The organism is Streptomyces sp. NPDC054849 (genome assembly GCF_053610945.1).
Genome location: NZ_JBSGZI010000004.1, coordinates 1 through 57,671 on the forward strand (window position 1 = coordinate 1; position 57,671 = coordinate 57,671).

A 57,671-nucleotide genomic window follows, 5' to 3' on the forward strand; every position below is an offset into this window, starting at 1 on the left:
GCCCCCTGCCCCCCCCCCGCCGGCGCCCCCGCGCGCGCCCCCCCCCCCCCCCCCGCCGCCCTGGACGCCGTCCAAGGGCGCCTTGCCCCGCTGGTTGAAGGGAAGCCTGCCGAGCACGACCGCCATGCCGCAGGTGTTGCTGAGGGCGGAGAAGACCAGGCCGGCCGCGATCCCCGCGGACAGCAACTGGAAGGCCGGGTGGACGAGGAAGCCGAGGGCCAGGCCGAGAAGCACGACGGAGCCCGCGGTGAAACGGACTTGCCGCTCCATGGCCCAGACGTTCCGCTGACGGCCTGCTGGGTGGTCGAGCCGGTGCCCCGCGGATGTCCAGGCGGCGGTGCCGCCGGTGAGGCTCGACGCGTCGACGCCGTGGGAGGACAAGGTGGCAACGGCGTTCTCCGCCCGGGCACCGGAAGCGCAGACCACCAGCAGCGGCCTGCGACGCGCGGCCTGCCGGAGATCGGGCAGTGCCCGCCCGATGCCGTCGAGGGGGATGTTGACGGCGTCGGGCAGGTGGCCGGAGGCGAACTCGCCCGGAGTGCGGACGTCGACGACGGTCAGCTCGTGGCGTCGGGAGAACGCCTCGCCCACGCTCAGGGCTGCGGAAACACTCATGGCGGATCATGGTCCTTGGCGGAAGAGGGAGGGCCGGCGCGGAACGACGGAGACACGTGCCGGGGATCCTAGACGTCGCAGCGCCCCCACGGCCGCTGATGCCACGACTGCCATGCGGTCGCCATGCGTTTGCCATGCTGCGGCAACGACCGAGGGCAGCGGTCGCCCGGCACCGCCGGGACCGCCCCGCGGCGTCCGCTTGCGGAACCGGCACGAAGGCGTCCTTCCCACAGCGGCGACACACCGGTGACCGCGAGCCGGGAGGGGCGGAGTGTCGGAGTGTCGGACCCCTGCGTCATCCTCGCCGACGTGGATGAAGCGCCTTCCGACAACCCGAGGAGTCACACATGAACCACTCACCCGGATCCTTCCAGCTCCTTCCCGGCGCCGCCGCGTCGCCGGTGATCCTGCACGTACCGCACTCCTCGCGCGTCATTCCGAAGCCCGTCCGCAACGGCATCGTGCTGGACGACCGGGCGCTCGGGCAGGAGCTGGATCACATCACCGACTCCCACACCGCGGACATCGCGGCAGCGGCTGCGGCCGGGTCCGCCGTCACGCCGTGGCGGTTCGTCAACGGGCTGTCCCGTCTCGTCGTCGACCCCGAGCGTTTCCCCGACGAACGCGAGGAGATGCTGGCCGCAGGCATGGGAGCGGTCTACACGCGCACCACCCACGGGGAGCGCCTACGTCCCGACGGCTTCGACGGCCGGCCGTTGATCGACCGCTACTTCCACCCGTACGCGGAGGCGATGACCCGGGCCGTGGAGGACCGGCTGGAGGCCGTCGGACGAGCCGTGATCATCGACGTGCACTCGTACCCGACGAAGCCCCTCCCGTACGAACTGCACGCCGACGGCCCCCGGCCGCCGATCTGCCTGGGCACCGACCCCTTCCACACCCCGGACGGCCTCCTCGCCGCAGCCGAGAAGGCGTTCGCGGGCTTCGGCGGCACGGGGCTCGACAGCCCCTTCAGCGGCACGTACGTGCCGCTGAGGTACTACGGCAAGGACAGCCGGGTCGGCGCACTGATGGTCGAGATCCGCCGGGACGCGTACATGTCCGAGCCGGGCGGCCCCGCCGGCCCCGGCCTTCTCGCGCTGGCGGCGGCCCTGTCGGAACTCGTGGGCGGCCTGCTCCCGTAGCCGGTTCGATCGCACCCGGACCGTCGCCGCGTCGGTTTCCGGCCGACCGCGTTCCGCGCGAAGCCCTGCGCGCGTGCATCGTGATCGATCACCGTGCGCTCCTGACCGCCCAGTTTCACCCGTCGGTCAAAGACATGGCTGCGCGCCGGCGATTTCGAGAGGCTCGACCAGGTTCATCAGCGGTGGACCAAGGGGTCGGCGGCGTTGTGATCGTCGGTGGCGGTACCGCGATACCGGCAATTCCACGGCCGACGGAACGGAAGGAAGGCTTGTGAAAAGGCTTGTCATCGAACCCAACGAGCGCAGGCAGATCGAAGGGCTCGTCGACGAAGTGCTCGACGAGTACGGCCGATGGGACCCCGTTCAGTTCGCCTCGCACGCCAAGTCGGCGGCGGAGTCGCTGCCCATCCGGGTCCGTCATTTCTTCCGGCGGATCCAGTCGGACGAGACCGACGTGGCGGTGCTGTCGGGGCTGCCGCTGAGCCGGGACCTCGAGCCGACCCCGACCGGCTGGGACATGGCGGAGAAGACCGGCGCCGGATGCCGGGAGGAGGTCGTGCTCATGCTGTGCAGTGCCGTTCTCGGCGACCCGTTCGCCTGGGGCAACCAGCAGAACGGCCGCATCGTGCACGACGTGTGCCCGGCGCCCGGCATGGAGCGCTCGGAGACCAGCGGCAGCAGTACGGCCCCGCTGTCGCTGCACACCGAGGACGCCTTCCACCAGTGCCGCTGCGACTACGTGGCGCTCTCCTGCCTGCGCAACCCGGACCGGATCGGCACCACCGTGGTGCGCGCCGACCGTCTCGACCTGCCGGCGCGGCTGTCCGAGGTCCTGTCCGAAAAGCGATTCCGCCACCGCCCCGACCAGTCGCACGTCGGGCCGCATGGGCATTCCAGCGGGGCGGCGGACGTGGACGCGATCCTGTTCGGGCCGCCCGAACTGCGTTACCTGCGTATCGACTTCGACGACACCTGCGCCGCAGAGGAGGACGACCACACCGCACAGCAGGCCATAGCCGAGCTGTACACGTACGTCTCCGAAGCGGTGGAAAGGGTGGTGCTGGAGCCCGGTGACGCGATATTCCTCGACAATTACCGCGTCGTGCACGGACGGGAGCCGTTCGAGCCGAGGTACGACGGAACAGACCGGTGGCTGAAACGGGTCAACCTGATCCGAGACATCCGCCGGGTGTTCACGGCGACCGAATCCCGGTCACGGATCATCGCCTGAATTCACCGTCGGCAGCCCGGCCGGGTCGCGGCGGATCGGCCGAGAGACATGCGCGTCTGCCGTGCTCGCGGCTCTCGCCCCGGCCGAGCACGCCGGGCTGCCGCAGGTGCAGCTGTTTCCCGTACGGACAACCCCTTTGAATTGTGGGGAAAGTTCCTGACGGCGGCCTTGTGGGCCTGCGCGCCCCCGGTGTTGGCTACGGCCCGTGGAACTCTGCACCGGCGTCGCGTCTTGTTGATCTCGAATCCGGGTGCCGGCCGACGGGCGTCCGCGCGTGCGTGCCCGCCGGCCGCGTCCCCGATGAACTGCCGACAGGCGCTGGCCCGCGGCCCGCGCGCGCTGCTGACGTCCAGTTGGCCGTGGCGGTCGCTCGGCTATCTGTTGTGCGGTGCGCTCGTCGTGTTCCTGATCGCGGGCGCCGCGATGAACGGGCTGTTCTTCATCGACAACCTGCCCGGGTACGCCCAGCTGGTGGCGGTGGTGCTCCTGGCCGCCGTGATCGGCATGCCGGTCGCCGCGGCGGAACGCCTCCGCCTGCGGATGGTGGACACCGAGCCCGTCGGCAACCCCCACGTGGCCCCGGACGCGCCCGGCCTGAAGGCGTGGCTGTGGCTGCGCATCGGCGAGGCGGCGACCTGGCGCGAGTTCAGCTATGCGATCGCCCTGACGGCCGTGCTGCCGCTGATCGACTTCGGCGGTGTCCTGCTGTTGGGGAGCGTGCTCATCCTCATCGCCGCCCCCTTCGTGGAGCCCTTCGTCGACCTCGGCCCGCTGGTCATTCTCGGCTACTGGCACGTCTCCGCCCCGCTCGACCGGGTGCTGGTGGTGTTCCTCGGCTTCGCTCTGCTGCCGGTGGTGGCCTACGTGGTGACCGCGCTGGCCGCGGGCCGGACCGCGTTCGTGCGCCTGCTGCTGGCGCCGCGGGAGGCCGAGGTCGTCGCTCGCGTACAGGAGCTCACCCGGTCGCGCATCCGCCTGGCGGACGCGTTCGAGGCCGAGCGCAAGCGGATCGAGCGCGACCTGCACGACGGCGCGCAGCAGCGGCTGGTCGGGCTGATCATGACGCTGGGCATCATGGAGCACGGTCTCGAAGAGGAGCAGTCCGACCGTGCGCGGCTGGTGTCCAAGGCCCGTAGGGAGGCCGAAGGCGTACTGGCGGACCTGCGGGAGTTGATCCGCGGCATCCACCCCCAGCTGCTGACCGACCGCGGCGTTCCGGCCGCGGTGGCCGAGGTCGCCGACCGGAGCCCGGTGCCGGTGCACGTCGACATCACCATGCCGCAGCGCCTCGTGCCCGCCGTGGAGACGGTGGCGTACTTCGCGGTGAAGGAGGCGTTGACCAACGTGGTGAAGCACAGCCGCGCCCGCACGGCGCGGGTGACCGGCTGCCGGGAGGGGGACCGCCTGGTGCTGCGCGTCGCCGACGACGGCGTGGGCAGCGCCAGGCCCGAGGACGGCGGCGGATTACAGGGCCTTGCCGATCGCGTCGCCGTGGTGGGGGGCAGGCTCAAGCTGTTCAGCCCGCCCGGCGGACCAACCGAACTAGTCGTGGAGCTGCCGTGGCGAACACCCGATTGCGCATAGTGCTCGCCGAGGACGCCGTCCTGCTGCGGGAGGGACTGGTCGAACTGCTGGAGCGGTTCGGGCACGAGACCGTGGCCGCGGTCGGCGACAGCCGCGACCTGATCGAGGCGGTCGAGAAGCACCGGCCGGACATCGTGGTGACCGACGTCCGGATGCCGCCGGACTTCAACGACGACGGCCTGCGGGCGGCGATGGATCTGCGCGGTCGCCACCCGGAGCTCGCGGTCCTGGTGCTCACGCAGTACGCCGCGACGGACTACGCGTGCGAGCTGTTGGAGTCCGGTGAGCACTCCCGCGGCGGCCTCGGCTACCTGCTCAAGGACCGCATCGGCGCGGTGGCCGAGTTCCTGGCGGCGATCGAGTGCGTCGCCACGGGCGGCACGGTCATCGACCAGGAGGTCGTCCGCCAGTTGTTGCGGCGCAGGCAGATGAACGAGCCGCTCGGCCGGCTCACCGTGCGGGAGCGGGACGTGCTGGGCCTGATGGCCGAGGGGAACACGAACGCGGCCATCGCGGCGGCGCTGCACGTCAGCCAGCCCACCGTCGCCAAGAACATCGGCAGCATCTTCCTCAAACTCGGCCTGTCCGAGGACGACGGTCACCGCCGCGTGCTGGCCGTGCTGACGTACCTGCGTTCCTGACCGCCTACCCTGCAGCCGTGCCGCCACCGAGCCGCCCGCGCCGCTCGAGACCCGCCCGCGCCGCTTCCTGGACCCACCCGTGCTGCCTCCTACAGCGCTCCTGACCGCCCAGTTTCACCCGTCGGTCAAAGACATGGCTGCGCGCCGGCGGTTCCGAGAGGCTCGACCCACATTCATCAGCAGTGGACTAAGGGGCCTACATGGTGAACAGCGTGGTGATCGTCGGTGGCGGTACGTCGGGCTGGATGACGGCGTCCTATCTGAACGCGGCATTCGGCGACCGGATGGCCGTAACCCTCGTCGAATCGAAGAACGTGCCCTCGATCGGGGTGGGTGAAGCCACCTTCAGCACCATCCGGCACTTCTTCAACTACCTGGGCATCGAAGAGCACGAGTGGATGCCCGAGTGCAATGCCACCTACAAACTGGCCGTCCGGTTCGAGGACTGGCGCGAGCCGGGCCACACCTTCTACCACCCGTTCGAACGCAACCGCGTCGTGGACGGCTTCCCGCTCACCGACTGGTGGGTGCAGAAGAAGCCGACCGAGCGGTTCGACAAGGACTCCTTCCTCATCGCTTCGATGTGCGACGCGCAGAGCTCTCCCCGCTACCTGGACAACTCGCTCTTCGACAGCACATTCGAACGGGGCGAAGAGCACCGCACCACGCTGACCGAGCAGAACACCCAGTTCCCCTACGCGTACCACTTCGATGCGGCGCTGCTGGCGAAGTTCCTGACGCGTCGCGGCGTGGCGCGCGGAGTGCGGCACGTGCTCGACGACGTGGTGGACGTCGCGCTGGACGACCAGGGCGCGATCGACCACGTGCGCACCCGCGAGCAGGGTGACATCCACGGCGACCTCTTCATCGACTGCACGGGCTTCCGCAGCCTGCTGGTGAACAAGGCGCTCGACGAGCCGTTCATCTCCTTCCAGGACCACCTGCCCAACGACAGCGCGGTGGCGCTGCGCGTGCCGGTCGACATGGCCCAGCACGGCATCCGTCCCGCCACCACCGCCACCGCGAAGGAGGCGGGCTGGGTCTGGACCATTCCGCTGTTCGAGCGGCTCGGCACGGGTTACGTGTACGCCAGCGACTACGCCACCCCGGAGGAGGCCGAGCGCACGCTGCGCGAGTTCGTGGGCCCGGCGGCGGACGGCGTCACCGCCAACCACATCCGGATGCGCATCGGCCGCAGTGAGCGCGCCTGGGTGAAGAACTGCGTGGCGATCGGCCTTTCCAACGGGTTCGTCGAGCCGCTGGAGTCCACCGGCATCTTCATCATCCAGAACGGCATCGAGCAGCTGGTCAAGAACTTCCCCGTCGGACAGGAGGATACGGACGAGCAGCTCCGCAACACCTACAACCGGCAGGCCGCGCACGTCATGGACGGCCTGCGGGAGTTCATGGTGCTGCACTGGTACGCCTCGGGCCGCGCCGACAACCAGTACTGGAAGGACACCAAGACCCGCGCGATCCCCGACGGCCTGGCCGAGCGCCTGGAGCAGTGGAAGGTCAAGCTGCCCGACCAGGACTCGATCTACCCGCATTACCACGGCTTCGAGTCGTACTCCTACCGCGCGATCATCCTCGGTCTGGGCGGGCTGCCGGTGCAGCCGCTGCCCGTGCTGGGCAAGCTCGACGGCACCGCGGCGGACCGGGAGTTCCAGCTGGTGGCCGATCAGGCGGCCGCGCTGGTCGAGAAGCTGCCCAGCCAGTACGCGTACTTCGCCCACCTGCACGGTCTTCCCCCGGAGCAGCGGAAGGCGGGCTCGGCGCGATGAACGCAGCCGAGTTCGCGGCCGGGACCGTCCACGTGGTGCTCGCGCTGCTGGCCGTGCTCCTGGTCGCGTTCGTCGGCCGCGCGGTGGCCCGCCTGCTGCGGCAGCCCACCGTCATCGCGGAGATAGCCTTCGGGCTCGCGATCGGTCCGATCCTGCTCTCCCTCGGTGGTAGGCAGACCCTGCTGCCCGCGGAGACGGTCAGCTGGCTGCGCTTCGCCGGGCACGTCGGACTGGTCCTGTTCCTGGTCGGGGTCGCGCACGAACTTCGTCGTACGACCGCCTCGGCCCGGGGCCGGCTGATCGGCTGGACCACCGCGGGCGCCCTGGTCATCCCGCTCCTGACAGGCTGCGGATTCGCGGTGGCGGTGGTGGCCGATCCGGCGCTGCGCGGCACCGCGCCCACCGCGGCGCTCGTGCTGCTGCTCGCGGTCTCGTTGTCGGTGACCGCTGTGCCGGTGCTCGCGCGCATCCTCGAGGAGCGGGAGCTGTTCGACACGCCGGTCGGCAAGCTCTCGATGACCGCGGCGATGATCATCGACGTCGTCGCCTGGCTGCTGCTCGCGCTCGCGCTCGGACTGGCCGCGGGCGGGGCGGGTGGCGTGCCGCGGCTCGCCACCGTGGTCGCCGCCGGGCTGCTGGCGATGTTCTGCCTCGGACGGCTGCTGCGCACCGCCGCCGTGACGGAGTTCCGGGACCGCTTCGGCCGGCTCACGGCCGTTCTGGTCGGGGCGGCCGGGCTGCTGGGCTCCTGGGCGTTCCAGGAACAGGGGGTGACCGAGATCTTCGGCGCCCTGCTGGTCGGGCTCGCCATCCCCGCCGACGGATGGCACGACGTGGTGCGCGTGGTGACGCGGGTCGGACGCCTGCTGGTGCCGGTGTTCTTCGTGGTCACCGGGATCAACGTGTTCTCCGGACAGCTCGGCGCGACGCCGTGGTTCGCGATCGTGCTCGCCACCGTCCTGGGCATCGTCGGCAAGATGGGCGGCGGGTACCTCGGGGCCCGGCTCGGCGGTGCGCCGGCTTCCGACGCGGCGCGCATCGGGGTCCTGGTCAACACCCGGGGCCTGACCGAACTGGTGGTGCTCCAGGCGGGGTACAGCGCCGGGATCCTCACCGCGCCGGTGTTCCTCGCGCTGGTGGTCATGGCGCTGGTGACCACGGCGATGACCGGACCGTGCTACGCCCTGCTCGAACGAAGTACGGTGCGCCGCCGGAAAGTGGCGGCCCTGGCAGCGGAAGGCGGCAAGTGGCCATGATGGACTCCACAGTGGAGGGTGGCGCCGTGGGGCGCTCCACCACGGCGACGGCGGTCGCTCCCGCGCAGTTCCGTTCTCTGATGTCGACGTTCCCCAGCGGTGTGGCCATCGTGACCACGTCGGACCTCGACGGGCAGCCGTGGGGGATGACGTGCTCGTCGGTGTGCAGCGTCGCGGTGGAGCCGGCGACGTTGCTCGTATGCCTCCGGGAGGGGAGCCCCACCCTGGCGGCGATGCTGCGCCGCTCCACGTTCGCGGTGAACCTGCTGCATGCCCGCGCCAGGGCGGCGGCGGATCTGTTCGCCTCCGGAACCCCGCACCGGTTCGACCTGGTGCGCTGGTCGGCCGACCCGGAGTCGGCCGGTCCGCACCTGGCCGAGGACGCCCACGCGATCGCCGACTGCCGGATCAGCCGGACGGTCTCCGCCGGCGACCACACCGTGGTGTTCGGCGAGGTGTTCCGCGTGGAGCACCCGGTCGCGGCCGACCGGACGCCGCTGCTGTACGGACTGCAGAAGTACTCGTCCTGGTCCGTTCTCTGAACGGTCGGAAATCGAGCCGGCCCGGTGATCGACCGGGGGAGCCGGCCCGTGCGGGGTCATCGGGGGTGGCTGACGCCGCACGGGCCGGCTTTCGCGTGTTCCCCGTGCCGCAGGGGAACTCCGGCAGGTCGGCCGCACTGGGAAACGAACCGACCGCCGGGGACTCCGGTGTGCTGTTGTGTGCGTCAAGTGAAGCACCGCGCCGCCGGTTCGCGCTGTAGTCCTGGTTGTAAGAAAACATTATCGCCAGCTATCACGCACTCGCGGCGCCTGCCTCGTGGTCCCGCTCACCGGGATGTCCCCCGTGGACGACGAGGTACGGCGCGGCCGTCGTCCCACGGTGCCTGCCGAGCTGTTGTCCCCATGCGAAAAGTGCCTTCGCACTGGCGCGGACGGAACCCGGGTCAGGCCCGGTGCGCGCAGCTCGAAGGCACTCATCGCATGCAAAGGCTCTTTGCCGGACCGCAGTTCGGCCAAGGGGCGGGCTAGCGCCCGTCCATCGCCTCCGCGAGGCTCCTGGGCCGCATGTCGGTCCAGTTCGCCTCGACGTAGTCGAGCGCCGACTGCCGGTCGGTCTCGGGCAGGACGACCGTCCAGCCTGCGGGCACCTCGGCGAAGGACGGCCAAAGGGAGTGCTGGCCCTCGTCGTTGGTCAAGACGACGTAGGTACCGTCCGGGTTCTCAAACGGGTTGGTGCTCATGGCTTCCCCTTCGTGGGTTGTGGTCGGTCCGAGTTCGGGCGCCGGCGGCGCCGGGGCCGCGTCCGCAAAGACCCGTAGGGGCCCGCGACGCCCTTCACGCGGACGACGGGACGTCGTGGACACGCCCTAGACGTTCGACGCGCTCACGAGGTGCTGGTCGTCCGCCGCTGCCGCAGCAGCGCCACGCCGAGCGGCGTCAGTGAGTGCAGTGCCGTGTTGCGCTTGCGGGCCGTGGTGACCAGTCCCGCCTTGCGCAGCACCGTGGCGTGTTTGCTGGCACCGGCCAGCGAGATGTTCAGCCGCTGCGAGAGCTCACCCGTGGTGCAGCTCTCCGAGAGCGTTTGGAGTGCGGCGGCGCGCGTATGCCCGACCAGGGCGCTCAGTGCCTGCTCGCCACCCCCGCGGTGGCCCCAGAACTCGGTCTCGGTCGCCGCGTCCACGGGCACCGAGAAGACCAGAACGGGGACCCCGATCTCCTGGACGTCATCCAGGACCATGCAGGCCTTGCCGGCCAAGAACAGGGACGGGCACAGCACGAGCCCCCGCCCGTTGAGGTACACATCGCGGTCGGGTTCCCCCGCCACCTCCAGGACCGGAGGCTTCCAGTTCAGCTTGGGGTGGAGGTTGTCCAGCAGGGCGTGCATCCCGTTGGCGATGCCGATCCGGCCGCAGGCGTCACGCACCGAGGCCATGTGACCGCGCATCTGCCGCCAGTGCGGCAGCACGGCCACCTGGCAGAACTCGAACAAGGTCGCCTGCACCCGCTGACGGGTCCGCTCGTCGCCCCCGACGTCGGAGTTGCCACCCGAGTGCAGCCGGAGTAACGGCAGCAGTTCGCCCGCGCTGTACCGGTCGGCGAGCTGCTCGACCTCGGCGACCCGGGTGCCGAGCTGTTCCCGGACGCCTTTGCGCCAGCCGTGGAAGGTGGCACTGCCCTGCCTGCCGAACTGCTCCAGCGCGAAGGCGCTTTCGACGACGGGACCTAAGGTGGAAATCATGTTTAAGTGCGCGAGATCGTCAACTGTGAAGTGAATCCTCAATTTTCGCCCCCGTCAATGCCGGCGGGCCAGCACCTCGGCACACCACTCGCCATCCGTCGAGCTACGGCACGCGCCCGACGGTCGGAGTGTATGGGGACAGGGTGCGATATATCACACCGCGGTCACGTCCCCCAGGCCGGTCCGAGCTGACCCCAACCAACGGTCCCAGTTGACCGTTACGCAGCAGAACGATAAGCGACGTTGGGGATCCCAGGGCGTAATAATGATCACATCACGCTGGCATTGACAGGTAGTCAGTCGGCTCGGAAAAGTCTGGTATCTCTGCCCAGTCGGCGTAGACGCGGCGGATGACCGCGTTGCCGCAGTCGCTGCGCAGCGGCTTGGGTTGCCGACGGCAGGCCGACGCGTACGCGGCCTTGGCCGCGGCGAAGGGCCGGCCGGCTCCGCAGGCTTCCCGCCCAGCGGCCTCAGGGCGCCCGTGCGCCGGTGTCCGGCCCCGGCACTTCGCCGATCTGCCGAGTCGTCACCGCTCGACCCGTACGAGCAGCCGAAGCCTGCCAGAAGAAGCCGGTCGAGGCGATCCGTTCACCCTCGCTGTTTTCCTCAGAAGTAAAACTCCTTCCGCGGAGCGGGCACTTTGGTGCAGGGGTATTCCCCTCGACGCCGTTGCGCGTGAATCCCCGCGCCGGTCCTTGAACGACAAGGCAACTTCCTTGAGGGGGCTCGCGGCCCGTACATAGCCTCGTCTCGGGAAATCGAAAGGCTGGACTTGCCAGTCGTGGCCGAGTGTTCCCGACCGAACTCGCGTCGCTCTTGCTTGCGACTCGAATGCGGGTGCACATCGGCTCGAGCCACGACTGTGTGACCGCCCGCGGAGACGATGTGGAGATTGAGTGATGCTGCCCAACGCGTTGGAAAAAGCGGTGTACGGCGTGTATGCGACGAACGCGGTCCACTTGGCGGACAAACACGGTGTCTTCGGGTTCCTCATCGACCAGGAGGCGCCCACCGACAAGATCGCCGCCGGGCTCGGGCTCGACGAGGAGACGCTCGACCGGTTGCTGGTCCTCCTCGACTCCTTCGGTGTCATCGACCGCAACGAGCACGGCGAGTACCGCATCACTGCGGAGATGGCGCCCTTCCTCGACCCCGGGAGCGCACGCTCCGTCGGCGGCTTCCTCAGCCACGTCATGAACAGCACGCTGGCCCGGCTGCCGCAGCTTGACGGCTACCTGACGGCCGGGAAGTCGGCCGTGGACGCCGCACTCCCCGCCCCGTTCGACGTCATGTACGGAACTCCGAAGCTCACCGAGGAGTTCGTGGCGGCCATGTGGCAGCTCACCTACGACGTCTCCCGCGAGCTGGTGCCCATGGCCGGGCTGACCGGGGTCCGGCACCTGGTGGACGTCGGCGGCGCGAGCGGGCCGTTCAGCGTGGCCGCGCTGGAGGCGACTGCGGGCCTGCACGCCACGGTGTTCGAGCTGCCCGAGGTCGGCCCGTACGTGGCGGACACCGTCGAGCGGTACGGCCTGCAGGGCAGGTTGGACTTCGCCGCGGGCGACTTCCACCGCGACGAGTTCCCGCCGACCGAGTGCGTCGCGTTCGGCTACATCCTGTCCGGCTGGACCGACGAGACCGGCCTGGAGCTGTTGCGCAAGGCATACCGCGCATGCGACGACGGCGGTCGAGTCCTGGTCATGGACCGCCTGTTCGACGACGACCGCCGCGGGCCGCTGCCCACCGCGGTGATGAACCTGTCGATGCACGTCGAGGCGAAGGGCAGGCACCGGACGGCGGCGGAGTACATCGGCCTGCTGGAGAGCGCCGGCTTCGTCGACTGCGAGGTGCACCGGACCACTCAGGACAAGCAGCTGGTCATCGGTTTCAAGAAATGAGACGTCGTGCCACGGCTCGGTGACGACCCGTGGTCCTGAGCGCAGCGCTGGAGGACACATGGAAACCGCACAGGCGTCCTTGCAATTTTCGGGACGGTGCGACGAGATCGCACAGCTTCAGGAACAGGCGGGCCGGCAGGCACTGACCGCGAGTGAGCGCGACCTGCTGGGCAAGCTCTACGAAGAGGCGTACGCCGACCACAGTGCCGCGAGCGAGGTGATGAGGCTGCTGACCCGGTCGTTCAGCCGGGAACCCATCCCCGAGTACTACCGGTACGCCAACCTGCACGTCTACTCGTGGTTCCTCGACCTGCACCCGACCGAGCCCGTGGCCGGGGCCGTGCTGGCCCTGGAGGCGACGCTGGCCGACCTGGACGCGGTCGAGCGGCGCGCGGCTCCCCGGCTGACCGAGGCCGACCACACCGAAGAGCGATTACGGAGGCTGAACGCGCTGCGCGACCAGGTCGGGCGGCTGCCGGTGGAGACCGGCGGCGACACGACGGCGGCCGAGATCATCGACCGGGCGCGCGACGACGGACTGGCGCGCTGGCAGACGTTCGTGCTGACCCGCTGCTCCGGCATCCTCACCTCCAACGACCACCACGAGCACCTCTTCCTGCGCGCGGTGCAGGCGTGCGAGCTGGCCTTCTACCTGATCCGCTACTTCACCGTGAGGGCGAGGGCGTCGATCGGGCGCGACGACGGCCAGGCGCACGCGCTGATGGCGCAATTGGCCCATTACGCGGAACTGCCCAATCACATCTTCCACGTGTTGCAGACGCTCACCCCCGATCTGTTCCTGACGTTCCGCGACGCCACCGGTGAGGCCAGCGCCGTCCAGTCGCTGAACTACCACATGATGGAACTGGTGATGTACGGCTACGACGCGCGCAAGGTCGAGGCGTACTCGAAGTTCGAGCACCTGCACGAGCTGACCGTGCCGCCTCTGCGGTCGGTGCGGCCGCTGCGCGACGCGGTGCTCGAGGTGGAGGACCCGGAGTTGGCCAAGGCGCTCGCGGCGGTCGAGCGCACGCTGCTGACCTGGCGCGGCAGGCACTACGGATTCGGCCGGCGCTACCTGCCCGGGGTGAAGGGGTCCGGCGGCACCGAAGGCGCCGGTTACCTGCGACGGTTCGTCCACAAGGACAACCTGGTTCCTGAACCCATCACCACCGCACCCGAACTCGACCTGTTGGGATACGCGTTCCGCTGATCCCGACCGCCGGCCCGCCGGCCCGCCGGCCCACCCGCCCGCCCGCCCGCTCGGCGGTTTCGCGTGGCTCACCAGCCCCCGGCCGGGGCCCGCACGAAGGGGCCCCGGCGCAGGCGGACCCGCCGACCATGGTGGGGAGCTTCTCATCGGGGAAATCACCACCGCGCATGAACTGGTGTGGAGGAAGATGAATTGCGCCATCCCGGCACGGTGTTGATATCGAGAGACTTCTTCGGGGCGCCGCGACTCGGACCTTGCATTCACCATAAAGACACGGTGTGTTTCTGACCGATGCCATGATCGGGGAATGAGTGGCGGGGCGCGGCGCGGCCTCGGTAGGCTTCCCGGCATGTCTCATTCTGCGTTGCGCTCCACACCAGCCGACTGGTCGATCCGCTTAGATTCGGTGTCCAAAGTGTACGGTTCGACGAGAAGCCCGGTGCAGGCGCTGGATTCCGTAAGCATCGAACTGTGCCGCGGCACCTTCACCGCCGTAATGGGACCGTCCGGTTCCGGCAAGAGCACCTTCCTCAACTGCGCCGCCGGCCTGGACCAGCCGACCTCGGGTTCGGTCTGGCTGGGCGACGTCGAGTTATCCCGCCTCAGCCAGGTCGAGCTCACCGAGGTGCGGCGTGAGCGGATCGGCTTCATCTTCCAGGCCTACAACCTGCTGGGCTCGCTGACCGTCGAGGAGAACGTCACGCTGCCGCTACGGCTCGCGGACCGGAAGACCGACCACGCGTTCCTGCGCCAGGTGCTCACCGCGGTCGGCCTCGGTGATCACCTCAAGCGACGGCCCAGCGAACTCTCCGGCGGTCAGCAGCAGCGGGTCGCGATCGCCCGCGCGCTGATCACCCACCCGGACGCGGTGGTCGCGGACGAGCCGACCGGTGCGCTCGACTCCCGGTCCAGCAAGCAGGTTCTGGAACTCCTGCGCAACGTCGTGGACGACATGGGCCAGACGGTGCTGATGGTCACCCATGACCCGGTCGCCGCCTCGTACGCCGACTCGGTCGTGTTCCTCGCCGACGGCAGGCTCGCGGGCGAGCTGACCCGACCCACCCCGGAGCAGGTCGCGGCGCGCATGACGCACCTGGGCGAGTGGTGATCCGCCTCATCCGGCGGCTGATCCGCCTCGTGGTGCCGCACCGCAAGGACCTGTCACTGGCGTGGAGCACGATCAAGGGGCGCAAGGGCGGTTTCGTCGGCTCCTTCGTCGCGATCGCCGCGGGCTCGGCGGTGATCACCGCCTGCGGGATCCTGCTGGTGTCCGGGCTCGGCACCGGCGTGACCCCCGAGCGGTACTCGGGCGCGGCCGTGGTCCTCAGCGGGGAGCAGTCGTTCTGGCTGGACGAGAGCGCCGAGGTCCGCTACAGCGAGCGCGTCACGCTGCCCGCCGACAAGGTCGCCGCCGTCGCCGCGGTGCCCGGTGTCCAGAGTGCGGTCGGCGACGTCAACGTCGAGGTCAGTGTGCTGAATCCGGACGGTGACGCGGTGGGCGGGCCGGACGGCTTCCCGGTGTTCGGGCACGGCTGGTCCGCCGCGGCGCTCGGGCCGTTCCCGGTGCGCGAGGGCCACGAGCCCTCGCAGTCCGGCGACGTCGTGCTCGACGCCGGCCTCGCCGCCCGCGCCGACGTGTCACTCGGCTCGACGGTGCGGCTCGTGGCCGGCTCGATCGCGTCGTCCTACCGCGTGGTGGGCATCGCCACCCCGCCGGGGGGCGGGTTGGTCCGACAGTCCGCGGTGTTCTTCACCGACGCCCAGGCGACCCAGCTGTCCGGCCGTCCGGACCGGGTGGACGCGATCGGCGTGCGCGCCGCCCCCGGAGTCACCCCGAAGCAGCTGGCCGACAGGATCACGGCCGCCGTACCGGACGTGGTGGCCCACACCGGCGCGGAACGCGGCGACGTGGAGTTCCTGGACGTCGGCGACGCCCGCAGCCTGGTGGTCGAGTCCTCGGCGTCGTTCGGCGGCACCATGGTGCTGATCGTGGTGTTCGTGGTGGCGAGCACCCTCGCGCTGTCGGTGCAGCAGCGCCGGCGCGAACTGGCCCTGCTGCGCGCCATCGGCGCGACACCCAAACAGATCCACTGGATGATCGGCGCCGAGATGACCCTGGTGTCGTTCGTGGGCGCCCTGGTCGGCATGATCCCCGGTGTGGTCCTCGCGTTCGTGATGCGCGGCGTGTTCATTTTTGCGGGCGCGATGCCCGCGGACTTCCAGATGAGCGTGGGGTGGATCCCCGTCCTCGCCTCGCTGGTGCTGTGCATGACCAGCGCCCGGCTCGGCGGCTGGCTGGTCGCGCGCCGGGTGGCCAAGACCAGCCCGGTCGAGGCGCTCGGGGACGCCGCCGTCGAACCCAAGAAGGTCGGCTGGGTCCGGTTGACCATCGGAGTCCTGCTCATCCCGCTCGGACTGCTGCTGACCCTGGGCAATCCGCTGGTGGTGCCGGGCGACTCGGCCGCCGACACCGCGGCGAGTGCCGTCCTGTTGTTCGTCGTGGCGGTCGGGTGTCTCGGACCCCTGCTGCTCAGAGGCGCCATCGTGCTGTTCGGCTGGTACCTGAACCGGCAGTCCAAGGCCCACGGCTTCCTCGCCCAGGCCAACGCGCGGGCCAACTCACGGCGGCTCAGTACGGCCACCACACCGCTGGCCATGGGCGTGACCCTGGCCGCCGTTCAGGTGTTCGGCGCCTCCACGGCGATCGCGGCGTCGCAGGACCAGCTGGAGAACGGCCTGCGGGCCGACCACGTGCTGACCGCGTCGTCCGGCGCCGGGGTGTCCCCCGAGGTCGTGGACGCCGTGCGCGGCATCCCCGGCGTAGCCGTGGTGACGCCGGTGGCTCGGATGCAGGTGCTGCTGACGTTCCCGTCCGAGGACAGCACCGCGACGAAGGTCTTCGCCGCCCAGGGCGTCGCGCCCGAACGGCTCTCCGAAACCATGGACCTCGAGGTGATCGAGGGCGACGTCGCGGAACTGCGGGACGGGACGGTGGCGCTGAGCCGCGTCGTCGCGGAGACCGTCCGGGCGGAACGAGGCGAGACGATCGACCTGCGGCTCGGCGACGGCACGGTGATCAAGCCGCAGGTGGTGGCGATCTACGAGAACGGCCTGGGCTTCGGGGACGTCACCCTGTCCAACGACCTCGTCGTCGCGCACACCACCGCGCGGGTCGACAGCGCGGTGCTGATCAGCGCGGCGGACGGGACCAGCGCGGGGGCGCTCGCCGGCGCGCTGCGCGACGCCGTCAAGCGCTACCCGACGGTCCGGGTGGGCGACCGCGAGGCCTTCCTGGCCACGCCCGGATCCGGCGGCTCGGGTGACTGGGCCCTCAACCTCCTCTTCCAGACCGTGCTGCTGGGCTACATCGCCATCGCCGTGGTGAACACCCTGGTGATGTCGACGGCGGCGCGAGGTCGCGAGTTCGCCATGTTGCAACTGATCGGCGCCAGCCGGGACCAGGTCCGCGCGATGATGAACGGCGAGGCCAGGATCGTGGTCTTCGCAGCGTTGCTGTTCGGTCTGCTGGCGACGATCCCGCCGCTGATCGGCATGAGCCTCGGATGGACGAAGTCGCCCGTACCCAGCATCTCCCCCCTCGGCCTCATCGGGATCGTGGCGGTCACCGTCGCGCTCTCCTGGGGTGCGATCACGATGGCCACCCGGTCCGCCCTGCGGCCCGCTCCGGTCGACGCGATCGGCGGGCGCGAGTGAGCCGCCCGGCGGGCGGCTGACGCCACGGAGCACGCGATGGCGCTGCCGGTTTCCGGCGGCGCCATCGGCGTGCGGACCGGGTTGCGACCCGGCCGGACCGAGCTCGGGGTCATCGGCGCCACACCCGCTGCGAACAGCGGTTCCCCGCGTCGAAACGCCGGCTGACCGCCCTGTTTCGTTCGTCGGTCAAGTGCGTAGCTGGGTCGCGGCCCCTCTGGGGAGACTGGGGCGTCAAGCACGGCTTCCGCTGTGGAGCGCTGCCCAGACCGGAGAGGTAGGCCGCACGTGACCCACGAGGGGTTCCCGGGAGCAGGACCGGCGTCGGACCCGGCCGTCGATCAGGCGCTGACCCGCTTTCCCGTAGACCGTCCACGACCGGAGGCGTCCGCCGGGACCACGGCGACGCACCGGTTCACGCTCGACAGCGCGCTCACATCGCGCCTGCGGCGGCTCGCGGACTCGTCCGGCGGCACGCTGTTCGGCGCGTTGGCCGCCGCGGGCCAAGTGCTGACCGCGGTGTACGCCGGCCAGGACGAGGTGACCGCGATCGTACGCAGCCGGTCCACGAAGGGCGAGGGCGCGCCGGTCGTCCTGCACGCGACCGTCGACAGCGGACTCCCGTTCGACCGCCTCCTGGGCGAGGCCTCCGGCGCGGTGGATGCCGCGCTGCCCGGTGAGTTCGCCGTCGCCGACGCCGTGCTGCGGTTCGCCGAACTGGACGGCGGCCTGGAGGTGTGCGTCGACCACCACCGCGACGTGCTCGGCGCGGCGACCGTCGAGCGGCTGGCCGAGACGTTCCACACCCTGCTGGAGGGCGTGGTCGCCCACCCGGGGCGGCCGTTGTCCGAGCTGCGGCTCGTGCCCGATGACGGGCTGCGCCGCATGCTCCTCGACTGGAACGACACCGCGCGCGCGTTCCCCGCGCACCGCAGCCTGCCGGACGTCTTCGCCGAACAGGTGCGGCTCTTCCCGGACAAGCCGGCCGTGCTGTTCGGCGGCGAGCGGCTCACCTACGCCGAACTGAACGAGCGGGCCAACCGGCTCGCCCACCGCCTGCTCGCCGAGGGCGTCACCACCGAGACCCGGGTCGCACTGCTCCTGGACCGCTCGGTGCACGCCGTCGTGTCCATGCTGGCGGTGGTGAAGGCCGGCGGCGTCTACGTACCGCTGCACGCCGCCTACCCCGAGGACCGCGTCCGTTTCGTGCTGGCCGACGTCGGCGCCGAGGTGCTGCTGACCGACCGGGTGATGGCGGCCAAGGCCGCCACGGCAGCCGTCCCGGTGCTCAGGGTGGACGACGCGGCCACGACCGCCGGTCGGCCCTCCCACGACCCCGAGCGGATTCCGGACGCCCGGCAGCTCGCCTACATCATGTTCACCTCGGGCTCCACCGGAACCCCGAAGGGCGTCGCGGTCACCCACTCCGACGTGGTCGCCCTGGCCTGGGACCACCGATGGCGCGACCTGGCGCACCGGCGCATCCTGTTCCACTCGCCGCACGCCTTCGACGCCGCGACGTACGAGGTGTGGGTGCCGCTGCTGACCGGCGGCGAGATGGTCATCGCCGTGCAGGAGCCGACGCCCGCTCTCGTGCGCGAGCTGATCGCCGAGCACGGGGTGACGGCGGTGTTCCTCACCTCCGCGCTGCTGCGCCTGTTCGCCGAGGAGGCGCCCGACTGCTTCACCGGCGCGGCCACGGTGATCACCGGCGGCGAGGCGCCCTCTCCGGAGGCGCTGGAGCGGGTGATGGCGCAGTGTCCCGGCACGCTGGTCGTCAACGCCTACGGACCGACCGAGGCCACCACCTATGCGCTGTTCCAGGAGCTGTCCCTGGAGCAGGTGCGCTCGCGCGTGGTGCCGATCGGCCGGCCGGTGGACAACACCCGGCTGTACGTGCTCGACGCGTGGCTGCGCCCGGTTCCGGTCGGCGCGCCGGGCGAGCTGTACATCGCGGGCGACGGCCTGGCGCGCGGCTACTTCGGCCGGGCGTCGCTGACCGCCGAGCGGTTCGTGGCCGACCCCTTCGGGACGGGCGAGCGGCTGTACCGTACCGGCGACGTCGTCCGGTGGCGCGCCGACGGGACGATGGACTACCTGCGCCGGGCCGACAACCAGGTCAAGATCCGCGGTTTCCGGATCGAGATCGGCGAGATCGAGGCCGCGCTCACCGCGCTCGACGGCGTCACCGACGCCGCGGTCGTCGTCCACGAGACGCGTGGCGCCCGGCACCTGGTCGCCTACGTGGTGTCGCAACACGGCCGGGAGGCCGACGTGGCGGCGTGGCGCGACGCCCTGGCCGCACGGCTGCCGAGCTATCAGGTGCCGTCCTGGTTCGTCCCGATGGACGCGCTGCCCCTGTCGAACACCGGCAAGGTCGACCGTCGCGCGCTGCCCGCGCCGCAGGTCGACCAGCTGTCCACGGGGGAACACGTCGAGCCGCGGACGGCCACCGAGCGGCTCCTGGCCGCCGTCTGGGCCGAGGTGTTCGGCGTCGAGCGGGTGGGCGTGACCGACAACTTCTTCGACGTCGGCGGTGACTCCATCCTGGCCGTCAAAGTCGTGTCCTGGGCACGGTCCCGGGGCGTCCGGCTGACCGGCAAGGACCTCTTCATCACCCCGACCATCGCGGAGCTGGCCCAGGTCGCGACCCGCGCGGACGGCGCACCCGGTGCCGCCCGGGCGGACCGCCCCCTCGTCCACCTCACCGACGCCGAGACCGAGCACCTCGCCGCCGGCGGGGCCGTCGAGGACGTCTACCCGCTGACGCCGATGCAGAGCGGGATGCTCTTCGACGCGCTGATGACCGGGGACACCGGCCTGCACCTGATCCAGTTCGACCTGGTGCTCGATCACGTCGACGACCCGGAGCTGCTCGGCCGGGCCTGGCAGCGGGCCGCGGACCGGCTGCCCATCCTGCGCACCGACGTGATCTGGGCGGACGTCAGCGACCCGGTGCAGGTGGTGCGCGCCGCGGCCACGCTGCCCGTCACCCAGCACGACTGGCGGGAGCTGCCGGAACCCGGCCGGCGGGAGCGGTGGAACGCCCTGCGCGCCGCGGACCGGGCGGCCGGGGTGGACCTCGCGGCCGCGCCGCTGGCCAGGGTCGCGGTCATCCGGCTGACCGACACCAGCGTGCGCGTGCTGTGGTCGATGCACCACATCGTGATGGACGGGTGGAGCGGCACCGAACTGCTCGCCGAGGTGGTCGCCGAGTATGCGCGGCTGCGCGACGGCGAGGGGCCGGAGCCGCGGCCCCGCGTGCCGTTCCGGGACCACCTGCGGTGGCTGGGCGAGCAGGACGGGGCCGAGGCCGAGGCGCACTGGCGCGGTGTGCTCGGCGACTTCACCACGCCGACCCGGCTGCCCTACGACCGCCCGGCCGCGCCGAACCACCGGCCGCGCGCGACCGCGATGGTGGAGGTGGACATCGCCCCAGAGCTGTCCGCACAGCTCACGGAGGTGGCCAGGCGGACGAAGCTGACCACGAGCACGCTCTTACAGGGCGCGTGGGCGCTGTTGCTGTCGCGCTACGGCGGGGGCCGGGACGTCTGCTTCGGCGGCACGGTGTCCGGCCGGTCACCGGACCTCGCGGGCGTCGACTCGATCATCGGCATGCTGGTCAACACGCTGCCGGTCCGGGTGCGCATGGACGGCGGGCAGGACCTGGTGTCCTGGCTGGCCGGGCTTCAGGCGGAGCAGGCCCGAGCCCGGGAATTCGAGGCCGTTTCGCTGACGCAGGCGCAGTCGTGGAGCGGTCTGTCCGCCGGGGACAACCTGTTCGACAGCATCATGGTGTTCGAGAACTTCCCGTTCGACGAGCGGGCGTTCACCGCACATGGTCTGGAAGTCAGCCACTTCGACACGGAGGTCGGCTCGGGCGCCGCGCTCGGCGTCGTGGTGCTCCCCCGTGACCGGCTCACCATGCGGCTGCACTACGACCCGGCGCTGTTCGACGCGGACAGCGTGAGCCGGATGGCGGACTACCTGAGGACGCTCCTGGAGGCGTTCGCCGACGACCCCGGGCGGACCGTCGGCGAGCTGCCGGTCCTCTCTCCCGCCGAGTACCGGGCGGTCGTGGGCGAGAGGGCCGGCGCGGCCGCCGACCACTCCGTCGAGCACCGGGTGCACGAGCTGGTCGTCGCGCAGGCGCGGCTGCGTCCGGACGCGGTCGCGGTGGAGCTCGACGACCAACGGCTGACCTACGCCGAGCTTGACGCGAAAGCCAACCAGCTGGCCCACTACCTGATCGAGCGGGGCGTCGGCAGCGACGTACTGGTGGGCATCGCGCTCGAGCGGAGCCTGGACCTGTTCGTCGCCATCCTCGGCATCCTCAAGGCGGGTGGCGCGTACGTACCGCTGGATCCGGACTACCCGGCGGACCGGCTGGGCGTCACCTTGGCCGAAACCCGCCCGCCCGTGGTGCTCGCCCATGAGGGCGGCATGGGCCGGTTCCCCCGGACCGACGCGGACCTGGTGTTCCTGGACCGGAACCGGCCGATCATCGCCAAGTACCCGGACACCGACCCGCAGGCGCAGGGCAGCGCCCGCGACCTCGCCTACGTCGTCTACACCTCGGGCTCGACCGGCCGGCCCAAGGGCGTGATGGTCGAGCACCGCTCGCTCTACAACACCGTGACCGCGGTGGTCGGCCCCTACGGGCTCACGCCGAGCAGCCGGGTGTTCCAGTTGTGCTCCATGAGCTTCGACACGGGCGTGCAGGACCTGTTCACCACCTGGGCCGCCGGCGGCACGATGGTGGTGCCGGGCCCGGATGTGGCGCGCAACGGCGCCTACCTGGTCGAGCACATGCTCGCGGGCGAGGTCACGACGGCGTCCATCCCGATCACCGTTCTGTCGTCGCTCGACGCGGATTCCCTGCCCGGGATGGAGACCGTCCGGGTCGGCGGCGACGTGGTCGTGCCCGAGGTGGCCGAGGCGTGGGCACGCAACCACCGCGTGATCAACAACTACGGGCCGACCGAGGCGGGCGTGACCGTGAGCCTGTTCGAGGTCGAGCAGGGTGCGGGCTACCGCAGCGTGCCGCTGGGCAAGCCGCTCGCCAACACCCGGGCCTACCTGCTCGATGACCGCCTGTCGCCGGTGCCCGTCGGGGTGCCCGGAGAGCTGTACGTCGGTGGTGTGGGCATCGCGCGGGGTTACGTCGACAACCGGGCCAGGACCGCCGAGCGGTTCGTCGCCGACCCGTTCGGCCCGCCCGGGTCGCGCCTGTACCGGACCGGCGACGTGGTGCGCTGGCGCGCGGACGGCACCCTGGACTTCGTCGGGCGCGCCGACGACCAGGTCAAGATCCGCGGGTTCCGGGTGGAGCCCGGCGAGATCGAGAGCGTGTTGCTGCGGCACGACGGGGTGGCCGAGGCCGCGGTGTCGGTGTGGCCGGACGACAAGGGCGACAAGCGACTCGTCGCCTACTTCGTGGGCCGGCCCGGGGTGCATGCGCCGACCGCGGAGGAGCTGCGCCGCCACCTCGGCGCCTCGCTGCCCGACTACATGATCCCGTCCGCGATCGTCCTGCTGGAGCGGATGCCGCTCAACCACAACGGCAAGCTCGACGGGGCGGCGCTGCCCGCCCCGACCCGCCAGGACGGCGTGGGCGCCGAGTACGTCGCCCCGAGGGATCCGACCGAGGAGGCGTTGGCCCGGATCTGGTCGCAGGTGCTGGGCATCGAGCGCGTCGGCATCGCCGACGAGTTCTTCACCCTCGGCGGCGACTCCATCAACAGCCTGCGCATCGTCGCCAGGATGCGCACCGCCTTCGGCGTCGAGGTCACCCCGCGGGACCTCTTCGAGGGGCCGACCATCACCGCCCTGGCCACGACCATCCGCGACCGGATCCTGGCCGGGGTGCTGGAGATGGCCGCCGCTCAGTCCTGAACGCGTCGGACCCGCGCTTTTCGAATGGGAGAGAACACGCATGGAACTGCCACCCGCCGCGAAGGACCCGTTGTCGGCGCTTCCCGACCACCTGCGGGAGCTCGTCATGCGACAGCTCGCCGGTGCGGCAGAGCCCGCCGAGGACCGCTCGATCACCCCGGCGCCCCGGGACGGCGCGCTGCCGTTGTCGGCGGGCCAGCAGGGGCTGTGGTTCCTGACCGAACTGGATCCCGGCAGCGTCGAGTACAACGCGCCCCGGGTGCTGCGGCTGGCCGGCGAACTGCACGTCGAGGCGCTGCGAGCGGCCCTCGATGGCGTGGTCGCGCGGCACGAGGCGCTGCGCACCACCATCGGCGAGGTCGAGGGCCGCGGCATCCAGGTGGTGCACGAGCCCGGTCCCGTGCCGGTCGAGCTCGTCGACCTGTCCGGTCTGCCCGAGCCCCGGCGCGCCGCCGAACTCGAACGCTGCCTGGAGCGCGAGGGGTCCACCCCCTTCGACCTGCGCCGTGGTCCGCTGTTACGGGTGTCGCTGGTGCGGCTCGCCGCGGACGAGCACGTACTGGTGCTGGGCCTGCACCACATCGTCGGCGACGGCTGGTCCATCGGCATCCTGGTCGACGAGCTCAACGCCGGGTACGCGGCGTACGTGCGCGGTGAGCCGGTCGGGCTGCCGGAGCTGCCGGTGCAGTACGCCGACTTCGCCGTCTGGCAGCAGGAACGGCTGGCCGGGCCCCATGTGGAGGGGCAGGTCGACTACTGGCGGCGGCAGCTGGCCGGCCTGGTCCCGGTGGAGCTGCCGACGGACCGCCCGCGGCCCCCGGTGCGCGGCTCCACAGGCGCGGTGCACGAGATCACCGTGCCCGAGCCGCTGGCACGGCGGCTGACGGAACTGGGCGCGCGCAGCGGCGCCACGCTGTTCATGACGCTGGTGGCCGCGAGCCAGCTGCTGTTCTCCCGCTACTCGGGGCAGGGCGACATCGCGGTGGGCTCGGTGGCCGCGGGTCGCGGTCGAGTCGAGCTGGAACACCTCATCGGCTACTTCGGCAACACGGTCGTGCTGCGGTCCCACGTGGACGAATCACGGTCCTTCACCGACTTCCTCGGCGACGTCCGCTCCACCGTGCTCGACGCGTTCGCCAACGATGAAGTCCCGTTCCAGCGACTGGTCGACATCCTGCGGCCGGAGCGCGACCCGAGCCGGCCGCCCCTGGTGCAGGTCATGGTCAACCTCCAGGGCGCGCAGGAGGGCAAGGCCGAACTGCCGGGCCTGCGGGTCACGGAGATCGCCCCACCGATGCACGTGGCCAAGCTGGACGTGTCCTTCGACTTCTTCGAGCACGACGGCGCACTGACCGGCCACGTCGAGTACAGCACCGATCTGTTCGACCCCGCGACGATCGAGCGGATGACCGGCCACCTGCTGACCCTGCTCGACGGCGTCGCCGCGCGGCCGGACGAACCGATGCGGGCGCTGCCCATGCTCACCGAGCGCGAGCTGCACCAGCTGATGACCCAGTCGCACGGCCCCGCGGTGGAGTTCGGCCCGAGCCGGTGCGTGCACGAGCTGTACGACGAGCAGGCCGCGCTCACCCCCGGCGCGGTGGCGGTGAGCTGCGCCGGCGAGGAACTGACCTTCGCCGCGCTGGCGGCCCGGGCCAACCGGCTGGCGCGGCACCTGAGGGGCCTGGGCGCCGGTCCGGGAACCCTGGTCGGCGTGTGCGTCGAGCGCGGCGTGGACGCGATGGTCGCGCTGCTCGGTGTGATGAAGTCGGGTGCCGCGTTCGTGCCGCTCGACCCGGACTACCCGGCGCAGCGGCTGAGCATGATGCTGGCCGACGCCGCGGCACCGGTGGTGGTCACCGAGACCGCCGTGCTCGACCGGGTCGCCGGGCACGACGGAGCCGTGGTGTGCCTCGACCGCGACCGAGCGGTGATCGAGGCCCTGCCGGACGGACCGCCGGAGTCCGGGGTCACCGTGGACGACCTCGTCTATGTGATCTACACGTCCGGTACGACCGGCAGGCCCAAGGGCGTGCAGATCAGCCACCGCAACGTGCACCACATCCTGCGATCCTGGAACGCCCGCTACGGCCTGGACCAGATCCGCGGCCGGGCTCTGTGCGTGGCCAGCTTCGGCGTCGACCTGTTCCTCGGCGACTTCCTGTTCTCCGCGCTGTTCGGCGGCGAGATGGTGGTGTGCCCGGCGGAGGTGGTGACCGACCCGCCCGCGCTGGCGGACCTGATCTCCGAGGTCCGGCCGGAGATCCTGGCCACCACACCGTCGCTGGCCAGGGCGATCAGCACCGAGCTGGCCTGGCGCGGCGGCGGCGGCCTGGAGTCCGTACGGCTGCTCTCCCTCGGTGCCGAGGGCTGGCTGGCGGGCGACAGCGCCGACCTGCTCGAACACGTCGGCCCCGACACACTGGTGGTGAACGCGTACGGCGCGACCGAGACGACGGTGGACTCCACCGTGTTCGCGCTGCGCGGCGACCCGGTCGAGCCCTCGCCGATCGTTCCGATCGGCAAGCCGATGGTGAACACCAGCGTGTTCGTCGTCGACGAGCTGGGCCGCCCGGTGCCGATCGGGTTGCCCGGCGAGCTCTACATCGGCGGCGGAGGCGTGGCCCAGGGGTACTGGCGCAGGCCCGAGCTGACCGCCGAACGGTTCCCCCATGACGTCCTCGGGCCGGGCACCGGCAGGTTCTACCGCACCGGGGACGTGGTCCGCTGGCGCGGCGACGGCAACCTGGAGTACCTCGGCCGGGCGGACGACCAGGTCAAGATCCGCGGCTTCCGGGTGGAACTCGGCGAGGTGGAGACCGCACTGGCCCGCCACCCCGAGGTGGCCACCGCGGCGGCGGTCGCGCGGCGGGGCGATTCCGGACACACCCGGTTGTTCGCCTACGTGGTGCCCGCGGGCACGCGGGCACCCGACCTCGCCGAACTGCGGGCGTTCCTGGCCGGCCACCTCCCGAGCCAGGCGGTGCCTTCGGCGATCATGGTTCTGGACGCGCTGCCGATGACCCCGAACGGGACACTGGACCGGCGTGCCCTGCCCGTGGTGGCGGAGCCCGAGGCAGATCCGTCCCGCCGCGTCGCGCCGCGCACCCCGGTGGAGGCCGTGCTCGTCGACGTCTGGGCGAAGGTGCTGGGCGTGGAGCCCGACCGGATCGGCGTCGACGACAACTTCTTCAACCTCGGCGGCGACTCGATCCTCAGCCTCCAGGTGGTGTCGCTCGCCCGCCGGGCGAACCTCCGGCTGACCAGCAAGCAGATATTCCTGCGGCAGACCATCGCCGAGCTGGCGGGCGAGGTCTCCGTGGTGACCGCGCCCGATGCCGAGCAGGGCCCCGTGATCGGCCCGGTGCCGCTGACACCCGTACAGCACTGGTACTTCGAGGAGTTCCCCGACGCGCCGGGCCACTTCAACCAGTCCCTGTTCCTCGCACTGGACGCCGAGGCCGACGCCGACGCGCTGCGTGCGGCGTTCGCCGCCGTGCTCGACCACCACGACGTCCTGCGCATCCGGGCCGAGCGGGTCGGCGGGACGTGGCGGCAGCACAACGCGGCCGCCGAGGACACCACGGCGGACACCACGGCGGACGCCACCGTCTTCGACACCGTCGACCTGTCCGCGCTCGACGACGACGCCCAGGACGAGGGGATGCGCGCGGCGATCACCGCGGCCCAGACCGGGTTCGACGTCCGCACCGGGCCGCTGCTCAGGGGAGTGCTGTTCACCCTCGGCGGCGACCGGGCTCCCCGGCTGTTCCTGGCCGCGCACCACTACGTCGTGGACGCGGTCTCCTGGCGGGTCATCCTCGCCGACCTGGCCGCCGGCCACCGGCAGGCGGCGCGCGGGCAGAAGGTGGAACTCGGCGCGAAGTCCACGTCGTTCCGGGACTGGGCGCACCGCCTCACCGGCCTGGTGGCCGAAGGCGGGTTCGACGCGGAGCTGGAGTACTGGACCCGGGTCGAGAAGGCCACCGTGGAGGCGGCCGTACTGCCGGTGGACCTGCAGGGGCGCAACACCGCCGGCTCCGCACGCACCCTGACCCGGCGGCTGAGCGCCGACCGCACCGACGCTCTGCTGCGCAAGGTGCCGGAGGCCTACCGGACGCAGGTGAACGACGTGCTGCTCAGCGCCCTCGCCCGGGTGCTGCGTGACTGGGCCGGCGGCACCGTGCCCGTCGAGCTGGAGGGCCACGGGCGCGAGGACCTGTTCGGCGACGTCGACCTCTCACGTACCGTCGGCTGGTTCACCACCGTGTTCCCCGTGGCGCTGGAGCTGCCCGAAGGCGAGGACTGGGGCGCCACCCTCAAGGCGGTCAAGGAGCAGCTGCGCGCCGTTCCGTCCCGCGGTCTGGGCTACGGCGCCCTGCGCTACCTCGGCGAGGCGGGAGCACTGGGCCGGGGCCGCCAGTGCCAGGTCGGGTTCAACTACCACGGCCGCTTCGACGCCGACGCCGGCGACGCCGGGTTCTTCCGGAGCTGGTGCGAGAACCCGGTGCCCGACCGGAGCCCCGAGCAGGCGCGGCAGTGCCTGATCGAGGTCACCGGCATGGTCCGCGACGGGCAGCTGGAGTTCGGCTGGGAATACTCCGGGAACGTCCACCGCGAGGAGACGGTCGTCCGGCTGGCCGAGGCGTTCCTCGCGGCGCTGGAGCAGATCGTCGAGCACTGCGCCCTGCCCGGCGCCGGCGGCTGCACCCCCTCGGACTTCCCGCTGGCGGGCCTGGACCAGGCGGCGGTGGATCGGATCACCGGCGACGGCCGCTCGGTGGAGGACGTCTACCCGCTGACCCCGATGCAGAGCGGCATGCTGTTCCACTCGCTCGACGGAGACGGCGACGGCGGCGACGTGTACCTCACGCACTTCGCCGCGGTGCTGGACGGGGTGGACGACCCGCACCGGCTGGCCGACGCGTTCCAGCGCGTGGTGGACCGCACCCCGATCCTGCGCACCGCCGTGGTCGGGTCCGACGCGGACGTTCCGCTGCAGATCGTCCAGCGTGACGTACGGATGCCCGTGACGCACGCGGACTGGAGCGACCTGTCCGAGGAGGCGCGGCAGGCGCGCTCACGCTCGCTGTGGGAGAGCCTGCCCGCGCTGGAACTCGACCTTGCCGAGGCGCCGCTCATGCGGCTCACCATCGCCCGGCTGCCGGGGGCGAGCGTCCAGGTGTTCTGGTCCTCCCACCACCTGCTGCTGGACGGGTGGAGCTTCGCCGACGTGCTGGCCCAGGTGTTCGAGGAGCACGCCGCGCTCAGCGGCGCGCCGACCCCGGCGCCGAAGCCGCGCCGCCCGTACCGGGATTACGTGCAGTGGCTGGCCGAGCAGGACGACGCCGCCGCCGAGGCGCACTGGCGTCGCACGATGGAGGGCTTCACGGCGGCCACGCCGCTGCCGTTCGACCGGGCGCCGCTGGCCGCGCACGGCTCGCGGTCCTCACGCGAGGTGAACCTGAGGCTTCCCGCCGAGCGCTCCCGCCGGCTCTACGCGTTCGCCAAGCGCGCCCGGCTGACGGTGAACACCGTCGTGCAGGGCGCATGGGCGCTGCTGCTCGCACGGCACAGCGGTGAGCGCGACGTGTGCTTCGGCGCGACGGTGTCCGGCCGGCCCGCGGAACTGACGGGCGCGGACGAGATCGTCGGTCTGTTCATCAACACGCTGCCCGTGCGGGCGACCGTGGACGGCGGTCTCGACCTCGTGCCGTGGCTGCGGCGCATGCAGGACGAGCAGGTCGAGACCCGGCAGTTCGAGCACGTGTCGCTGGCGCAGGTGCGCAGCTGGAGCGAAGTGCCGCGGGACTCGGGCCTGTTCGACAGTATCGTCATCTTCGAGAGTTTCCCGTACGACAGGGACGCGGCCTCCCGGCACGGGCTCGTGGTGCGCGAGAGCACCGGCGCGGAGGAGACCAACTACGCGCTCACGCTCACCGCCTACACCACCGACGAGCTGCACCTGCGCGTCGGTTACGACCCGCGCCTCTTCGACCCGGACACCGTGGAGCGGATCGCCGAACGCCTGGCGACCGTGCTGGACTCCTTCGCCGACCACGTCGAGGCCCCGATCGCCCGGCTGCCCGTGCTGCCCGCCGACGAGCGGTCCGTCCTGCTGCACGAGTGGAACGACACCTCCCGCGACACCGGGGAGGCGACCACCGTCGAGTTGTTCGAGCGCCAGGCCGCGGCCACACCCGAGGGCACCGCGCTGGTGTGCGGGGACGCCGGGCTGAGCTACGCCGAGCTGGACGCCCGCGCGAACCGGCTCGCCCGCCACCTGGTGGCGCTGGGGCTCGGCCCCGAGCAGATCGTCGCCCTGGCCTGTCCGCGGACGCCCGAGCTGCTGGTGGCCATGCTGGCGGTGCTGAAGGCGGGCGCGACCTACCTGCCGCTGGACCTGGACCACCCGCGTGAACGCCTCGCGTTCATGGTGCGTGACGCCGCGCCGGTCCTGGCGCTGGTCGGCGACGCCGCCGCACTCGACCTGCCGGAGGGCACCCCGTCCCTCTCGCTCACCGACCCCGGCGTGGCCGCCGCGCTGGCGGGCCACCCCGCGACCAAGCCGGCCCCGTCCGAGGCGCCGAGCCCGGACAACGCCGCCTACGTGCTCTACACGTCCGGATCCACCGGCAAGCCCAAGGGCGTGGTGGTCACCCGGGGCAATCTCCGCAACTTCGTGCTCGACATGCGGGACCGGACCGCGATGACCCCCGACGACCGGCTGCTGGCCGTGACGACGGTCGGGTTCGACATCGCGCACCTGGAGCTCTTCGTGCCGCTGATCAGCGGTGCGACCGTGGTGCTGGCGGACAAGGAGCTGGTGCACGACCCGCGGGAGCTGCGCCGGGTGGTCCACGACGAGGGCGTCACGGTGGTGCAGGCGACGCCGAGCCTGTGGCGCGGCGTGGTCGAGGGCGCTCCGGACGTGCTCGCCCGGGTCCGGGTGCTGGTCGGCGGCGAGGCGCTGCCCGCGGAACTGGCGGAGGCTCTGACCGCCGGGTCGCCGTCGGTGACGAACGTGTACGGCCCGACCGAGACCACGATCTGGTCGACCGCGGCGGAGCTGACGCGCGGCGCGACCGGTGCGCCGCCGATCGGCAGGCCGATCGCCAACACCCGGCTGTACGTGCTCGACGCCGCTCTCCAGCCGGTTCCGCCCGGCGTGCCGGGTGAGCTGTACATCGCCGGTGCGGGCGTGGCGCGGGGCTACGCGAACCGCGCAGCCCTGACCGCGGGCCGGTTCGTGGCCGACCCGTTCGGGCCGCCCGCCGAGCGGATGTACCGCACCGGTGACACGGTCCGGTGGCGGGCCGGCGGGGTCCTGGAATTCGTCGGCCGGGCCGACGACCAGGTCAAGATCAGGGGGTTCCGGATCGAGCCCGGCGAAATCGAGACGGTACTGGACGCGCACCCGGAGGTGGGCTCGGCCGTCGTGGTGGCGCGCGAGGACCGGCCGGGCGACAAGCAGCTGACGGCGTACTTCGTGCCGGCCGGGGACGCGCCGCCCACGACCGCGGAACTGAAGGCGTACCTCCGGCAGTACCTGCCGGGGTACATGGTGCCCGCGTTCTTCGTGGTGATGGACGTGTTCCCGCTGACACCCAGCGGGAAGGTCGACCGGCGGGTGCTGCCGGCCCCGGGCGCGGCGGCCGACGCCCACACGCCGCGGATCGCGCCGCGCGACGACACGGAGGCCGCGCTGGCCGCGATCTGGGCGGACGTACTCGGCCGCCCGGTCGACGAGATCGGCGTGAGCGACGACTTCTTCGAACTGGGCGGGCACTCGGTGCTGAGCGTCCAGGTGGTCTACCGAGCCCGGCGGGCCGGATGGCACATCGTGCCGAAGGACCTGTTCTCGCACCCGACCGTCGAGCGTCTGGCGACGGTGGCCGTGCGGGCGGCGGAGCCCACGGGCGCCACCGGGCCCGGGCAGCCGGCGGTGACCGAGCCGGCTGTGCCCGGCCACCGCGTGCCCGGGCAGGCAGGTGCCGGGCCGGCGGACGTACCCGAGCACATGGCGCGGATCGACGCACCGGACCACGCGGCGGGCCCGGCCGCCGGCCGCGCATTCCCGGCCGCCCGGCTCGCCGAGCTGGCGCGGGCGCACCGGGTGCCGGGCGCGCAACTCGCCGTACGCCACCAGGGCCGGCTGACGGTCGTCGAGACGGGGGAGCGGGTGGCGGGCACCGGCCTGCCGGTCACCGCGGACACCGCGTTCCCCATCGCCTCCCTGACCAAGCCGGTGACCGCGCTGCTCGTGCAGCTGCTGGCGGCCGACGGGCGCATCGACCTCGACGCCCCGATCGGCGCGTACCTGCCCGAGCTCTCCGCCACGGGCCCGGTCGGCCGGGTGACCGCGCGCCAGGCACTCAGCCACACCGGGGGGCTGGTCGCCGCGATCGACGAGCGGATGCCGAGCGCGGACCGGCGCGAGTGGGTCGAGCGGCACGGCGACGAGACCGCCGTGACGCACCGTCCGGGCACCGCGTTCTCGTACTCCGACGTCGGTTACGTGCTGGCGGGCCGACTGGTCGAAGTGCTGACCGGCATGGACTGGCGGACCGCCGTGGAGTCGATGCTGCTGCGCCCGCTGGGGATCACGGCCGCCTACCACGCGCAGCCGGGAGGGCGTCCGGTCGCACAGGGCCACGTGGTGCTGGAGCATGTACTCCCCGTGCCCGAGCAGTCCTTCTCCCCGGTCGACGAGCCCGCCGTGGCACTGGCGGCCGGTGCGGCGGACCTGGTGCGGCTGGCCGGCGTGCACGACCGGACCGCGTCCGGGGTCATCGACCCCGCGGCGGCCGGCGCGATGCTCCACGACCAGACCGGTGACATCGCCGTCGGACCGTTCGGCCTCGCCGACGGCTGGGGGCTCGGCTGGTCCGTGTTCCGCGGCGCGGGGGGCGAGTGGTACGGGCACGACGGCAGCGGTGACGGCACATGGTCCTACCTGCGCTTCCACCCGGCCTCCGGGACGGCGGTGGCGCTCGTGACGAACGCGAGCACCGGGCCCGGGCTGTGGGAGGACCTCCTCGCCGACCTCGGTGAGGCGGGGCTCGAGGTGGCCCACCACTCGACGCGGGCGCTGTCCGATCCGGGGGCGCCGGTCGCCGGGCCGGCCGAGTGCGCGGGGCACTACGTCAACGGCGACTGGGACTGCGTGGTCGAGTCCCGCCCCGAAGGGCTCACCCTGTCCGTCGCCTCCGGGCCGCGCTCCGCACTGATTTGCTACGCGGACCTGCGCTTCACCACCGAGGGCGGCGGGATTCCGGGCACGGGCCGATTCGTCCGCGAGCCGGACACGGGGCGGGTCGAGCTGCTCCAGCTCGCCGGGCGGCTGCTCAGGCGTACCGGAGCGACGGCGGGATGACCGTCGAGGCGGGTCCAGGCGACGCGCCACCGCTGTCGCGCAACCGGAACTATCACGTCCTGTGGGGCAGTCAGCTGGTGTCCGAACTGGTCAGCCAGCTGTGCCTGATCGCGTTCCCGCTGATGGTGATGGCGGCGACCGGCTCCGCGCTCCAGATGGGGGCCGTCGCCGCCGTCATCGCGGCGGCGCACATGGCGGCCAACGTCCCGGCGGGAGTGCTGGTGGACCGCTTCGACCGCAAGCGGGTCATGCTGGTGTGCCAGTGCGTCCGCGCGGTGGCGATGGCGAGTCTGGCGGTCGCCCTGTTCTTCGGCCACTTCTCCCTGCCGCACGTGCTCGTGGTCGCGGTGGCGGAGGGTCTGCTGGGCGCGGCCTTCGACCCGGCCGAACACGCCGCCCTGCCGCAGGTCGTGCCCGAGTCGCAGCTGTCGGAGGCGGTGGCGCGCAACACCGTGCGCCGCTACATCGCCACGCTGCTGGGCCCGGCGGGCGCGGGCTTCCTGTTCGCCGTCGACCCGATGTCCCCGTTCGCGGTCGCCGTCGTCCTGCTCGTGGCGTCCTGCGCCGTGCTGTTCCTCCTCCGCCTTCCCCGGCGCGGTCCCGTGGAGGAGCCGGACAAGGCGGGCATGCTCGCCGACGGGTTCCGGTGGGTGTGGGGACACCCGGTGATCAGGCCGACGCTCTTCTGGCTGATGGGCTGCGAGTTGTTCATCTCGGCCCTGATCATCATCGTGCTGGCGGCGTCCGGCGAGGACGACATGGCCCCCGGCGAGCTGGGCGTGATGATGACCGGCTTCGGCCTCGGCGGCCTGTTGGGCGCCGCGGTCGCGGGCCGGCTGCACGCCGTGCTGCCCGCGCCTGCGGTCATCATCGGGTTCCCCTGGGTCGGGGCGGCGTTGACGCTGGTCCTGGCGCTGGTGCCCGTCGGTGTGCCGACCGGCGTCGTGCTCGGCGGGATCGCGTTCTTCATCCCCACCGCGTTCACGACGGTCATGACCTACCAGCTCACGGTCGCGCCCGACGAGCTGCGCGGCAGGCTGAGCGGTATCGTCGGGCTCTTCGCGGGCGGCGCCGGTGCGATCGGCCCGCTGGTGGGCGGGCTGCTGATGGCGGGCGGGGACAGCCGTGGCAGCCTGCTGATCTCGGGTGTCTGTCTGGCCGTCGTCGCCGTGGGCACCACCCTCAGCCCCACCCTGCGCCGGTTCCCCACGCTGAAGTGAGGGAGGCCGCGGCCCCCTCACTTCACCGTGGGGGCCGCGGCCCCGGCCCCCTCAGGTCAACGAGCAACCCTCTTCGCTCTTGGCGGTGATGGCCTCGGCCGTGTACGGGCACGCGAAGCCGATCCAGCGGAGCTCGGACCACAGCCGGTCCCACGGTTCGCGGGGATCGCGGCACACCATGAACTCGGTGTTCCGGTCGGCGACGGGCAGGTCGGTCTTGAAGGTGCCGCGGGGCTCGCAGCTCGCGAACAGGGCGCCGAACGCTTCGCGGTTCACGCCGACCGCGATGACCACGTCCGTGTCGTCCGCGGGCCTGCCGAAGTCGGCGTAGGAGTTCTGCCCGCTGTAGACCTTCGGGAGACCGTGCTCCGGTCCGTAGCGGTCCAAAGCGCCCGCCAGGCCGTAGTGGTTGGCGTAGACGACGGCGTGCTCGCGGTCCTGCGGTGACAGCGACCGGTTGACGGCGGCGACCTGCTCGGTCAGCTGGGGCCAGGCCGCCTGGTCTAGCTGGAAGACGCCCAGCTGCGTCAGCACCGGGTTCGACCCGTACCACGCGACCGGCAGCACCGGCAGCATGAGCACGGCCGACATCACCGCGTTGCCCACCAGGGCGGTGCCGGCCAGCGAGCGGCGGACGGTGGTCTTCGCCCAGTCCACCACCACGACGGAGCCCGCCGCCAGCAGCACCAGCTGCAGGCCGCCGGGGTACTCGGGCTTCCCGCCGATGGCGATCAGCAGCACCACCATGAAGAGGTAGGCGAGGCCGATCGACCGGTACGTCCGCCAACCCGCGCGGCGCAACAGGGCCACCAGCCCGGCGATCCAGACCGGAGCGAGGAACAAGCCGATCATCAGTATCTGGAAGGGGACGAAGGCGACCCGGGAGTCGGCCCCCAGGGCCGTCTTCAACGCGGCGCTCATCTCGACCGCGGGCCAGCCGTGCGTGATCTGCCACAGCACCGCCGGCGCCGCGATCAGGGTGGCGATCGCGGCGCCCGCCCACAGATGCCGACTGCGCAGAACCGCCCGCGGCCCCCACGCAACCACGCCCACGAGCAGGGCCAGGACCAGGAGCACGATCAGGTTCTTGGCGAGCATGCCCACGCCGGTGACCAGGCCGATGGCGAGCCATAGGCGGGTGTCGCGGGTGCGCAGCAGGCGGATGAACAGCCAGCCCAGCGTCACCCAGGTGACGAGGTCGGGAATGTTGGTGGTCAGCACGTGCCCGGCGTTGAGCGTGACGACCGACGTGCCCGTCGCGGCGGCGGCGAAGGCCTGTGCGCCGCCCCGGCCGCCGAGTTCGCGCGCGATGAGGCCCGCCACCCACACCACCACGCAGGCCAGCAGCGCCGGTACCACGCGCAACGCGATCAGCGTGTCGCCGAGCAGGGTGGTCTCCGCCCTGGCGATCAGCGAGACCAGCGGGGGCTGGTCGACGTAGCCCCACGCCAGGTGACCCCCGGAGGCCCGGTTGTACAGCTCGTCGACGTGATACCCGTGCCGTCCCGACAGGACCAGCAGCACCGCGCCCACCCCGGCGGAGACGGCGGGCAACAGCCGCAGGTTCAGCGGGGGAACCGTCGCCGGGCGGTCCTCGGAAGTCGGGGGTGAAGCCGAAGAGTTACTCGTCGTGGTCGCCACGTATCCACACTCTCTCTGTCCGCGGTTCTGGCCGATCGGATTGTCTCCGGCACATCGCGCGTGGGCGACCATGTTGAATTGTGGGAAAAGCTCGCCGGCCCGGACTTCCGGGCCGGGCCGCGGAGCGGGCGTGGCGGCGATGCCGGATGGCCTGGTGCCTGGGGTCAGCCGCCCTTCGCGGTGACGAACAGGTCCCCGAGTACGAGCCCGTCCAGGGCCATTTCCGAGAGGCAGTCCAACGCCGCCTGCCACGATCCCGTCGTGGGCCGACCCTTCATGTTCAGAGAGGTGTTGATCAGCAGGGGCGAGCCCGTCAGCTGCTCGTATCGGCTGAGCAGCACCTCCAGGAACACGTCCGTTCCCGCCCCCACGGTCTGTACCCGTGCCGTGCCGTTGCGGTGGACCACGACGGGCGCGTGGTGGAGGAGTTCCTGCCGCGCGTCCACGGCGAGGCTCATGTACGGCGACTCCCGCCCCCGCAAGTCGAAGTACCCGGCGGCACGGTCCGCGAGGACCATCGGGGCGAACGGCCTGAAGGGCTCACGTCTCTTGATCCGGGTGGCCAGCCGGTCGTGCACCTCGGGCGAGAGCGGGTTGGCCACGATGGACCGGTGTCCCAAGGCCCGGGGGCCGGCCTCCGCAGTGCCCCGGTAGATGCCGAGGATGTCGTTCCGGGCCAGTGCCGCGGCCACCAGACGAGCGAGGTCCCGTTCCCCGTACGGACCTGACACCTCGAATCCCCGAGCGAGCACCTCCTCGGCCCTGGGGATCGCCGGTTCGACACCCCAGTACGGTGACGCGGGTACCTCGGCCAGCAGGCCCTGCCGGTCCAGGATGACGGCCACGGCGGCGCCCAACGAGGTCCCGGAGTCGCCGGGGGCCGGGGGGACGAAGAGCTCCGTGATCTCCGGAAGGTCGCGCAGCCTGCCGACCGCAACGCAGTTGCCGGCGACCCCGCCGGCCACCGTCCAGGCTCGGCCCGGGCCGGGATGCAGGCCCACCAGGTGGGCGGTCACCTCCTCGAGGCGTTCCTGGAGGGAAGCGGCCAGATCGGCATGGGCCTGGGTGAGGTCTTCCCCCGGCGCCCGCCGAGAGACCGAAGCCGTGACGAACGCGTCGGTCAGCCGGTCGCCACGGTCGCCGAACACCCGCTGTCTCACGAGGCGGGTGCTCACCCGGAATCCCCGCGACGTCAGCGGAACCGTTCGCGCGAGCAGCGTTCGGAACCGCGACGGGTCCCCGAAGGCCGCGAGCGCCATGACCGTACCCTCCTCGTCCCGCATCCGGAAGCCCAAGTGGTCGGTGAGGGCGCCGTAGACATAGCCCAGCGAGTCCGTGTCCCAGGCCAGGGCGTGCAGATCGAGGGAGCGGGTCACCCGGTTCCAGGTTCCCGACGAGGTGGTCGCGGCCTCCCCGATGCTGTCGATCACCAGCACGTCCCGATCGCACCAGCCCTGGGGCGCGATCGCCGAGAAGGCATGGGCCCGGTGGTGCGGCACCTCCACGATCGCCGCGGACGGAAATTCCGAGGCCAGCCGTCCGATCGTCCGGACGTGCGCCGCGGCTATGGAGTCGTAGGAGGCCACGGCCCGGCGCCGACGGCCCGGATCGCCTGCCCTCCGTGCGGCCCTCTCCCTGCCGTGGCGGTACAGCGAACCGTCGAAGGTGTATCCGACGGCGGTCACGTCGTCGGGTCCCCGCCCTGCCTCGGCCAGGAGCAGGCGGACTGCCTCGCCGGGGAACGCCCGGGTGTGCTTGCGGCCGACCAGCCGGTCCTCCTCGAGGAAGCCGATCAGACGACCGCCGACGAACAGGGCGGCCGACGAATCGTGAGTGTGGGCGCACACCCCCAGGGTCACCTCGGCTGTCATTCCCCGTCACTCCCTTCACTCCCGCCGCCGGGCCCGCCGGGCACGATGACCGCCGGGAGGCCGGCGAGGGGGTGACGGAACGCGGCCGACGCCGACCACCTGCGTTGCAGCACCTCGGCCGTCGCCATCAGGCGCTCTCCGTCCAGGGTCAGCTCACCACGGGCCGTCGTGCAGCGGCCCAGGATCCAGGGTCGGCGGCCCAGACGGGCGAAGGCGGCCCGGACCTCGTCCAGCCGCGCCGGATGAAGGGTCAGGACCAGGGACAGGTCACCGGAGGGCGGCCCCAGGAGACACTCGACGGAAACCGCTTCGGGCAGACCCCGGCGCAATCGCTCGACGGCCGAGCCGTCGAGATCGATGCCGACCCCGGACCCTCTGGCCAGGTCGGCCAGGGTGAGCAGCAGGCAGTCGTTGGCGTCCATGACGGCGGTGATCGACGAACCCTCGACGAGCAGCCGCCCGAGCTCCAGTTCCGGGAGTCCGCCGAGCAGGGCGGGCGCGAGCCAGCCGGGTAGCCCTTCGCCCGCCGGATGGTTCAGGTGGGCGAGCGCGGCGTTGAAGCGTCCGGGTCGGCGCGAGACGACCACCACGTCTCCCGGAGCCGCTCCCGTTCGGCCAGGTGGCAGCTCGGAGCCCCGCCCCACGCCTCTGACCGCGGTGGTCAGGGCGAGCGGGCCGAATGTCGTGTTGCAGCCGTTCTGCAGGGTCGCGCCGTTGATCCGGATCGCACGCCGTACCCCGGTGGCGATCGCTGTGACCATGGCGGGGTCGGCGCTGCGGGGGATCTGGAGGTCGAGCTGCACCGCCGGCTGCGAGACTCCCGCGCAGGCCAGGTCCGACAGCGCCGCGTTGACCCCTCTGAAAGCCCACACGTCCACCGGTTCGCCGGGAGGGCAGTCACCGTGAACCGCCCGATCCACGCTGGACGCGATGCGCACGTCCGAGCCGGGGACCAGCCAGTGGTCGAAGTCGGCCTCAGCGGTCCGGTGGGCTCCGAGCCCGGTGCGCATCAGCGTGATGACCTCTCGCTCCCGCATGCTCGCCCCCATGGTCGCCAGCGCCAGCGCCGTCGTTCGTTCCTACCGGTGGGTGTGGTGCCCAATGGAGTACGACAGCGTGCCGGGCGTCGCAGCGACCGCGCCCATGACGAGGTCCCGCTCCCGCTGGGTCACCGCGTAGGCGCCCTCCCGCTCGGCACGCTCGGCGCCGCCGGACAGCTCGAACAGGTCGCGCAGCATCAGCTCGTTGAACCGCTTGGTGTATTCGCAGCTTCTGCGGTCGATGGACATCTCGTCCCCGTGGGCGACGTACGCGTCGTAGGCGCAGCCGTTGCCGCACATGCCGCGGGCCGAGCAGCCGTCGCAGTGGGTGTAGTAGATCGGCGACCGCATCCGCCAGCGGCTGAGCACGGAATCCGAGTACTGCGTGCCGTCCAGTTCGGAGAGCGCGAGCCGGTCCATGACGAGGAACGACTTGCAGGGTCCGACCTTTCCCTTGGCGTTGAGGTTCAGATTCGCGCCGGCCGCGGCGCCGCAGTCGTGGAAGCGGTAGTGGCCCTTGACGAAGGGTTCGAGCTTGCGGTGGACGAGTTCGAGGAACAGACCGCGGTCGCGCCATGTGCGGTGGATGCCGTAGAGGGTCTGGGCGTAGTCCACGCCGTCGATGAGGTACGCGTAGTCCTGTTGCTCCGGCGTGGGAGGCTTCATGAAGTTCACCCCCAGGCCGGTCGGCTGGTATTCCGTCATGAACCACTCGATGATCTCCTCGGCCCGGGCCAGGTTGTGACTGCCGAAGACGGTGGAGATGGACACCTCGACGCCGTGCTCCTGAAGGATCCTGATGCCCCGGTCCACCTGCGCCCAGGATCCGCGCCCGGCGTAATTGGGCCGTAACAGGTCGTGGACTTCCGCAGGTCCGTCCATCGACACGATGCACTTGGCACCGTGACGGCTGAGGGTCCGGGCGCGGTCGGCGGTGATCAGCGTCGCGTTCGTGCCGATGACGACCCAGCAGTTCTCGCCCGGCCGGGCGAGCCGCTCCTTTTCCTTGAGCAGATGCTCCAACTCGGGCCAGTGCAAGGTCGGTTCACCGCCGGTGCAGTGAATGATCTTCGGCTGTCCGGGCCTTGAGTTCGCGAAGAAGTACTCGATGACCTCGGTGAGTCGTGCGGTGCCGGTGGGAGCCTTCTGTGGTGCCTCGACGTTTTGGACGACCTTGCAGTAGTCACACTTGAGATTGCAGAAGTCGGTGAGCAGCACGCGCAGCAAGGAGAAGTCCGGATCGGTCGCGACCCGCTCGGCCTCTTGCGCGGCCAGCGCCGCACGCACCGCGTTCTTGTCCTCGCCCCGCGCCGCGACGAACTGCTCGGCCGTCATCAGGGCGAACACCGACGCGTCCACCGCTCCGTCCCCGGCGAGGGCCTCGACCGTCATACGGAGCTTTTCACCGCCGTAGATCTGACGGTGTCGCAGTGCGTGGGTCAGGCAGTACGCGCCTTCACCGAGGTCGACCAGCTGAACGTCGTTCTCCAGTTCTCCCCGCTCGGAGGAGGCCGGATCGACCGGAATCCCGGCCAGCACCCGGGTCATCGGCGCATCGGCCTCACGGGGGCCGATGCGCAGGGAACTCTGGGGAAAGAAGACGGTGGCGGGCCCCGCATCACCCGGAACACCGCAGGATTCTGAGCAGCCGGTCACGGGTCCTCCAGCGATCGCAGCGGGCTTGCCGGTTGGAAGTGGCACTCGGTCGATCCGCAACAGAGCCTGGCACCAACCACGGGTCCGCACCAGAGGACCTTCTGCCACGCAGCTCCCGTTTCCGGACGTCGGCCCCTCGCAGCAGTCGGCGCGGGGTTCGATTCACCTGCGGCCCTTACGGATGTCACGGGCCCGAGCCTGGGGGCACGGCTTCACTTCCCCGGGTTTGCGCACCGTCCGCGATGGGGTCTCGCCATAGGCTTCGCGGTAGTAGCCGGTGAACCTGCCCAAGTGGGTGAAGCCCCACCGCAGGGCGACATCGGTGACGGTCCCCAGCTCGCGGCCGTCCGCGATGGCGAGAAGGTCACGGCGGGCGAGATCCAGCCGAACGCGCCGCAGATACGCAAGCGGTGTGGTGCCCAGGTGGGTGCGGAAGCCGTCTCGGAGGCTGCGTACGCCCACCCGGGCTGCCTGGGCGATATCGGTCACCGATATCGGTTCGTGGGCGTGTTCGGTGCAGAAGTCGGCAGCGCGCCGGACCGGCCCCGGCAGGGATGCCGCACCGCCGCCCGCCAATGCGTCCCCGAGCGCGTGGGGTTGCGCGTCCAGCAGGCCGTTGACGAGGAGCTGCTCAAAGTGCCCGAGCGCCAACGGAGACCGGGCGGCCAGATCGGAATCGGCGAACGCGGCGAAGTGCCGCACCACGTTCAGCCAGTCCTTCACCGCGCCGACCCGGCCGTCCAGGACCGGCGAGAACGACAGCGGGGTCTGCGGCACATGGCCGAGACGGGCGGCCACGGCGCTGTGGATGACCTCGCGGGGAATGATCAGAACCTGGTTCACGCATTCCTCGTTCCACCGCATGGAGATTCCGTGCCCCGGCCCCACGATGCTCAGCGGGGAGGACAGAGTCTCCCCGTTCACGGTGACGGCGCCGCCACCGGCGACGGGAACATGGACGTTGTAGAAGTCCAGCGCCACTTCGGGCGTGATGGCGACCTCCGCGCCGTACCCGAGTTCGTACAGTCCGACCGACCCCTCGTGCGTACACCGGAAGCGGCCGTCGAGCGGATGGTCGTCCAGGACCGATAACCGGTGGGGCGAGAATCGCGTGGTGATCAGCTCATGTAATTCGTCGACGTTGCTCCCCCGGAAGAGGAGGCCCTTGTTCGGCGGGTCCTGCCGAGCGCCCGCGATGACATCAGACATGTACCTCACCGTTCCACTCCCTGCGGACCACTGAATCTACCGGTGGGGTACGACACCGCTACTGCTCGTGCGACGGCGCGACAGCCTGTGCGGCGCGATGCCGACTCACCCGTAGACGTTCGGTGGCCCGCTCCGCCCTGGCAGCCCGCCCCGGCGACCGACAGCTCGTCTGAATCGAGTCGCAGCGGACCCGGAAGGTCCGATTGTCACTGCGATCGCTGATTGCACGTGCATAGAGAGGTCTGTCCGGGAACTTCGCGAGGGCAGGTGCGCCGTTCAGGATCCCTGGGCTGTGGTGGCTGCGCTATCCATTTCCGGTACGGGTTCATGCCGTTTCCGGCTAGCGGGGAAGAGCCTGCCGTGCCGGCTGCCAGCCCATGTCGCGCCTGCCTCTGAAGTGCCCCCATAAGGGCCCTAACCGCTTGGAGTCGGACCGTCCGCGTCATGTCGGCGGGCGCTTCCATCAATGGGATCTCCGACTACTTCAAGCCGACTAAGTGCCGGCCTGACGCTGCGGGTTGCGCCCCTTCCGCCCCACTTCGCACCCGTGGGCCGCCCCGCTCCCGCCGAACCCGCATCTGTCCAATTTGCATTGCTGTTCGCGAACCAAGGGTGCGGACAGTGCGCTCGTCTGTATAGGTTCACGGCGCAACCAAGAGAGCCGGGGCCGCTGGTCGGGCCCCGTCACACAGGAGGCACACATGAAGTTCAGGTCTACGGCCGTCCGAGCGGCAGCAGTCGCGCTCGGCGCAATCACCCTCGTGACGGGTATGCAGGGACAGGCGATGGCGGCATCGACCGTCACCATCTCCCATACGGGTGGCTACGGTCAGTGGAACCCGGACCCGTCCGGTTCCATACCCGGTGACGCGATCAGGGCCTGCGACAACGCGGCCGACGGCTGGGGCGTCGAAGTCTGGCTGGACATCAACCGGAACGGCACCATCGACCGCATCGCCAGCACCCGTGGCCACGACTCCCCGTACTGCTCGTCCTGGGCCAGCGGCAACATCGCAGAAGGCACGCCGGTCGACGTGTACGTCCTGCGCCGCAAGGGCGACACCGTCGAGGAGCCCTTCACGGTCTACCGCGGCGTCGCCTGAGCCTTATCCATCAAAGCCTGATGGGGCAGGCCGGGCCGCTGGTGTGGCCTGCCCCTCCGGGGCCCGCTGGGGATCCCCACACGCTACGCAGCACCACATTTCTGGGAGGACGACCCATGTCCCACGGATCGTTGAGTCGCCGAGGCCTGCTGCGCGCGGGCAGTGGCATAGGCCTGGCTGCGCTCGGACTGGGTCTCGGGGCCGGTTCTGCCTCGGCCGCGGTGCCCGCGTCGAAGCGCTTCGACCTGACCCGGCCGTCGTACGACTTGTTCCGAAGCAAGACCCTGCGCGACGACACCGTGCAGCAGAGTTTCGCCTTCGACAACGTCAACCGCCGGCTCTTCGTCGCGCAGCGCCGCAACGGCACAGCCGAGACCGCCGGCGACCTGTGCGTGACGCAGCTGGACTTCGCCGGCAACCAGCTCGGCCACATGTATCTGACCGGCTTCGGCCACGGCGTCGCATTCGGAGCCCAGGGGGTGGGCACGTCGACGTATCTGTGGACGGAAGTCGACGCCAACGGCAACGGCTATGGGGGCCGCCTCGCACGCTTCAAATTCACCAGCGGCGTGACGCTGTCGAACACCTCGTCGGCACTCACGAAGTTCAAGCCGATAACTGCCGCCACCGAACACACCTGTGCCATCGATCCCGTGCACGACCGCCTCGTGGTCCGCTACCACTTGAGCGGAGCCAAGCGCATGGCGGTCTACGGCCTCACGGCCGCCACGAGCGGCGACTTCAGCAGTCCGTTCGCCGACTTCGCGCAGCCCGCGCTGGGATCGCTCTCGCCCACGTTCCAGGGCTACGCGGTCTATGGGAGTTACGTGTACCTCTTGACCGGAACCTCTTATGAGGCGAACGGCAACGTGGTGAACTCCGAGGTCACCTGCGTCAACGTGAACACCGGCGCGATAAGCCAGGGCCCAGTCCTGACCAACGCCGGCTCCACCCTGACCTTCCGCGAGCCGGAAGGCCTGGCGGTCTATCGGACAGCGGCCGGAGAGGACCGCCTCTTCCTCGGCTTCGCCTCCGGCGAGGCGGGCGACCGTCGCTCCAACCTCTTCTACAAGAACGTCCTGGTGTGACGCCGGGTGTAGGAGCGGGAGAGCGGTGCCGAGGGCCCGAGCAGGGCTGTGATCTCGCGGTGCCGCCGCCTGCCCAGTCGCACCACGCGGCCGGTCATCAGCAGTGCCTCGCCCTGTCCGAGGGCGGTGAGGTGCGGTGCGACCGCAGGTTCGCCCCGGCGAGGTCCACCCGCGGTGCGCACTCCGGGATGAGGCGGGCGCGCACGGCCGCTGCGAGGACCTCGCGATGACGGGGCCCGGAAACGTGGTGCCCGTCGCAGTGCCTTCATCGTCGGCCCGCCCTCCATCCCTCCACAGGCGGTAGGTCGGCCGGTACGCCATCGGGTCCGTGCCGAAACCGGGCCGACGGCGTCCCGGTACGGCCGGCCGGCCACGGCCGGTCTTCCCGGCCGACGTCGTCTGCCGATCATGGTGGCGGCTCCGGACGTTCAAGCATGATGCACCGGTGAGCACCCTGGTGAAGTTCTTCGCCGCACCGGACGACAGGTCGGCCGCCCTGGTGGTCGAGACCGGGCCGGACCGCGCCTTCCAATCCCTCGGGTTCGGCAACTTCGATGCGGAAGAGGCCGTGGTCGAGTGGCAATGCCTCTTCTCCGGCGGCAGCCTCGAAGACCTCGCGGAAGCGGGGGAGCCGCGCATCATCGCCGGTGCGGACGACGACGGGGCTGTGATCGCCTTCGCGCTGTCCGACCGCCTGGTCTGCGCTCTCGCCGGGGCGGAACCGTCCCGCCTGCAGGAGACGGCGGTGCAGTGGGCCGGCCTGCGGGCCGAGTACGGCGAGACGATCGACACCGACCTGGCCCGCGAGATGGTGACGGCTCTGGGTGCGCTCGCCCGCCGAACCGGGGTACTGGAGCACGGCCTGTACTGCTGGGTCGCCTAGGGAGCAGGGAGCAGGGAGCAGGGAGCAGGGAGCAGGCACTCCTCCCCCCCGGCGGACCACGGCCCGAGGGCGGGCGCGCACCCCTGCCCGCCGGGTTACGGCCGGTCAGCCCGTCGCGCGCCGGGCCGACGGGTCCGACGGGTCCTGCGGGGGCAGCGCAGAGGCGGGGTCCGGGGCCGAGGGGCCAGCCGGGATCCAGTGGCCCGACTCCCGGCGGTACGGCCACCAGCGGCCCTCCCGCCCCAGCCGGAGCTGGCGGCCGGTGTCCTGCGACGTCCAGCGGGCCCGGACCCGGCGGAGCACGGGCGCCTCCTCGTCCGCCCAGGCCGAGGCCAGTGCCGCCCTGGCGCGGGCCAGCGTCGTCCGGTCCGGCGTCCAGTCGTCCTCCAGCGCCGCGAGGCCCGGGGCCCCGCCGAAGCCCCAGGCGAGGACGGCCCGTTCCATGTCGGCCCGGCTGCGCCCGGTAGCCGCCGCCAAGCGGGAGCGGACCCGGAGGTCATCGGCCTCGGCCGTGAGTCGTACGGCGTCTTCGGAAACGGTGAGCGGGGCCGCCGCAATACGATCGGCGTGACCCGGAGCCACCGCTTCCGCCAGGAGCCGGTACGCCTCGGCCGCGGCCGCCTGCGCCAGGAACTCCACCGCGTCCACGTCGAATTCCGGCCCGGGTTCCCCGTCGGTGTCCAGAGTCGGCGGCTGGCCCGGTGCCTGCGGCAGCGCCGGAAGCGGGGGCAGCGGCGGCCGGGCGCTCCCCGCCGCGAAGGCCTCCACCGCCGGGACCCCCTCGTCGGCGGACGCCTGCGGAGCCTCTGCTTCCGCCGTGCTCCGCGCCTCCAGGTCGTCCACCAGCTCCCGTTCGCCCCGCCCGCGAAGGAGCAGCAGTACGAAGGGGTCCTGATCCAGCAGCCGCGCCACCTGGTAGCAGAGCGCGGCCGTGTGCGGACAGTGGTCCCACTCACCGCAGTCGCAGCGCGGATCGAGGTCCCCTATGCCGGGCAGCAGTTCCACTCCCGCGGTCGCCGCGTCCTCGACCAGCTCCGGCGGCACCTCCCGGTCCAGCAGCGCCGCGATGTACCCCGACTCGGCGGCCGCCAGGCCCAGCAGCCGGTCCCATTCGGCCTCCGTGAACTCCTGCACCAGCACGTCCGTCCGGTGCGCCGTCCCGTCCCGGTCGCGCACCACCGCCGTGAGCCCGCCGGGACGCACCGAGACCGCGCCCACCGCGCCCGAGCGTGCGGACCGGCGACCCCGCCTGAGCTGTTCCCCGTCGAGCGCGCTGTCCTCCAGCGCGCGCAGCCAGGCGTGACCCCACCAGGTGCGGGCGAAGCCACGGCCGGGGGCGGGCGGAAGGGCGGGGAAGGTCTTCTCGTACGGGTCTCGGGTACTCATCGCTCACTCCCCGCAGGCCCGCCTGTCGGGCGCAACGCCACGAGCTCGGCCAGCTCGGCATCGGTCAATTCGGTCAGAGCGGCCTCGCCGCCCGCGAGGACGGCGTCGGCGAGGGCTCGTTTGCGCCCCAGGAGCTGTGCGATCCGTTCCTCGACGGTGCCCTCGGCGGTGATCCGGTGGACCTGCACGGGCTGCGTCTGGCCGATCCGGTAGGCGCGGTCGGTGGCCTGTTCCTCGACGGCGGGGTTCCACCAGCGGTCGAAGTGGACGACGTGGCCGGCCCGGGTGAGGTTCAGCCCGGTGCCCGCCGCCTTCAGCGACAGCAGGAAGACCGGGACCTCTCCCGCCTGGAAGCGGTCGACGAGCTCCTCGCGGCGCGGCACGGGCGTACCACCGTGCAGCAGCTGCGAGGCGATCCCGCGCCCCGCGAGATGCCTCTCCAGGATTCTGGCCATCGCCACGTACTGGGTGAAGACGAGGACCGAGCCGTCCTCGGCGAGGATCGTGTCGAGGAGTTCGTCGAGGAGCTCCAGCTTCCCGGAGCGGCCGCCGGCGGTGTCCCGGGCGCCGCGTTCCCCCGGGCTGTGCTCGCGCAGGTAGTGGGCCGGGTGGTTGCAGATCTGCTTGAGGGAGGTCAGCAGCTTGACCACCAGGCCGCGCCGCTCCATCCCGTCCGCCTCCGAGATCGCGGCGAGGGTCTCGCGGACGACGGCTTCGTAGAGCGCGGTCTGTTCGGGGCTGAGAGTGACGGTGTGGTCGGTCTCGGTCTTGGGCGGCAGCTCGGGCGCGATGCCGGGGTCGGACTTCTTGCGGCGCAGCAGGAACGGCCGTACGAGCGCCCCCAGCCGGGCCGCCGACTGCGGGTCGCGGCCGCTCTCGACGGGTTCGGCATAGCGGGAGCGGAAGGTGCCGAGGCGGCCCAGGACTCCCGGTGTGGTCCAGTCGAGGACGGCCCACAGCTCGGAGAGGTTGTTCTCGACGGGCGTGCCCGTCAGCGCCACGCGGGCCGGGGCCGGGATGGTGCGCAGGGCCTTGGCGGTGGAGGAATGCGGGTTCTTGACGTGCTGCGCCTCGTCGGCCACGACCATGCCCCAGCAGATGGCGGCGAGAGCGGGTGCGTCCAGCCGCATCGTGCCGTACGTGGTGAGGACGAAGCCGCCGGAGGAAGGCGTGAGGTCCGCGAGGCTGCGGCCGGGACCGTGGAAGCGGCGGACGGGCGTACCGGGGGCGAACTTCTCGATCTCCCGCTGCCAGTTGCCCAGCAGCGAGGCCGGGCACACGACCAGGGTGGGCCCGGCCTCGGGGTCCTGCCGTGCGCGGTGCAGGTGCAGCGCGATGAGCGTGACGGTCTTGCCGAGGCCCATGTCGTCGGCGAGGCAGGCGCCGAGGCCGAGCGAGGTCATCCGGACCAGCCAGCGCAGGCCGCGCAGCTGGTAGTCGCGCAGGGTGGCCCGCAGCTCCGGCGGTGCGTCGAGGCCGTCACCCTCCTGCGGATCGCCGGTGAGCAGGGCGCGCAACCGCTCCATCGGACCGGTCGCCTCCACCGCGACCCTTCGGCCGTCGATCTCTGCCGACCCGGTGAGTACGGCGGCCAGCGCGTCCGCGGCCGTGACCTCGCGGTCCTGGCGGGTGCGGGCCCGGCGGGCCTCAGCCGGATCGATCAGGACCCACTGGTCGCGCAGCCGGACCAGGGGCCGCTTGGCCTCGGCGAGTCGGTCGAGCTCGGCGCGGGTGAGATCCCCCTGGTCGCCGAGGGCGTGGTGCCAGCTGAAGGAGAGCAGGGCCCCGGGCGAGAGCAGACCCGAGGGGAGTCCGGTCCCGGCGGTGTCGGGGGAGCCGACCACGGCGCGGGCGTTGAGGTTGCGGACGAGCCCGCGCGGCCAGTGCACCTGGACCCCGTCGGCGGCGAGGGCGGCGGCGGCTTCGCCGAGCAGCTCCGTGACCTCTTCGTCGGCGAGTTCGACGCAGTCCGGGACCGCCGCGCCCAGCAGCGGGGTGAGCGGGGGCCACAGCCGGGCGGCGCGGCGCAGGGCGCGCAGGGCGTCCAGGCGGGCGCCGGGAGGGAACGCGGCCGCGGCGGCTCCGGAACCGGCCCAGACGTCGGCGGCGTCGGCGACCAGGGCGGCGTCGGCCCGGCTGTGCATCTGGAGGACGGCGCGGAAGGACGGAGCGGCTTCCGGGACCTCGCTCCTGCTCCTGACGTGGTCGGGGGCGTGGTCGGGGGTCTGGCCGGCACCGGGGGAGGGAGCGGGGTCGGGGGCGTCGAGCTCGATCCGCAGGGAGATCCGCACTCCGGCGTCGTGGGCGGCGGCCACCTCGGCGGCCCAGTCGCGCAGCTCGGGATGGAGGTGCGGCGGGCGGGCGGCGAACGCGGACCCCCCGGCGGCCGCGGGGGCGGCGGGGGAGCGGGGCAGGGTGTCGGCGACGGCGTCGAGAAAGGCGCGCAGCAGCGGCCCGGGGGCCGGCAGCCGGGGCGGCCCGTCCGCGTTCAGCGGTACGCAGTGGGCGCCGGGAGGCATGGCGGCGGCCAGCTCCCGGACCGCGTCGAGGTCGGCGTCCTCCAAGGGGCCGATCCGCCAGGCGTCGTGGCCGGAGGGGCTCAGCCCGGGCAGGAGCCGCCCCTGCGCGGCGAACCGCAGGGCGAGCAGCGCGGCGGCGCCCCAGAACGCCGTGGCGGAGCCACCGGTCCCCTCGGCCGTTCCGGCCGTATCGGTGCCGGTGCCGGCATCGGCACCGGTGGCGGTGGCGGTGGCGGTATCGGCGCCCGCGTCGGTGTCGCGGCCGTGGGCGGAGGCAGAGGCAGAGAGGGACGCGGACGCGGCCTCTGCCTCGGCCGCAGCGGCGCGGGCGCGGGTGAGCAGGGGCAGGGCCTCGTCCACGGGCAGCACGAGCGCGGTGACCGTGGTCCGCCGCAGGTCCGGGGTGATGACGGCGAGTTCCTCGAGCCTGCCGCTGCCGGCCTCGGCATCGCGGCCGATGGTCTCGCCGTCGGCCGGCCAGAGGGCGATCCGGCCGCTGCGGGCCGGATCGGCGGGAAGGAAGACGGCGGAGCGGTGGATGAGGGCGGAAATCTCGGAGAGCACGCATTCCTCAAACTTGACTACCGGGTACGAGGCGGCCGAGCGTACCCCATCGAAGGTGCCCGGCGCGGGGACCTGGCCGTGCCCTGGACTTCGCAGACCGTTCGGGTGTCGGGGAACGCTGGGTCGCGGCGGCACGTTGACGGGGTAGTGGTCGTAGTGGTCTATGACAGAAGGAGGTGTCCGCAGATGTCCACGAGCGGAAAGGTCGCGGTTGCCGGAGTCGTGGCAGCCATCGTGTTGTTCTGGACGGTGGGGTTCTGGGCGGGGCTGTTGGTCCTGATCGGTGTGCCGGCCGCTGCCTATTTCCTGCTGGATTCCTCCCAGCGGCGCCGTCTGCGGGGCATGTCCAGGAAGCAGATCGGCCGCTGACGGCGACGGTGGCCGGCTCGCAGTCGCCGGCGGGATGGCCGGGCTCCGGCTCATGGGCGGAGCCCGGCAGGCATGGCCGCGGGGCGGGTGTCTCGTGAAGGCCGCGCCCGGCGGGCCGGGTCAGGCGGCGCCGCTCACGGCGGCCGGGGCGCGTTCCGCTTCGAGCAGCATCTGGGACGCGTGGTCCACGAGCCGGCGGAGGACCGGCGAGTAGGTCTCGTCACCGCCGAGTTCGTCCAGGATGCGGTACGCCTCGGCGCGGAAGCCGTCGATCTCCGCCCGGTACCGGTCAAGGGCGTCGGGAGTGCGGAGAAGCCCCGCGAGTTCCGCTCTCGCCTGATCGGAGCGCCCGGCGGCGGCGCACAGGCTCAGGATGTGGTCCCGGAGCCCGGGAGAGGCGTCCTCGACGACGGAGGCGAGGAGATAGGTCACCGTGCCGTTGAGCAGGTCCTCGTGGCGACCGGACAGGATGTCCTCCTGGTCGTTGAAGATCTGCCACAGGATGCCGAAGACGTAGCCGAATTCACGCCACAGCTCCACCTTCGCGCCCGTTGTCCCGGAGAACATCGCGGCCATTGCCGTGATCATTCCGAAGGGTGCACCGGACTTGCCGCGGTACGTCTCGATCACCGATTTCCGCGAGGCGCTTGCGATGTCCCCGCGCATGTCGTCTATCTGCCCGTCGGCGCCGATGATCCAGCCGTTCAGGAACTCGGTTATCAGCGCACTGCGTACCGAATCCGGAAGATCCTGCGCCAGGATGATCTGAACGGGGAGAGCGCTTCCGGTGATGACGGATGCGAGCAGCGCTTCGTTCTCGGTGAGTTCGCCGGAGATGGACGCGCCATTGGCGTCGGCCAGGTCGTCGAGATAGCAGGCTGACGTCCACCACAGCAGGTGGACGGCCGACAGGGGAACGGCCGGCCCGGGGCGGCCCGTCTCGATGGCGTGCGTGAGCAGCGGCAGGACCGACAGGGGATGTCTCAGTTTGCGGTGCTCCAAGAGCTTGGCCACGGTGCTCCTGGTCGTGCCTGCCAGTGGGCCGAGCCGCTCGAGGGCGGTTTCGATCTCCGTATCGATGTCCTGCGCGACTTCCCGGTGCAGGTCCAGGTACGACATGGAATTCAAGAGTGGCCTCCGTCGTGGAATGAGCTCAAGGAGTAGGGTGTGCACACCCTTTGAGCCGGTGACTGGCCGATTCGATCATTCCGGAGGAAGGGGATCCAGAGCGATTTCCGGCCCCCCTGGCCGATTGCTTTCGATTATGCGTGGCCGGTACCGGCGGTACCCGAAATCCGGGCACCCCGAACCGCTCCCCGGCGCCTCGCGCTGCTCCCCGACACCCCGAACGGCTCCCGGCGCCTCGCGCCGCTCCTCCTCAGGCCGGGCGGACCGCGACGCGGTCGAGCGCCGCCAGCAGCTGGGGCAGGTCGGGATCCCCGTCGTGGGGAACCGGCAGCACCTCGCCCGGCTCCTCGTCCAGCAGCACGAAGGCCGCCTCGCCGGTACGGGCCACCAGAGACCAGCCCGGCCCGTCCACCCGCAGCGTCCGGGCGCCCTCGCCGGCGAAGGAGGACCGGACGCGGCCGGGCGGCGGCGGGGTGCGCGTGTACGCCGTGGCCTCCTCCCGGGCGCGTGCGAGCCCGGGATGCGCGGCGGCCGCCGCGCCGCCGTCCGTGGCCACGCGCTCGCGCCAGTCGCTCCACTCCCGCGCGATCTGGTCCGCGCCCATCCGCCGCTGCACCGGACCCCACGCCTCCGCCGACGGCGGCGCCAGCGGCACCCGCCCCGTGCCGTCCGCGCCCTGCTCCGGATCGTGCGGGTGCGGGATCCCCGGCGCGGCCACCGACAACTCCAGTGGCCAGCCCGCCAGCGAGACGACGATCGTCCGCTCGTCGGGGGACAAGTCGTACTCCATCCCGCAGTCCCATGAGGCGATGGCCGTGGCCACGAGCGAGACGTCGTCCACCACGACCGTCCAGCGCGCGCCCTCCTCGTCCTGGCCGAGCACCAGCCCGTACCCGTCCCCGTTCGGCGCCACGCCCAGCAGGGAGCAGGCCTCGGGGAAGTCGTCGCCCAGGATGCTGGGGAACTGCGCGGGGGTCAGCAGCACGGCGGTCAGCACGTACAGCGAGCCGCCACCCTCGTCGTCGGACACCTGGCCTCCTGGTAGCTCTCTCGTCGGCGCACCTTAACCAGCGGGTAACCCGCCCGTCGAGGGCTTGCGGGCCACGATTTCCAAGGCCGCCACCTGCACGTAGAGTTGGGGACCCGCCACAGAAAGGGACACCCGGTGCAGCGTTACGACCGGCTGAGGGAGATCCTCCGTCTCGACCCCGACAAGGACTTCCTCGCCATCTACCGGCTCACCGCCACCTACGAGTTCCCCTGGGACTTCACCCGCGCCCTGGAACTCGCCCTGTTCCGGACCTACGCCGTCCCGAGCATCGGTGGCCTGCTGGCCGAGACGGCCGAGTTCACCGACCGGACACAGAAGCGCTACGACGACACCGCACTGCTCCTCGACGCGGTCGTCGAGCACGGCTTCGAGAGCGACACCGCACGCACCGCGATCCGCCGCGTCAACCAGATGCACCGCAGCTACGACATCTCAAACGAGGACATGCGGTACGTCCTGTGCACTTTCGTGGTGATTCCGGCGCGCTGGCTGGACGCCTACGGCTGGCGTCCGCTGACCCACCACGAACGCCGGGCCTGCGCGAACTACTACGCCACCCTCGGCCGGCACATGGGCATCACGGACATCCCGGGCTCCTACGAGGAGTTCGAAGCCACCCTGAACGCCTACGAAGAGGCCCACTTCGGCTGGGACGTAGGCTCCCGCAAGGTCGCCGACTCCACCCTGGACCTCATGGCCTCGTGGTACCCGGCGCCGCTCGCCCCGGCCGTGCGCGGCGCGAGCCTCGCCCTGCTCGACGAGCCGCTGCTGGGCGCCTTCCGGTACGCGCCCCCGCGGCCCGGGGTGCGGCGGCTGGTCCGGGGCGCCCTGCGGCTGCGCGGCCGCGCGGTGCGGCTGCTGCCTCCGCGCCGGGCTCCGCACTACGCCCGCCAGAACCCGGAGATCAAGAGCTACCCCGGCGGCTACGACGTGGGTGAGCTCGGCACGTTCCCGGTGCCCGGCGCGGGCGGCTGCCCCGTCCCGCATCCCCGCCGGCCCGCCGGAGCCGAGGCCCAGCCCCCGACGTGATCCCGGCCGCGGATCCCGGCCGCGGATTCCGGGCGCGGATCCCGGGCGCGGGGCCGGCGTAGGGGCGTATGTCAGGGGCGGCGTACGGCCAGGACCAGGAAGCGCTCGTCCTCGTCGGCGTACGAGGTCATGTCCCAGCCCGAACCGGTCAGCAGCGGGCCGAGGTTGTGCTCGGCCCGCATGTCCCCCGGCGTCAGCTCGCGGCCGTGGCGCGCGGCGAGAGCCGCTCGCCCGATCGGGTGAAAGAGTGCGAGCCGGCCGCCGGGGCGGACCACCCGGGCGAGTTCGCGCAGGTTCGCCGCCGGGTCGGGCAGGTGGGCGATGAGCCCGGCGGCGAACACCGCGTCCAGTGCCTGGTCGCGCAGCGGCAGCCGGGCCACGTCGGCGAGCAGCAGGGCGCCCTCGGCCGCCCGCCCGGTCCGCTGTGCGACGGCCAGCATCTGCGGGGTGAGGTCGGCGCCGAGCACGATGCCCGCGGGCCCGACGGCGGCCCGCAGCGCGGTGAGGGCGCGCCCGGTGCCGCAGCCCGCGTCGAGCACGCGGTCGCCGGGCCGCAGGCCGAACTCGGCCACGGCGGTGGCGAAGGCGGGCCTGTCGCCGGGGAACTTGCCGTCCCAGTCGGCGGCGCGCGACCCGAAGAACTCCTGCACGTGTGTGTGGTCTTCGCTCATGTGCCCATGATCCCTCACCGGTACACGTACGTGGGTCTGCGGACCGTGTGCAAGGTGCCACGTGGTGTGATCGAACATGAACGTAGCTCTGTCATATTCCAGCAGTTCCAGCTGCTTTCGAAATGCGCCCCCTGTTCGCGCTCTCACCCGGACTAGCGTCCGGTGGCCATGGGACACCTGGGACATCTGGACCACGCCGCCTACGGGTGGCTGACACCTGCGCTGTCATACGTGATGGCATCGATCGGCGCCGCCCTCGGGCTGCGCTGCACCGTCCGCGCGCTCGCCGCCACCGGAGCCTCCCGCCGCAACTGGCTCCTCACCGGGGCCTCCGCCATCGGCACCGGCATCTGGACCATGCACTTCGTCGCGATGCTCGGTTTCGAGGTGACGGGCACCGAGATCCACTACAACGTGCCGCTCACCATCCTCAGTCTGCTCGTCGCCATGCTGGTCGTGGGCGCCGGAGTCTTCGCCGTGGGCTACGGCAAGGACCGTCGGCGGTCCCTCGTACTGGGCGGCCTCACCACCGGACTCGGTGTCGCCAGCATGCACTACCTGGGCATGGCGGCCCTGCGACTGCACGGTGACGTCTCCTACGACCCGCTCACCGTGGGACTCTCCGTCGGCATCGCCGTGGTCGCGGCCACCGCGGCCCTGTGGGCCGCGCTCAACATCAAGTCACCGGTGGCCGTCGCCGTCGCCTCGCTCGTCATGGGCGCCGCGGTCAGCAGCATGCACTACACCGGGATGATGGCCGTCGCCGTCAGCGTCAGCCCCTCGGACACCGCCCTGCCCGGCGCCACGGCCATGCAGTTCATCTTCCCCCTCGCCGTCGGGCTGGGCTCCTACCTGTTCATCACCGCCGCCTTCGTCGCGCTCTCCCCGACAGCCGACGAGCGCGCCGCTTCCGCTTCCGCTCAGCATTTGGGGGAGCACGCCGTGGCCGCCGGCTGAGCGGGCCGGTCGCGCGGCACCGCACCGCCGCGCACCGCACGGACCCGCTGCCCGACATTCAGCGCCGTCATCCAGCGTCGGCATCACAGGGCACGACCGCCCAGGGCACGACCGCCCAGGGCACGACCGCCGGCCCACGACCGCCCAGGGCACGACGGGCCCCAGACCTCCCTCCGCACGACCGCACCCATAGGCACCGCCCCGGAACGAGGAGCCCATGCGAACACCCCGCAGAAAACCGGAAGCAGCGGCGCCGCGGCTGCCCGCGCCCCCGGCACGCGGCCGCCGGGCCCACGCCGGGCCGCCGGCCGAGGAACCGGCGGCGACGGAGTCCCACCCGTCCCACCCGCGTCTCCCGGGCGCCCCGCGCAAGCCCGGCCCCCGGCTGCGGCTGCGCCCCGCCACCGTCCGCGCGAAGATCGTCTCGCTGCTGATGGTCCCGGTCGTCTCCCTCCTCGCCCTCTGGGCCTTCGCGACCGTCAACACCGCCCAGGACATGGCCCGGATCAGTCGCATCCAGCAGGCCGACGCCGAGATACGCACCCCCGTCGCCGCCGCCGTCACCGAGCTCCAGGCCGAGCGGCGCGCCGCCGTCCGGCTCCTGGCCGACCCCGCCGCCGACCCGGGAGCCCTGGACCAACAGGCCCGCCGCACCGACACCGCCGTCCGGCGGCTGCGGATGGGCGAGCGCCACACCGTCGCCGACTCCGGCGACTACCGCTCGGACATCGTGGTCCGCCTCGGGGCGTTCGTCGCCGCCGCCGAAGCCCTGGGCTCGGCCCGCAAGGACATCACCGACCGCCGTGCCACCCCCGAGGCGGCCTACGCGATCTACAACCGCGTGGTCGACTCCGCCTTCGCCGTCGGCGGCGCCCTCACCGGCGGGGGGAACGCCGAACTCGGCCCCGACGCCCGCGTCCTGCTCGAATTCGCCCGCGCCGGGGAACTGCTGTCCCGCGAGGACGCGCTGTTCGCCGCACCGGGCCCGCGCAGCGCCGAAACGCTTCGGCAGCTGACCGGCGGCATCGAGTCCCGCCGTGCGCTGACCGACACCGCCGCCCGCGATCTCCCCGCCGCACAGCAGGCCGCCTGGCAGTCCGTCGCCAAGAGCGCCGCCTACGCCGACCTCACCGGTGCCGAGGACCGGGCGCTGGCCGCGGGCACCTCCAAGGACAGCCGCGGGGCGCCCGCCGGATGGGAGGCCGCCCACACCGGCATCGCCGCCTCGATGCGCGAGATAGAGGAGGCCGCGCACGCCGCGGCCGCCGAGCGGGCCGATCCGGTGCGCGAAGGGGCGCTCGGCCCGGCCGGAGTGGCCGTACTGCTGGGCCTGGCAGCCGTTGCAGCCTCACTCGTCATCTCCGTGCGGATCGGCCGCGCGCTGGTCGTGGAACTCGTCTCGCTGCGCAACACCGCCCTGGAGATCGCCCACCGCAAACTCCCGCACGCGATGGAACGGCTGCGGGCGGGCGAGGACATCGACGTCACCTCCGAGACCCCGCCCGGGCCGCCGGCCGACGACGAGATCACCCAGGTCGGGGAGGCGCTCGGCACCGTCCACCGGGCCGCGCTCAGCGCCGCCGTCGAACGCGCGGAACTCGCCAACGGCGTCTCCGGGGTCTTCGTCAACCTCGCCCGCCGCAGCCAGGTCCTCGTACACAAGCAGCTCACCCTGCTCGACTCGATGGAGCGGCGCGCCGACGACCCGAACGAGCTCGGCGACCTCTTCCGCCTCGACCACCTCACAACCCGGATGCGCCGGCACGCGGAAAGCCTGATCATCCTGTCGGGCGCCGCACCCGGCCGGGCCTGGCGGATGCCGGTCCCCCTCACGAACGTCGTACGGGCGGCCGTCTCGGAGATCGAGGACTACCCCCGTATCGAGGTCCGCCAGCTCGCCGAGGCCGCCGTGGTCGGCGGCGCCGTCGCCGACCTCACCCACCTGCTCGCCGAACTCATCGAGAACGGGGCGCAGTTCTCCCCGCCGCACACCAAGGTCCGGGTCAGCGGCGAACCCGTCGGGGCCGGCTATGTCCTGGAGATCGAGGACCGCGGACTCGGCATGGGCCGGGAATCCCTGGGCGACGCCAACCGGCGCATCGAGCAGTCCGAGGCGCTCGACCTCTTCGACAGCGACCGGCTCGGGCTCTTCGTGGTCAGCCGCCTCGCGGCCCGCCACGGCGTGAAGGTGCACCTGCGCACCTCGCCCTACGGCGGTACCACCGCGGTGGTGCTTCTGCCGAACTCCATCCTCCAGGGCGCCCTCACAGCCGGCGGCCCCGGCCCCGGCCACGACACGGGCCCCGCCACCGACCGGGCGCGCGCCACGGAGCCCCCGGCCGCGGACTCCGCCCCGGCCCCCGCTCCGAGGCGGGCCGCGCGGGTGGACCAGCCGCCCGCGATGACCGTCGTACGGGAGGACGCGCACACCCCGCCGGTACGGGAGACCCCGCGCGGCATCCCGGCACCGGCCATGACCCCCGCCCCCGAGGAGCCGCGCCCCGCCCCGGTGGCGGCGCTGCGCCCCCGCGCCCCCGGCGGTACGGCCGCCCGAAACCAGCCGGCCGCACCCCCCGCCGCCTCGGTGACGGAACTGCCGCGCCGGGTGCGCCAGGCCAGCCTCGTCCCGCAGCTGCGCGAGGCCCCCGCCCCGAAGCCCCCGGCCGGCTCCCGCCTCCCCGAGGAGCTGTCCGGCCGCAGCCCGGAGCAGGCCAGGGACCGGATGGCGGCCTACCGGGCCGGCTGGGTTCGCGGGGCCCGCGAGAACTCCCCTCATGCAGGCAGCGAAGGAGAAGTGTGATGATCGAACACCCGAGGATCGGCCTCGACGGCGTCCGCAGGTCCGGCGAACTGGACTGGCTCCTCGACGACCTGGTCCTCCGGGTCCGCGAGGTCCGCCATGCCGTCGTCCTCTCCAACGACGGCCTGGCGGTCGGGGCTTCCAGCGCGCTCAGCCGGGAGGACGCCGAACACCTGGCGGCGGTCGCCTCCGGCTTCCACAGCCTGGCCAAGGGCGCAGGCCGGCATTTCCACGCCGGGGGAGTGCGCCAGACGATGGTCGAGATGGACGAGGGTTTCCTCCTCGTCGCGGCCGCCGGAGACGGCTCCTGCCTGGCCGTGCTCAGCGCCGCCAGTGCCGACATCGGCCTGATCGCCTACGAGATGGCCCGGCTGGTGAAGCGCGTCGGCGAGCACCTCTACACCCCGCCCCGGTTCGCGGCGCGTCCGCCGGCCGCCGGCTGAAGGCGGCGGTCCGGCACATGAACGGCCAGTGGTACGACGCCGAGGCGGGCCCGCTCGTCCGTCCGTACGCGATGACCGGCGGGCGTACGAAGCCGGGACCCCACGGGGTCCGCTTCGACCTGATCGCGCTGGTCGCGGTGGACCCGCAGGGCGCGGACGAGGCGGCCGAGTCGCTGCTCGGCCCCGAACACCGGGCGCTGCTCGGGCTCTGCCGGTCCGAGACCCAGTCGGTGGCGGAACTCGCCGCCGACGCCGACCTGCCCGTAGGGGTGGTGCGGGTGCTCCTCGGGGACCTGCTGGAGGGCGGGCACGTCAAGGTCAGCCGGCCGGTACCCCCCGCCCAACTGCCGGACGAGCGGATTCTGCGTGAAGTCATCGAGGGATTGCGAGCGCTGTGATGGGACTGCACGACGATGGACCGGCACCGGACGCGGATCCCGGTGCGGGGGAGGA

37 protein-coding genes (1 of these 37 running past the window's edge) are annotated in these 57,671 nt (G+C 71.8%); 24 read left to right on the forward strand and 13 right to left on the reverse strand.

The genetic code is table 11. From position 1 onward, the window contains the following. On the reverse strand, positions 1-615 hold a 615-nt coding region (locus ACWGIF_RS03050; RefSeq protein ID WP_453490131.1), incomplete at its 3' end, for a rhodanese-like domain-containing protein. Between the two features lie 347 nt (positions 616-962). On the opposite strand from ACWGIF_RS03050, the gene ACWGIF_RS03055 reads away from it, so the two are divergent. The 7 genes from ACWGIF_RS03055 (at position 963) to ACWGIF_RS03085 (ending at position 8,798) form a co-directional block, all read left to right on the forward strand. Further along, positions 963-1,760, forward strand: coding sequence for an N-formylglutamate amidohydrolase (locus tag ACWGIF_RS03055; RefSeq protein WP_453490134.1), 798 nt, complete (start codon positions 963-965; stop codon positions 1,758-1,760). A gap of 271 nt (positions 1,761-2,031) precedes the next feature. Further along, positions 2,032-2,991 (forward strand): TauD/TfdA family dioxygenase, encoded by a 960-nt coding sequence (locus tag ACWGIF_RS03060; RefSeq protein WP_453490137.1) that lies wholly within the window; start codon positions 2,032-2,034, stop codon positions 2,989-2,991. Positions 2,992-3,291: 300 nt separating this feature from the next. Further along, positions 3,292-4,575, forward strand: coding sequence for a sensor histidine kinase (locus ACWGIF_RS03065; protein ID WP_453490140.1), 1,284 nt, complete (start codon positions 3,292-3,294; stop codon positions 4,573-4,575). After that, entirely contained in the window at positions 4,551-5,216 is a 666-nt protein-coding gene (locus ACWGIF_RS03070; RefSeq protein ID WP_453490143.1) for a response regulator, read from the forward strand. Before ACWGIF_RS03065 ends, ACWGIF_RS03070 begins: the two co-directional genes overlap by 25 nt. 200 nt (positions 5,217-5,416) lie before the next feature. Continuing rightward, positions 5,417-7,000: a tryptophan halogenase family protein gene (locus ACWGIF_RS03075; RefSeq protein WP_453490145.1), complete on the forward strand. Its 1,584-nt coding sequence runs from the start codon at positions 5,417-5,419 to the stop codon at positions 6,998-7,000. Next, complete coding sequence (locus ACWGIF_RS03080; RefSeq protein ID WP_453490148.1) at positions 6,997-8,256, forward strand: cation:proton antiporter; 1,260 nt, start codon at positions 6,997-6,999, stop codon at positions 8,254-8,256. Before ACWGIF_RS03075 ends, ACWGIF_RS03080 begins: the two co-directional genes overlap by 4 nt. Next, entirely contained in the window at positions 8,253-8,798 is a 546-nt protein-coding gene (locus ACWGIF_RS03085; RefSeq protein ID WP_453490151.1) for a flavin reductase family protein, read from the forward strand. Before ACWGIF_RS03080 ends, ACWGIF_RS03085 begins: the two co-directional genes overlap by 4 nt. Positions 8,799-9,283: 485 nt before the next feature. Here the strand turns inward: ACWGIF_RS03085 and ACWGIF_RS03090 are convergent, their stop codons facing one another. Both ACWGIF_RS03090 and ACWGIF_RS03095 read right to left on the reverse strand, forming a co-directional pair. Next, entirely contained in the window at positions 9,284-9,499 is a 216-nt protein-coding gene (locus ACWGIF_RS03090; protein ID WP_453490154.1) for an MbtH family protein, read from the reverse strand. Between the two features lie 143 nt (positions 9,500-9,642). After that, a complete protein-coding gene (locus tag ACWGIF_RS03095; protein ID WP_453490157.1) occupies positions 9,643-10,497 on the reverse strand; it encodes an ArsR/SmtB family transcription factor in 855 nt (284 codons plus the stop codon). Between the two features lie 899 nt (positions 10,498-11,396). On the opposite strand from ACWGIF_RS03095, the gene ACWGIF_RS03100 reads away from it, so the two are divergent. The 7 genes from ACWGIF_RS03100 to ACWGIF_RS03130 all read left to right on the forward strand — a co-directional run bounded on the left by ACWGIF_RS03100 (position 11,397) and on the right by ACWGIF_RS03130 (position 33,810). Further along, positions 11,397-12,395, forward strand: a complete 999-nt coding sequence (locus ACWGIF_RS03100) for a methyltransferase (protein ID WP_453490160.1) — start codon at positions 11,397-11,399, stop codon at positions 12,393-12,395. Between the two features lie 58 nt (positions 12,396-12,453). Continuing rightward, positions 12,454-13,608, forward strand: a complete 1,155-nt coding sequence (locus tag ACWGIF_RS03105; protein WP_453490163.1) for a tryptophan 2,3-dioxygenase family protein — start codon at positions 12,454-12,456, stop codon at positions 13,606-13,608. A 349-nt stretch (positions 13,609-13,957) separates the two neighbouring features. After that, on the forward strand, positions 13,958-14,716 hold the full coding sequence (locus ACWGIF_RS03110; RefSeq protein WP_453490166.1) for an ABC transporter ATP-binding protein: 759 nt from the start codon (positions 13,958-13,960) through the stop codon (positions 14,714-14,716). Continuing rightward, complete coding sequence (locus ACWGIF_RS03115; RefSeq protein WP_453490169.1) at positions 14,710-17,322, forward strand: ABC transporter permease; 2,613 nt, start codon at positions 14,710-14,712, stop codon at positions 17,320-17,322. Before ACWGIF_RS03110 ends, ACWGIF_RS03115 begins: the two co-directional genes overlap by 7 nt. A 285-nt stretch (positions 17,323-17,607) precedes the next feature. Next, positions 17,608-23,214 carry an amino acid adenylation domain-containing protein gene (locus ACWGIF_RS03120; protein ID WP_453490172.1) on the forward strand — a complete coding sequence of 1,869 codons (5,607 nt, stop codon included), beginning with the start codon at positions 17,608-17,610 and terminating at the stop codon, positions 23,212-23,214. Between the two features lie 40 nt (positions 23,215-23,254). Further along, complete coding sequence (locus ACWGIF_RS03125; protein WP_453490175.1) at positions 23,255-32,590, forward strand: amino acid adenylation domain-containing protein; 9,336 nt, start codon at positions 23,255-23,257, stop codon at positions 32,588-32,590. Beyond that, positions 32,587-33,810: an MFS transporter gene (locus ACWGIF_RS03130; protein ID WP_453490178.1), complete on the forward strand. Its 1,224-nt coding sequence runs from the start codon at positions 32,587-32,589 to the stop codon at positions 33,808-33,810. Before ACWGIF_RS03125 ends, ACWGIF_RS03130 begins: the two co-directional genes overlap by 4 nt. Before the next feature lie 51 nt (positions 33,811-33,861). Here ACWGIF_RS03130 and ACWGIF_RS03135 read toward each other — a convergent pair whose 3' ends face one another. The 5 genes from ACWGIF_RS03135 to ACWGIF_RS03155 form a co-directional block, all read right to left on the reverse strand. Beyond that, positions 33,862-35,451: an ArnT family glycosyltransferase gene (locus ACWGIF_RS03135; protein ID WP_453490181.1), complete on the reverse strand. Its 1,590-nt coding sequence runs from the start codon at positions 35,449-35,451 to the stop codon at positions 33,862-33,864. Positions 35,452-35,615: 164 nt separating this feature from the next. Continuing rightward, positions 35,616-37,322 carry a carbamoyltransferase C-terminal domain-containing protein gene (locus ACWGIF_RS03140; RefSeq protein WP_453490184.1) on the reverse strand — a complete coding sequence of 569 codons (1,707 nt, stop codon included), beginning with the start codon at positions 37,320-37,322 and terminating at the stop codon, positions 35,616-35,618. Further along, complete coding sequence (locus ACWGIF_RS03145; RefSeq protein ID WP_453490187.1) at positions 37,319-38,359, reverse strand: hypothetical protein; 1,041 nt, start codon at positions 38,357-38,359, stop codon at positions 37,319-37,321. Before ACWGIF_RS03145 ends, ACWGIF_RS03140 begins: the two co-directional genes overlap by 4 nt. Before the next feature lie 42 nt (positions 38,360-38,401). Then, positions 38,402-39,910, reverse strand: coding sequence for a radical SAM protein (locus ACWGIF_RS03150; RefSeq protein WP_453490190.1), 1,509 nt, complete (start codon positions 39,908-39,910; stop codon positions 38,402-38,404). A 270-nt stretch (positions 39,911-40,180) separates the two neighbouring features. Beyond that, positions 40,181-41,227: an AraC family transcriptional regulator gene (locus ACWGIF_RS03155; protein ID WP_453490193.1), complete on the reverse strand. Its 1,047-nt coding sequence runs from the start codon at positions 41,225-41,227 to the stop codon at positions 40,181-40,183. Positions 41,228-41,928: 701 nt separating this feature from the next. Here ACWGIF_RS03155 and ACWGIF_RS03160 point away from each other — a divergent pair. From ACWGIF_RS03160 to ACWGIF_RS03170, 3 genes are all read left to right on the forward strand, one after another. Further along, the gene (locus ACWGIF_RS03160; protein WP_453490196.1) at positions 41,929-42,330 is read left to right on the forward strand and encodes a hypothetical protein; all 402 of its coding nucleotides are present in this window, start codon (positions 41,929-41,931) and stop codon (positions 42,328-42,330) included. 116 nt (positions 42,331-42,446) lie between these two features. Then, positions 42,447-43,418: a phage baseplate protein gene (locus ACWGIF_RS03165; RefSeq protein WP_453490199.1), complete on the forward strand. Its 972-nt coding sequence runs from the start codon at positions 42,447-42,449 to the stop codon at positions 43,416-43,418. Positions 43,419-43,863: 445 nt separating this feature from the next. After that, on the forward strand, positions 43,864-44,301 hold the full coding sequence (locus ACWGIF_RS03170; RefSeq protein ID WP_453490202.1) for a hypothetical protein: 438 nt from the start codon (positions 43,864-43,866) through the stop codon (positions 44,299-44,301). Positions 44,302-44,406: 105 nt separating this feature from the next. Here ACWGIF_RS03170 and ACWGIF_RS03175 read toward each other — a convergent pair whose 3' ends face one another. Both ACWGIF_RS03175 and ACWGIF_RS03180 read right to left on the reverse strand, forming a co-directional pair. Next, a complete protein-coding gene (locus ACWGIF_RS03175) occupies positions 44,407-45,687 on the reverse strand; it encodes an SWIM zinc finger family protein (RefSeq protein ID WP_453490205.1) in 1,281 nt (426 codons plus the stop codon). Continuing rightward, positions 45,684-48,770, reverse strand: coding sequence for a DEAD/DEAH box helicase (locus tag ACWGIF_RS03180; protein ID WP_453490208.1), 3,087 nt, complete (start codon positions 48,768-48,770; stop codon positions 45,684-45,686). Before ACWGIF_RS03180 ends, ACWGIF_RS03175 begins: the two co-directional genes overlap by 4 nt. A 186-nt stretch (positions 48,771-48,956) precedes the next feature. Between ACWGIF_RS03180 and ACWGIF_RS03185 the strand changes: the two genes are divergently transcribed. Next, on the forward strand, positions 48,957-49,139 hold the full coding sequence (locus tag ACWGIF_RS03185) for a hypothetical protein (RefSeq protein ID WP_453490214.1): 183 nt from the start codon (positions 48,957-48,959) through the stop codon (positions 49,137-49,139). Positions 49,140-49,259: 120 nt separating this feature from the next. Here ACWGIF_RS03185 and ACWGIF_RS03190 read toward each other — a convergent pair whose 3' ends face one another. Both ACWGIF_RS03190 and ACWGIF_RS03195 read right to left on the reverse strand, forming a co-directional pair. Further along, positions 49,260-50,258, reverse strand: a complete 999-nt coding sequence (locus tag ACWGIF_RS03190; protein ID WP_453490217.1) for a polyprenyl synthetase family protein — start codon at positions 50,256-50,258, stop codon at positions 49,260-49,262. 259 nt (positions 50,259-50,517) lie between these two features. Next, positions 50,518-51,297, reverse strand: a complete 780-nt coding sequence (locus tag ACWGIF_RS03195) for a hypothetical protein (RefSeq protein ID WP_453490219.1) — start codon at positions 51,295-51,297, stop codon at positions 50,518-50,520. Positions 51,298-51,432: 135 nt separating this feature from the next. Between ACWGIF_RS03195 and ACWGIF_RS03200 the strand changes: the two genes are divergently transcribed. Next, positions 51,433-52,347 carry an oxygenase MpaB family protein gene (locus ACWGIF_RS03200; protein ID WP_453490222.1) on the forward strand — a complete coding sequence of 305 codons (915 nt, stop codon included), beginning with the start codon at positions 51,433-51,435 and terminating at the stop codon, positions 52,345-52,347. A gap of 71 nt (positions 52,348-52,418) precedes the next feature. On the opposite strand, the gene ACWGIF_RS03205 is transcribed toward ACWGIF_RS03200, so the two are convergent. Further along, positions 52,419-53,018, reverse strand: a complete 600-nt coding sequence (locus ACWGIF_RS03205) for a class I SAM-dependent methyltransferase (protein WP_453490225.1) — start codon at positions 53,016-53,018, stop codon at positions 52,419-52,421. A 177-nt stretch (positions 53,019-53,195) separates the two neighbouring features. Here ACWGIF_RS03205 and ACWGIF_RS03210 point away from each other — a divergent pair, with 177 nt between their 5' ends. From ACWGIF_RS03210 to ACWGIF_RS03230, 5 genes are all read left to right on the forward strand, one after another. Next, a complete protein-coding gene (locus tag ACWGIF_RS03210; RefSeq protein ID WP_453490471.1) occupies positions 53,196-53,975 on the forward strand; it encodes an MHYT domain-containing protein in 780 nt (259 codons plus the stop codon). 217 nt (positions 53,976-54,192) lie between these two features. Next, positions 54,193-56,775: a sensor histidine kinase gene (locus ACWGIF_RS03215; RefSeq protein ID WP_453490228.1), complete on the forward strand. Its 2,583-nt coding sequence runs from the start codon at positions 54,193-54,195 to the stop codon at positions 56,773-56,775. Next, positions 56,775-57,218, forward strand: coding sequence for a roadblock/LC7 domain-containing protein (locus ACWGIF_RS03220; protein ID WP_453490230.1), 444 nt, complete (start codon positions 56,775-56,777; stop codon positions 57,216-57,218). The genes ACWGIF_RS03215 and ACWGIF_RS03220 overlap by 1 nt, the downstream gene beginning before the upstream one ends. A gap of 17 nt (positions 57,219-57,235) precedes the next feature. Then, positions 57,236-57,616, forward strand: a complete 381-nt coding sequence (locus ACWGIF_RS03225) for a DUF742 domain-containing protein (protein ID WP_453490233.1) — start codon at positions 57,236-57,238, stop codon at positions 57,614-57,616. Beyond that, a protein-coding gene (locus ACWGIF_RS03230) for a GTP-binding protein (protein WP_453490236.1) crosses the window boundary here: on the forward strand, positions 57,616-57,671 show its start. The gene runs 595 nt beyond the window's last position; 56 of the gene's 651 nt are visible here — the first part of the coding sequence; its start codon is at positions 57,616-57,618; the stop codon falls past the right edge of the window. Before ACWGIF_RS03225 ends, ACWGIF_RS03230 begins: the two co-directional genes overlap by 1 nt.

Excerpts from the sequence above, each read along its gene's own strand:
- ACWGIF_RS03055 (WP_453490134.1), top strand. The coding sequence starts at position 963 with ATGAACCACTCACCCGGATCCTTCCAGCTCCTTCCCGGCGCCGCCGCG.
- ACWGIF_RS03065 (WP_453490140.1), top strand. The coding sequence starts at position 3,292 with ATGAACTGCCGACAGGCGCTGGCCCGCGGCCCGCGCGCGCTGCTGACG.
- ACWGIF_RS03075 (WP_453490145.1), top strand. The coding sequence starts at position 5,417 with ATGGTGAACAGCGTGGTGATCGTCGGTGGCGGTACGTCGGGCTGGATG.
- ACWGIF_RS03080 (WP_453490148.1), top strand. The coding sequence starts at position 6,997 with ATGAACGCAGCCGAGTTCGCGGCCGGGACCGTCCACGTGGTGCTCGCG.
- ACWGIF_RS03085 (WP_453490151.1), top strand. The coding sequence starts at position 8,253 with ATGATGGACTCCACAGTGGAGGGTGGCGCCGTGGGGCGCTCCACCACG.
- ACWGIF_RS03090 (WP_453490154.1), bottom strand. The coding sequence starts at position 9,499 with ATGAGCACCAACCCGTTTGAGAACCCGGACGGTACCTACGTCGTCTTG.
- ACWGIF_RS03095 (WP_453490157.1), bottom strand. The coding sequence starts at position 10,497 with ATGATTTCCACCTTAGGTCCCGTCGTCGAAAGCGCCTTCGCGCTGGAG.
- ACWGIF_RS03100 (WP_453490160.1), top strand. The coding sequence starts at position 11,397 with ATGCTGCCCAACGCGTTGGAAAAAGCGGTGTACGGCGTGTATGCGACG.
- ACWGIF_RS03105 (WP_453490163.1), top strand. The coding sequence starts at position 12,454 with ATGGAAACCGCACAGGCGTCCTTGCAATTTTCGGGACGGTGCGACGAG.
- ACWGIF_RS03110 (WP_453490166.1), top strand. The coding sequence starts at position 13,958 with ATGTCTCATTCTGCGTTGCGCTCCACACCAGCCGACTGGTCGATCCGC.
- ACWGIF_RS03125 (WP_453490175.1), top strand. The coding sequence starts at position 23,255 with ATGGAACTGCCACCCGCCGCGAAGGACCCGTTGTCGGCGCTTCCCGAC.
- ACWGIF_RS03130 (WP_453490178.1), top strand. The coding sequence starts at position 32,587 with ATGACCGTCGAGGCGGGTCCAGGCGACGCGCCACCGCTGTCGCGCAAC.
- ACWGIF_RS03140 (WP_453490184.1), bottom strand. The coding sequence starts at position 37,322 with ATGACAGCCGAGGTGACCCTGGGGGTGTGCGCCCACACTCACGATTCG.
- ACWGIF_RS03145 (WP_453490187.1), bottom strand. The coding sequence starts at position 38,359 with ATGCGGGAGCGAGAGGTCATCACGCTGATGCGCACCGGGCTCGGAGCC.
- ACWGIF_RS03150 (WP_453490190.1), bottom strand. The coding sequence starts at position 39,910 with ATGACCCGGGTGCTGGCCGGGATTCCGGTCGATCCGGCCTCCTCCGAG.
- ACWGIF_RS03155 (WP_453490193.1), bottom strand. The coding sequence starts at position 41,227 with ATGTCTGATGTCATCGCGGGCGCTCGGCAGGACCCGCCGAACAAGGGC.
- ACWGIF_RS03160 (WP_453490196.1), top strand. The coding sequence starts at position 41,929 with ATGAAGTTCAGGTCTACGGCCGTCCGAGCGGCAGCAGTCGCGCTCGGC.
- ACWGIF_RS03165 (WP_453490199.1), top strand. The coding sequence starts at position 42,447 with ATGTCCCACGGATCGTTGAGTCGCCGAGGCCTGCTGCGCGCGGGCAGT.
- ACWGIF_RS03175 (WP_453490205.1), bottom strand. The coding sequence starts at position 45,687 with ATGAGTACCCGAGACCCGTACGAGAAGACCTTCCCCGCCCTTCCGCCC.
- ACWGIF_RS03185 (WP_453490214.1), top strand. The coding sequence starts at position 48,957 with ATGTCCACGAGCGGAAAGGTCGCGGTTGCCGGAGTCGTGGCAGCCATC.
- ACWGIF_RS03190 (WP_453490217.1), bottom strand. The coding sequence starts at position 50,258 with ATGTCGTACCTGGACCTGCACCGGGAAGTCGCGCAGGACATCGATACG.
- ACWGIF_RS03205 (WP_453490225.1), bottom strand. The coding sequence starts at position 53,018 with ATGAGCGAAGACCACACACACGTGCAGGAGTTCTTCGGGTCGCGCGCC.
- ACWGIF_RS03215 (WP_453490228.1), top strand. The coding sequence starts at position 54,193 with ATGCGAACACCCCGCAGAAAACCGGAAGCAGCGGCGCCGCGGCTGCCC.
- ACWGIF_RS03220 (WP_453490230.1), top strand. The coding sequence starts at position 56,775 with ATGATCGAACACCCGAGGATCGGCCTCGACGGCGTCCGCAGGTCCGGC.
- ACWGIF_RS03225 (WP_453490233.1), top strand. The coding sequence starts at position 57,236 with ATGAACGGCCAGTGGTACGACGCCGAGGCGGGCCCGCTCGTCCGTCCG.